This window comes from Affinirhizobium straminoryzae (assembly GCF_007004135.1).
Classification (GTDB): Bacteria; Pseudomonadota; Alphaproteobacteria; order Rhizobiales; family Rhizobiaceae; genus Neorhizobium; species Neorhizobium straminoryzae.
Genome location: NZ_VJMG01000017.1, coordinates 1 through 54,735 on the forward strand (window position 1 = coordinate 1; position 54,735 = coordinate 54,735).

At 63.3% G+C, this 54,735-nt stretch carries 58 protein-coding genes and 1 tRNA gene (1 of these 59 only partly in view); 16 read left to right on the forward strand and 43 right to left on the reverse strand.

The annotated features are described in order from the left end of the window. The 3 genes from treS to FNA46_RS07705 all read right to left on the reverse strand — a co-directional run. On the reverse strand, positions 1-1,569 hold a 1,569-nt coding region (gene treS, locus FNA46_RS07695; protein WP_143124585.1), incomplete at its 3' end, for a maltose alpha-D-glucosyltransferase. Positions 1,570-1,584: 15 nt separating this feature from the next. Continuing rightward, positions 1,585-4,857, reverse strand: coding sequence for an alpha-1,4-glucan--maltose-1-phosphate maltosyltransferase (locus tag FNA46_RS07700; RefSeq protein WP_143124587.1), 3,273 nt, complete (start codon positions 4,855-4,857; stop codon positions 1,585-1,587). Between the two features lie 467 nt (positions 4,858-5,324). Next, on the reverse strand, positions 5,325-7,217 hold the full coding sequence (locus FNA46_RS07705; protein ID WP_185969759.1) for a diguanylate cyclase domain-containing protein: 1,893 nt from the start codon (positions 7,215-7,217) through the stop codon (positions 5,325-5,327). Between the two features lie 247 nt (positions 7,218-7,464). Here FNA46_RS07705 and FNA46_RS07710 point away from each other — a divergent pair, with 247 nt between their 5' ends. The 3 genes from FNA46_RS07710 to FNA46_RS07720 all read left to right on the forward strand — a co-directional run bounded on the left by FNA46_RS07710 (position 7,465) and on the right by FNA46_RS07720 (position 9,582). Continuing rightward, complete coding sequence (locus FNA46_RS07710; protein ID WP_143124591.1) at positions 7,465-8,160, forward strand: thermonuclease family protein; 696 nt, start codon at positions 7,465-7,467, stop codon at positions 8,158-8,160. Positions 8,161-8,299: 139 nt separating this feature from the next. Further along, complete coding sequence (locus FNA46_RS07715) at positions 8,300-8,560, forward strand: DUF6074 family protein (RefSeq protein WP_143124592.1); 261 nt, start codon at positions 8,300-8,302, stop codon at positions 8,558-8,560. Positions 8,561-8,994: 434 nt separating this feature from the next. After that, on the forward strand, positions 8,995-9,582 hold the full coding sequence (locus FNA46_RS07720) for a cytochrome b (RefSeq protein WP_246102934.1): 588 nt from the start codon (positions 8,995-8,997) through the stop codon (positions 9,580-9,582). Between the two features lie 596 nt (positions 9,583-10,178). Here the strand turns inward: FNA46_RS07720 and FNA46_RS07725 are convergent. The 37 genes from FNA46_RS07725 to FNA46_RS07915 form a co-directional block, all read right to left on the reverse strand. Next, a complete protein-coding gene (locus FNA46_RS07725; RefSeq protein WP_143124594.1) occupies positions 10,179-10,532 on the reverse strand; it encodes a hypothetical protein in 354 nt (117 codons plus the stop codon). Positions 10,533-10,572: 40 nt separating this feature from the next. Then, positions 10,573-12,534 carry a hypothetical protein gene (locus FNA46_RS07730; RefSeq protein ID WP_143124596.1) on the reverse strand — a complete coding sequence of 654 codons (1,962 nt, stop codon included), beginning with the start codon at positions 12,532-12,534 and terminating at the stop codon, positions 10,573-10,575. Beyond that, a complete protein-coding gene (locus tag FNA46_RS07735; protein ID WP_143124598.1) occupies positions 12,534-12,716 on the reverse strand; it encodes a hypothetical protein in 183 nt (60 codons plus the stop codon). Before FNA46_RS07735 ends, FNA46_RS07730 begins: the two co-directional genes overlap by 1 nt. Beyond that, positions 12,713-13,027: a hypothetical protein gene (locus FNA46_RS07740; protein ID WP_143124600.1), complete on the reverse strand. Its 315-nt coding sequence runs from the start codon at positions 13,025-13,027 to the stop codon at positions 12,713-12,715. The genes FNA46_RS07735 and FNA46_RS07740 overlap by 4 nt, the downstream gene beginning before the upstream one ends. Before the next feature lie 140 nt (positions 13,028-13,167). After that, positions 13,168-13,401 carry a hypothetical protein gene (locus FNA46_RS07745; protein WP_143124602.1) on the reverse strand — a complete coding sequence of 78 codons (234 nt, stop codon included), beginning with the start codon at positions 13,399-13,401 and terminating at the stop codon, positions 13,168-13,170. Beyond that, positions 13,398-13,601, reverse strand: coding sequence for a hypothetical protein (locus FNA46_RS07750; RefSeq protein ID WP_143124604.1), 204 nt, complete (start codon positions 13,599-13,601; stop codon positions 13,398-13,400). Before FNA46_RS07750 ends, FNA46_RS07745 begins: the two co-directional genes overlap by 4 nt. After that, the gene (locus tag FNA46_RS07755; RefSeq protein ID WP_185969760.1) at positions 13,598-14,386 is read right to left on the reverse strand and encodes a glycoside hydrolase family 19 protein; all 789 of its coding nucleotides are present in this window, start codon (positions 14,384-14,386) and stop codon (positions 13,598-13,600) included. The genes FNA46_RS07750 and FNA46_RS07755 overlap by 4 nt, the downstream gene beginning before the upstream one ends. 72 nt (positions 14,387-14,458) lie before the next feature. Next, positions 14,459-14,659, reverse strand: a complete 201-nt coding sequence (locus tag FNA46_RS07760; RefSeq protein WP_143124606.1) for a hypothetical protein — start codon at positions 14,657-14,659, stop codon at positions 14,459-14,461. Further along, a complete protein-coding gene (locus FNA46_RS07765; protein ID WP_143124608.1) occupies positions 14,659-15,915 on the reverse strand; it encodes a hypothetical protein in 1,257 nt (418 codons plus the stop codon). The genes FNA46_RS07760 and FNA46_RS07765 overlap by 1 nt, the downstream gene beginning before the upstream one ends. Positions 15,916-15,973: 58 nt before the next feature. Further along, entirely contained in the window at positions 15,974-16,243 is a 270-nt protein-coding gene (locus FNA46_RS07770) for a hypothetical protein (RefSeq protein WP_143124610.1), read from the reverse strand. A gap of 67 nt (positions 16,244-16,310) precedes the next feature. After that, the gene (locus FNA46_RS07775) at positions 16,311-18,698 is read right to left on the reverse strand and encodes a hypothetical protein (protein WP_185969761.1); all 2,388 of its coding nucleotides are present in this window, start codon (positions 18,696-18,698) and stop codon (positions 16,311-16,313) included. 119 nt (positions 18,699-18,817) lie between these two features. Beyond that, a complete protein-coding gene (locus FNA46_RS07785; protein WP_143124616.1) occupies positions 18,818-20,650 on the reverse strand; it encodes a serine/threonine-protein kinase in 1,833 nt (610 codons plus the stop codon). Continuing rightward, positions 20,647-23,496 (reverse strand): transglycosylase SLT domain-containing protein, encoded by a 2,850-nt coding sequence (locus FNA46_RS07790; RefSeq protein ID WP_246102936.1) that lies wholly within the window; start codon positions 23,494-23,496, stop codon positions 20,647-20,649. Before FNA46_RS07790 ends, FNA46_RS07785 begins: the two co-directional genes overlap by 4 nt. Then, complete coding sequence (locus tag FNA46_RS07795; RefSeq protein WP_143124618.1) at positions 23,496-24,074, reverse strand: hypothetical protein; 579 nt, start codon at positions 24,072-24,074, stop codon at positions 23,496-23,498. The genes FNA46_RS07790 and FNA46_RS07795 overlap by 1 nt, the downstream gene beginning before the upstream one ends. A gap of 10 nt (positions 24,075-24,084) precedes the next feature. Continuing rightward, the gene (locus FNA46_RS07800; protein WP_143124620.1) at positions 24,085-26,115 is read right to left on the reverse strand and encodes a phage tail protein; all 2,031 of its coding nucleotides are present in this window, start codon (positions 26,113-26,115) and stop codon (positions 24,085-24,087) included. Beyond that, the gene (locus FNA46_RS07805) at positions 26,115-26,744 is read right to left on the reverse strand and encodes a hypothetical protein (RefSeq protein WP_143124621.1); all 630 of its coding nucleotides are present in this window, start codon (positions 26,742-26,744) and stop codon (positions 26,115-26,117) included. The genes FNA46_RS07800 and FNA46_RS07805 overlap by 1 nt, the downstream gene beginning before the upstream one ends. Positions 26,745-26,812: 68 nt before the next feature. Beyond that, entirely contained in the window at positions 26,813-27,088 is a 276-nt protein-coding gene (locus FNA46_RS07810; protein WP_143124623.1) for a hypothetical protein, read from the reverse strand. A gap of 60 nt (positions 27,089-27,148) precedes the next feature. After that, the gene (locus FNA46_RS07815) at positions 27,149-28,018 is read right to left on the reverse strand and encodes a phage capsid protein (RefSeq protein WP_143124625.1); all 870 of its coding nucleotides are present in this window, start codon (positions 28,016-28,018) and stop codon (positions 27,149-27,151) included. Between the two features lie 206 nt (positions 28,019-28,224). Beyond that, positions 28,225-29,115, reverse strand: coding sequence for a hypothetical protein (locus tag FNA46_RS07820; protein ID WP_143124627.1), 891 nt, complete (start codon positions 29,113-29,115; stop codon positions 28,225-28,227). Between the two features lie 15 nt (positions 29,116-29,130). After that, on the reverse strand, positions 29,131-29,496 hold the full coding sequence (locus FNA46_RS07825) for a hypothetical protein (RefSeq protein ID WP_143124629.1): 366 nt from the start codon (positions 29,494-29,496) through the stop codon (positions 29,131-29,133). After that, on the reverse strand, positions 29,496-31,034 hold the full coding sequence (locus FNA46_RS07830) for a portal protein (protein ID WP_143124631.1): 1,539 nt from the start codon (positions 31,032-31,034) through the stop codon (positions 29,496-29,498). Before FNA46_RS07830 ends, FNA46_RS07825 begins: the two co-directional genes overlap by 1 nt. 120 nt (positions 31,035-31,154) lie before the next feature. Beyond that, positions 31,155-31,559 carry a hypothetical protein gene (locus FNA46_RS07840; protein WP_185969762.1) on the reverse strand — a complete coding sequence of 135 codons (405 nt, stop codon included), beginning with the start codon at positions 31,557-31,559 and terminating at the stop codon, positions 31,155-31,157. Between the two features lie 59 nt (positions 31,560-31,618). Beyond that, the gene (locus FNA46_RS07845) at positions 31,619-33,307 is read right to left on the reverse strand and encodes a hypothetical protein (protein WP_143124636.1); all 1,689 of its coding nucleotides are present in this window, start codon (positions 33,305-33,307) and stop codon (positions 31,619-31,621) included. A gap of 592 nt (positions 33,308-33,899) precedes the next feature. After that, a complete protein-coding gene (locus FNA46_RS07850) occupies positions 33,900-34,508 on the reverse strand; it encodes a hypothetical protein (protein WP_143124638.1) in 609 nt (202 codons plus the stop codon). A 424-nt stretch (positions 34,509-34,932) separates the two neighbouring features. Next, on the reverse strand, positions 34,933-36,756 hold the full coding sequence (locus FNA46_RS07855) for a hypothetical protein (protein WP_143124640.1): 1,824 nt from the start codon (positions 36,754-36,756) through the stop codon (positions 34,933-34,935). 106 nt (positions 36,757-36,862) lie between these two features. Continuing rightward, a complete protein-coding gene (locus FNA46_RS07860; protein WP_143124642.1) occupies positions 36,863-37,765 on the reverse strand; it encodes a hypothetical protein in 903 nt (300 codons plus the stop codon). Next, complete coding sequence (locus FNA46_RS07865; RefSeq protein WP_143124644.1) at positions 37,762-38,070, reverse strand: Gp49 family protein; 309 nt, start codon at positions 38,068-38,070, stop codon at positions 37,762-37,764. Before FNA46_RS07865 ends, FNA46_RS07860 begins: the two co-directional genes overlap by 4 nt. After that, positions 38,070-39,149 carry a DUF7146 domain-containing protein gene (locus FNA46_RS07870; RefSeq protein ID WP_143124646.1) on the reverse strand — a complete coding sequence of 360 codons (1,080 nt, stop codon included), beginning with the start codon at positions 39,147-39,149 and terminating at the stop codon, positions 38,070-38,072. The genes FNA46_RS07865 and FNA46_RS07870 overlap by 1 nt, the downstream gene beginning before the upstream one ends. Then, entirely contained in the window at positions 39,146-39,451 is a 306-nt protein-coding gene (locus tag FNA46_RS07875; protein WP_143124648.1) for a hypothetical protein, read from the reverse strand. The genes FNA46_RS07870 and FNA46_RS07875 overlap by 4 nt, the downstream gene beginning before the upstream one ends. 1 nt (position 39,452) lies before the next feature. After that, complete coding sequence (locus FNA46_RS07880; protein ID WP_143124650.1) at positions 39,453-39,728, reverse strand: hypothetical protein; 276 nt, start codon at positions 39,726-39,728, stop codon at positions 39,453-39,455. Further along, on the reverse strand, positions 39,725-39,973 hold the full coding sequence (locus FNA46_RS07885; protein WP_143124652.1) for a hypothetical protein: 249 nt from the start codon (positions 39,971-39,973) through the stop codon (positions 39,725-39,727). Before FNA46_RS07885 ends, FNA46_RS07880 begins: the two co-directional genes overlap by 4 nt. Before the next feature lie 98 nt (positions 39,974-40,071). Further along, the gene (locus FNA46_RS07890) at positions 40,072-40,374 is read right to left on the reverse strand and encodes a hypothetical protein (RefSeq protein ID WP_143124653.1); all 303 of its coding nucleotides are present in this window, start codon (positions 40,372-40,374) and stop codon (positions 40,072-40,074) included. Further along, positions 40,371-40,751 (reverse strand): hypothetical protein, encoded by a 381-nt coding sequence (locus tag FNA46_RS07895; protein ID WP_143124654.1) that lies wholly within the window; start codon positions 40,749-40,751, stop codon positions 40,371-40,373. The genes FNA46_RS07890 and FNA46_RS07895 overlap by 4 nt, the downstream gene beginning before the upstream one ends. Further along, the gene (locus FNA46_RS07900; RefSeq protein WP_143124655.1) at positions 40,748-41,269 is read right to left on the reverse strand and encodes a hypothetical protein; all 522 of its coding nucleotides are present in this window, start codon (positions 41,267-41,269) and stop codon (positions 40,748-40,750) included. The genes FNA46_RS07895 and FNA46_RS07900 overlap by 4 nt, the downstream gene beginning before the upstream one ends. Beyond that, the gene (locus tag FNA46_RS07905) at positions 41,266-42,072 is read right to left on the reverse strand and encodes a DUF6551 family protein (protein WP_143124656.1); all 807 of its coding nucleotides are present in this window, start codon (positions 42,070-42,072) and stop codon (positions 41,266-41,268) included. The genes FNA46_RS07900 and FNA46_RS07905 overlap by 4 nt, the downstream gene beginning before the upstream one ends. 8 nt (positions 42,073-42,080) lie before the next feature. Next, positions 42,081-42,548 (reverse strand): hypothetical protein, encoded by a 468-nt coding sequence (locus tag FNA46_RS07910; protein WP_143124657.1) that lies wholly within the window; start codon positions 42,546-42,548, stop codon positions 42,081-42,083. Further along, positions 42,545-42,760 carry a helix-turn-helix domain-containing protein gene (locus FNA46_RS07915; RefSeq protein ID WP_143124658.1) on the reverse strand — a complete coding sequence of 72 codons (216 nt, stop codon included), beginning with the start codon at positions 42,758-42,760 and terminating at the stop codon, positions 42,545-42,547. Before FNA46_RS07915 ends, FNA46_RS07910 begins: the two co-directional genes overlap by 4 nt. A gap of 111 nt (positions 42,761-42,871) precedes the next feature. Here FNA46_RS07915 and FNA46_RS07920 point away from each other — a divergent pair, with 111 nt between their 5' ends. From FNA46_RS07920 to FNA46_RS07950, 9 genes are all read left to right on the forward strand, one after another. After that, positions 42,872-43,480: a LexA family transcriptional regulator gene (locus tag FNA46_RS07920; RefSeq protein WP_143124659.1), complete on the forward strand. Its 609-nt coding sequence runs from the start codon at positions 42,872-42,874 to the stop codon at positions 43,478-43,480. Positions 43,481-43,690: 210 nt separating this feature from the next. Then, complete coding sequence (locus FNA46_RS07925; RefSeq protein ID WP_143124660.1) at positions 43,691-43,978, forward strand: hypothetical protein; 288 nt, start codon at positions 43,691-43,693, stop codon at positions 43,976-43,978. Then, positions 43,975-44,190, forward strand: a complete 216-nt coding sequence (locus tag FNA46_RS07930) for a hypothetical protein (RefSeq protein WP_143124661.1) — start codon at positions 43,975-43,977, stop codon at positions 44,188-44,190. Before FNA46_RS07925 ends, FNA46_RS07930 begins: the two co-directional genes overlap by 4 nt. A gap of 13 nt (positions 44,191-44,203) precedes the next feature. Beyond that, positions 44,204-44,464 carry a hypothetical protein gene (locus FNA46_RS07935; RefSeq protein WP_143124662.1) on the forward strand — a complete coding sequence of 87 codons (261 nt, stop codon included), beginning with the start codon at positions 44,204-44,206 and terminating at the stop codon, positions 44,462-44,464. Then, positions 44,461-44,745, forward strand: a complete 285-nt coding sequence (locus tag FNA46_RS07940) for a hypothetical protein (protein WP_143124663.1) — start codon at positions 44,461-44,463, stop codon at positions 44,743-44,745. Before FNA46_RS07935 ends, FNA46_RS07940 begins: the two co-directional genes overlap by 4 nt. Before the next feature lie 5 nt (positions 44,746-44,750). Next, on the forward strand, positions 44,751-44,894 hold the full coding sequence (locus tag FNA46_RS25955) for a hypothetical protein (protein ID WP_185969763.1): 144 nt from the start codon (positions 44,751-44,753) through the stop codon (positions 44,892-44,894). Between the two features lie 157 nt (positions 44,895-45,051). Next, positions 45,052-45,483, forward strand: coding sequence for a helix-turn-helix domain-containing protein (locus FNA46_RS07945; RefSeq protein ID WP_143124664.1), 432 nt, complete (start codon positions 45,052-45,054; stop codon positions 45,481-45,483). Continuing rightward, positions 45,480-45,650: a hypothetical protein gene (locus tag FNA46_RS25960; protein ID WP_185969765.1), complete on the forward strand. Its 171-nt coding sequence runs from the start codon at positions 45,480-45,482 to the stop codon at positions 45,648-45,650. Before FNA46_RS07945 ends, FNA46_RS25960 begins: the two co-directional genes overlap by 4 nt. A 2-nt stretch (positions 45,651-45,652) precedes the next feature. Next, a complete protein-coding gene (locus FNA46_RS07950; protein ID WP_143124665.1) occupies positions 45,653-46,861 on the forward strand; it encodes a tyrosine-type recombinase/integrase in 1,209 nt (402 codons plus the stop codon). 113 nt (positions 46,862-46,974) lie between these two features. On the opposite strand, the gene FNA46_RS07955 is transcribed toward FNA46_RS07950, so the two are convergent. Continuing rightward, positions 46,975-47,050, reverse strand: a tRNA-Lys gene (locus FNA46_RS07955). Positions 47,051-47,303: 253 nt separating this feature from the next. Between FNA46_RS07955 and FNA46_RS07960 the strand changes: the two genes are divergently transcribed. Next, positions 47,304-47,795, forward strand: a complete 492-nt coding sequence (locus FNA46_RS07960; protein WP_143124666.1) for a heme-degrading domain-containing protein — start codon at positions 47,304-47,306, stop codon at positions 47,793-47,795. Positions 47,796-47,852: 57 nt separating this feature from the next. Here the strand turns inward: FNA46_RS07960 and FNA46_RS07965 are convergent, their stop codons facing one another. After that, a complete protein-coding gene (locus FNA46_RS07965) occupies positions 47,853-48,104 on the reverse strand; it encodes a GlsB/YeaQ/YmgE family stress response membrane protein (protein ID WP_143124667.1) in 252 nt (83 codons plus the stop codon). Positions 48,105-48,312: 208 nt separating this feature from the next. Here FNA46_RS07965 and FNA46_RS07970 point away from each other — a divergent pair, with 208 nt between their 5' ends. The 3 genes from FNA46_RS07970 (at position 48,313) to FNA46_RS07980 (ending at position 54,576) form a co-directional block, all read left to right on the forward strand. Beyond that, on the forward strand, positions 48,313-50,883 hold the full coding sequence (locus tag FNA46_RS07970) for a mechanosensitive ion channel family protein (protein WP_246102944.1): 2,571 nt from the start codon (positions 48,313-48,315) through the stop codon (positions 50,881-50,883). 175 nt (positions 50,884-51,058) lie between these two features. Further along, the gene (locus FNA46_RS07975; protein ID WP_143124668.1) at positions 51,059-53,572 is read left to right on the forward strand and encodes a GcvT family protein; all 2,514 of its coding nucleotides are present in this window, start codon (positions 51,059-51,061) and stop codon (positions 53,570-53,572) included. A 167-nt stretch (positions 53,573-53,739) separates the two neighbouring features. After that, complete coding sequence (locus FNA46_RS07980; RefSeq protein ID WP_143124669.1) at positions 53,740-54,576, forward strand: response regulator; 837 nt, start codon at positions 53,740-53,742, stop codon at positions 54,574-54,576. Between the two features lie 103 nt (positions 54,577-54,679). Here FNA46_RS07980 and FNA46_RS07985 read toward each other — a convergent pair whose 3' ends face one another. Then, positions 54,680-54,735, reverse strand: the 3' portion of a protein-coding gene (locus FNA46_RS07985; RefSeq protein WP_143124670.1) for a GlxA family transcriptional regulator. It continues 964 nt past the right edge of the window; 56 of the gene's 1,020 nt are visible here — the last part of the coding sequence; its start codon lies beyond the right edge, outside the window; its stop codon occupies positions 54,680-54,682.

A 54,735-nucleotide genomic window follows, 5' to 3' on the forward strand; every position in this document is an offset into this window, starting at 1 on the left:
GACCGGCACGCGACCTTGAAACTCGGCGAGATCCAGTTCCACCGCTTGCGGCAGGCGCGAGAGATTGGCGACGCAAAGAATGGTCTCACCATCATGTTCGCGCAGATAGGCGAGGATCTTGCGGTTGCCCGGTGTGAGGAAACGCAGCGAGCCGCGGCCAAACGCCGGGTGCCGGCCACGCAGCGCGAGCATCCGGCGCGTCCAGTTGAGGAGCGAATGGGTGTCGACGCTCTGCGCCTCGACATTCAGTGCCTCATAGCCATAGAGCGGATCCATCACCGGTGGCAGCACCAGCCGGGCTGGGTCGGCGCGCGAAAAGCCGCCATTGCGGTCCGGTGACCATTGCATTGGCGTCCGTACGCCGTCGCGGTCGCCGAGATAGATGTTGTCGCCCATGCCGATCTCGTCGCCATAATAGATGACCGGCGTGCCGGGCATGGACAGCAGCAGCCCGTTCATCAGTTCCACGCGGCGGCGATCGCGCTCCATCAGGGGCGCCAGACGTCGGCGGATGCCGAGATTGATGCGGGCGCGGCGATCGGCGGCATAGATCGTCCAGAGGTAGTCGCGCTCCTCGTCGGTCACCATTTCCAGCGTCAGTTCGTCGTGATTGCGCAGGAAGATCGCCCACTGGCAGTTTTCCGGGATTTCTGGCGTCTGGCGCATGATGTCGGTGATCGGGAAGCGGTCTTCCTTGGCAATCGCCATGTACATGCGCGGCATCAGCGGGAAGTGGAAGGCCATGTGGCATTCGTCGCCGGCACCGAAATATTCGGAGGTGTCCTCCGGCCACTGGTTTGCTTCGGCGAGAAGCATCTTGCCGGGATGGGTGGCGTCGAGTGCGGCGCGGATCTTTTTCAGGATGTCGTGCGTCTCGGGCAGGTTCTCGTTGATCGTGCCTTCGCGCTCCACCAGATAGGGGATGGCGTCCAGACGGAAGCCGTCGATGCCTGTTTCCAGCCAGAAGCGCATGACGTTCAGAAGCTCGTCCAGCACCTGCGGATTGTCGAAATTCAGGTCTGGCTGGTGGGAGTAGAAGCGGTGCCAGTAATAGGCGCCTGCCACCGGGTCCCAGGTCCAGTTGGACTTTTCCGTGTCGAGGAAGATGATCCGGGTTTCCGGAAATTTCTGGTCGGTATCCGACCAGACATAAAAATCCCGCTCCGGCGAGCCGGGGGGCGCATTGCGGGCGCGTTGGAACCAGGGGTGCTGGTCGGAGGTGTGGTTGATGACGAGTTCGATGATCACGCGGATATTGCGCTGGTGTGCAGCCTCCACGAAGGCGCGGAACTCGTCCAGCGTACCGTAATCCGGGCTGACATTGCCGTAATCGGCGATGTCATAGCCGTCGTCGCGGCGCGGCGAGGGGAAGAAGGGCAAAAGCCAGATCGCAGTTGCGCCGAGTGAGGCGATATGGTCGATCTTTTCCGTCAATCCTGCAAAATCGCCGATGCCATCGCCATTGGCATCGTAGAACGACTTCACATGCAGCTGGTAGATGATCGAATCCTTGTACCATTGCAGGTTCGGATCGCTCTGCTGCGCCTTCGGGCTTTGTGTGACGTCCATGGTTTTCTCCTCCCGTTACCGCACGCGCCAGATCGAAAAGGGCCGGTCCGGCTCCAGCCTCAGCCGTCGCCACTTGCCGGTCGTCACAAAGGTCTGGCCCGTGACGAGGTCTTCCAGGGTAAGTGCGCCATGGTCCGGGAGGTTCCATGCGAAGAGCGGGATCTCGACATCGGCTTCCTGGGCATTGTGTGGATCAAGACTGACGCCGATCAGCAGAACGTTCTCGCGGCCGGGACTGGCCTTCTCGTAGAACATGATGTTGTCGTTCCAGGCGATCAGTTGCCGGAGGCCCAGATGCGAATGCAAAGCCGGGTTTTCGCGGCGGATGCGATTCAAGAGGGCGATCTCGGCCTTGATGTTGCCGGGGCGGTCGTAATCCCAGGCGCGGATCTCGTACTTTTCCGAGTCTGCATATTCCTTGCGCTTGGCGTCCGGCCGGCCCTCGCAAAGCTCGAAGCCGTTATAGACGCCCCAGAGGCCGGAGAGTGTCGCGGCAAGAGCCGCGCGAATGAGATAGGCCGAGCGCGGCGCGTTTTGCAGGAAGTCCGGGTTGATATCGTGGGTGTTGACGAAGAAGTGCGGCCGGAAGAAATCCTTGGGCGCCTCCGTCGTGATCTCGCGCATATAGCTTTCCAGTTCTCCCTTGGTGTTGCGCCATGTGAAGTAGGTGTAGGACTGTGAGAAGCCGATCTTGGCGAGCCTGTACATCACCTTGGGCCGCGTGAAGGCCTCCGACAGGAAGACGACGTCGGGATGCCGGTTGCGGATATCGGCGATCAGCCATTCCCAGAAGGGAAAGGGTTTCGTGTGCGGGTTGTCGACGCGAAACAGTTTGACACCGTTGTCGATCCACAGCTGCACGATGTCGCGCAGTTCGAGCCAGAGAGCTGGTACCGCATCGCTCGCGTAGAAATCGACATTGACGATGTCTTCGTATTTCTTCGGCGGATTTTCCGCATAGCGCACGGTTCCATCCGGCCGCCAGTCGAACCAGCCGGGGTGATCCTTCAGCCAGGGGTGATCGGGTGACGCCTGGATCGCGAGATCGAGTGCGAGCTCAAGACCGTGCTGACCGGCTGCCGCAACCAGACGGCGGAAATCCTCGAAGGTGCCGAGTTCGGGGTGGATGGCGTCATGGCCGCCCGCGTCCGAGCCGATGCCATAGGGGCTGCCGGGATCGTTGGGGCCGGCGGTCAGCGCATTGTTGCGCCCCTTGCGGTTCGTCTTGCCGATCGGGTGGATCGGTGGAAAGTAGAGGACATCGAACCCCATCTCGCGAATGGCGGGCAGGCGGGCGATCACGTCGTCGAACGTGCCGTGACGGTTCGGATCGCCGCTCTGGGAGCGCGGAAAGATCTGGTACCAGCTGGCAAAGCCTGCCTCGCGCCGCTCCGCATCGAGTGGCATCGGCCGGGAGCGGACACGGTGAGGCCGCCGGTCGGCGGTCGCCATCAGGGCAAAGGTCTCGGGAGCGGAGAGAAGAGCGATGCGGTCGGCCTGCTGGGCTTCGTCCAGCTGTTGCAGAAGCGACTGCAGCCGCTGCGCCGTCTCGCCATCTGCCGTCTCTGTCGCAACGCGGACCAGGCGGGTACCCTCCTGAATTTCGAGCGTGAGATCGAGGCGCGCCTCATGCTTCTTGTCGAATTCGTAGCGGAAGATGCGGAAGGGGTTGCGCCAGGTCTCGACCGCAAACTCATGTCGACCCATGCGGCGGGGGGTAAACGAGCCGCGCCAGTGGTCGTTTTCGATGAGACGCATCGGCACCTCGGTCCACTCCTCCTCGTCGGCAGCACGCCAGAACAGCGCGGCCGAGATCGGATCATGACCATCGCCGAACAGGTCGGCTTCGACCACGACCGTTTCGCCGATGATGCGCTTGACGGGAAAGCGGCCGCCATCCACAGCTGGTGTGATCGCTTCGATCGCGAGACGCGGCGCGTTGACCGCCTCGTTGATGTCCGGAGCCGGTACGGCATTTTCGATAGCCGGCGAGGCCACTCCTTCCAGCAGGCGCAACTCGCCCGGTTGAAGTCGGGGCACAAGCGCGCCTTCCTCCGAAGGCGGGTCGCCCGAGGGATTGCGGCGTCTCAGCGGCAGAAAGCCGGATGCGGCTTCGCGCAACGCATTCACGGGCGCCGGTGCCGTCCGGCGCAAATCCCGGTTGATGACGACGAGCCTCACATGTCCGGCGCGGCGGGTATTCTCGCTGTCGCTCTGCATCAGGGCCAGCGCCCGGCTTTGCGGGCTGGAAATGAGCTGCAGCGGCTGGCGCAGAAACATGTCGTCGGCGCGCTTTGCCTGGTGATGGCCGGCGCGGATCTCTGCCGAGAGATCATAGGTCCCGCGCTCTGCCAGCGCGCGCAAGCCCCCGCCATCCCCGTAGGTCGGATCGAGCGGCGCCGTTGCCCCGTATTCGAAGCCCATCGGTATCATCAGCCCCTGGCCCAGCGATTGCGACAGATGCAGGGCCTGGCGCGCGCGGCGCGTACGGATCTCGGTGCTGTCTGTCCCGTGGGCGAGACGTCGGGCAAAGGGCGCCTCCGGAAAGGTGATCTGCCAGCGGAAGCGGCGCTGGATGTCGTATTCCTCCACGAACCAGCGGCTCTCCAGGTCCCACCAGGCGAGCGAGGAGAAGCAGCCGTCAAAGCCGAGATCGGGAAGGCGGCGGCGCAGCGCAAAGGGTGTGCCGGGCGTCCAGGCGAGGAAGGAAGCGTCGGGTGATGCGGCGCGACCGGCGGCGATCAGGCCTTGCCAGATCTCGGCCGGCATGCGGTCGAGACCGAGGCATCGGAACCCGCCAATGCCTGCGTCGAGCATTCGCCTGATCCGCGCGCGCCATGCGCTGTCGTGCTGGCGCAAGGCAGCTGTGTCGTCCAGCGGAATGGGACGGCTTCCGGCGCGGTCTGGCGAGAGACGGGGATCAGCGGGAGGGGAGATCTGTGTGTCACCGTCTGCGATCGCCTGACGATCGATGACCAGATCCATCATCAGGGTAATGCCGTGTCGGCGGGCAAGCGTGCAAAGCCGTGACAGTCCCTCCTCCAGCGCCTCGCCAAGACCCAGTTCCGGGGCGAGGCGGTCCGGATCCACCGTGACGAAGACGCTGGCGCCAGGAGCGCGGACGGCAAGCGGTGCCGTGAGAACCGTATCAAAGCCGAGGTTTGCGGCATGCTTGAACACCGCCTCCCAGGCATCTTCCCCGCGGAGGGCCAGCGGGTGGACGAAATAGATCCGCGGGCCGGCAAGGGCATGCTCCGCGGTGGTCGCATCGGTCGATACACGTGTCATGGGCCGCCTGTTCCTGCGCTATATCCCGGACTGTCTCCGGGCCTAACGCGATCAGGCGGGGCTTGTTCCTGTTCTTCCCGTGCCGGTATTCACCTCAGTGCGCCGGGCTTCCGCCACGGCTGCGGCAAAACAGGCCGGTGCCTCCTCGCTGCCCTTGCCGCTATCCAGGGCCGCTACCCGGGGCCGCAAGACAGGGCCGCAAGACAGGCAAGCTGCACCTCGGCACAAGCGCGATCTCTCGACCCGCGGCCGGCGGACATCACGAAAGGGCAGGCCTTGAGGGCAGTCGCCGATGCTGTCGCGCATGATCCGGACGGACACCTGCCCATGGATTGCTTTTGCATATGCTGTCTGTTCACGAGTGATCGGCCTCATCAGGGAGGGACACGACCGTGCAGGTGGCCCATCGCCTTTGGGTGGGTCGCCTTGTCCGCGCGAGGTTCCATCGAGGCACCGGGTTGCGGAGTTCAGGCGCGGCGTGCGGCGCCGTGGTCGGTGGCCTTGCCGTTGCCGGACAGGATCATCACCCGGTTGCGCTGTTCCTTGGCAGCGTACAGTGCCTGATCCGCAGCCTCGATGATGCCCGGCGAACCGGTGTCTTTCCCCATCTCTGTCTCCCACTCGGCCACGCCGATGCTGATGGTTGCATAGCCCCAGGGATGATTGCGGTCATGCGGGATGCGAAGGCCCGCAACCCGCTTGCGGATCTTTTCGGCGACAAGCCGGGCGCTCGTCTGGTCGATCCCCTCAATCATCACGGCAAATTCCTCGCCGCCATAGCGCGCGGCGAAATCGGTTTTGCGGAGCGATTGGGAAATTGCCGAGGCGATGCGCTTCAGACATGCGTCGCCCGCGGCATGCCCGTAGCTGTCGTTATAGAGCTTGAACCGGTCGACATCGATCATCAGCAGGGCAAACGTCTTGCCCGTCGCCACAGCCGCGCTTGCCAGCATTTCAAGCCGCAGATCGAAGGACCGGCGATTGGCAAGCCCTGTCAGTCCGTCCATGTGCGCAAGCGCATCCAGTTGGTCGGCATGCTGCTTGTGCGCTGTCACGTCGCGGGTAATGGCGACCATGCCTGTCCCGTCGCCATGGCTGTCATGCAGACGGCTGATGGAGGTTTCGAGCCAGCTTTCCCTCCCGTCCGGCCGCAGATAGCGGACCACTACCCGCTCGGTGGCGGCGCGACGCCGCAGGTTTTCGAGGACCTGCCGCGCCTGCGCCCGCTCCTCCGGCTGCAGATGGTCCAGGATGCTGGTGCCAACCAGTTCGTCAGGCGCAAGGCCCAGGATGTGTTGGGAGGCGGGCGATACATATTCGCGCACGCCCTGCAGGCTGAGCTTTTCGATCATGTCTGCGGAAGCATCGGCCAGCAGCCGGAATTCCTCCTTGGTCTGCTTCAGCAGGCGCAGGCTTTCATGATGCAGGGTCACCCGGTGCCACCAGCGTAGCGTCAGAATCAGGCCCATGCCGATCAGAAGGCCGCCTATGATCAGCCGTGAGCAGGCATCCGCCAGCCAGGTCCACAGCAATTCCTCATCGTCCACGGCGGCGATGACGGTGATGGCCGGGTGATCGAAATGGGCCGCTGCCATATGCCGCCGGCGCTCATCGTTCGGCCATACCGTGTCGGTAACGGTGCCCGGCGCGGAAAGCGCCAGGGGCGCAATGATCTCCGACCAGGGCATGCGGTAATCCGCGGGGAGAGGCGTGGAAGACGCAAGGGCGATCGGCGTTCCGTCATTGCGCAGAACGGCGCCCATGCCACCCGGTTTTGAGGCAAGCCGGCTGAACAGCTGGCTGAACACCTCCGGCGGCATTTCCACCGCAAGCACACCCGCGAAGTTCTGCTGGGCATCCTCCACGCGGATGCTGACGGGAATCACCGGCTCACCAGTGACAAAGCTTGCCGTTGGTGCCCCGAGATAAGGGTCGGTTGACCCGTTTTCGCGGTGATGCCGGAAATAGGCAAGATCTGCGCCGAGACGTGTCTGTTCGCTGCCGGGAGCAAGGCTCGCTGTGCCGTTGCCCAGCCGGTCAAGAAACACGATGCGCTCGATGTGGCGGGCATGGCCTGCCATGTCACCCATCTGGTCATCAAGCAGCGCCTGCATGCCGCTCATGTCGGGCTGCCGGGCGAGCGTGGCGCGGGCCATGGCGAGCGTCAACTCGGCGACCTCGATCATGTCGGCTGCGTGCTGGCCGAGCGAAAGGGAGGATTGGTGCAGCGCCTCGCGAACCTGAGCCACCTGCGCGCGGCGTGCCGTTTCCTCCAGCCAGAGGCCGAACAGCACGAGACCCAGCAGGCCGGCCAGCATGGCGGCAAAGGTTCCAACGGGCCGGCGGTCAACACGGAGCATCACGTTTCGTCTCGGACGGGGCAGGGGGGCGGACATCTGACGGGATGCTAAAGTGCAGAGGTTAGAAACTGTTGAATCGGGCCAATAGAGATTCGTCTCGGCCACCGTGGTCTCTGCCGATGCCTTGCTTTTTCGGTGCTGTCATCAGCAGGCAACGATGAAAGGGTAAAAACGCTGTAAATTTTCCGATGAAAACTCTTTGGAAACCTCCCCTGATCATGATGCGGCGCATCAGGATGGGACAGATATGGCAAAAGCAGCATCATCCCGCCGTCGAAGGGGCGGCAAGAAGAAGTCGGTCATCGGCACGCGGCTCTGGATTGCGGCGCTGGTGGTCGTTGCCGGCGGCATCGTACTGCATGACAACGGGCCCGTGCGGAACTGGTTGAATGCGCATCTTCCGGACCCGATGAAGACCGCATCCGCGCGCCATGCCGGTTCGCCGTCTGTGGGCGCCACCGGTTCCGGCGCGCGCGCGGCATCACCGGAGATGGCGCGCGCAGCACCGGCGCCGCAGCCACGTCCTCCCATGCCGGTCGCCACCGTGCAGACGGCGGCGCTCTCCGGCCAGGAAAGCCTGCTCGGAAAAGCCTATTCCGGCACCTTCTATTTCTGTGGCCAGTCGGGCCTCGACAACTGCGTCGCAGGCGGTGACCTGTTCTGGTTCAAGAAACAGGCAATACGCCTGGCGGATATCCGTGCGCCCCAGACCGACGGGGCACGCTGCGATGCCGAGCGGCAGAGGGGCTTTGCCGCCAAGGTGCGCCTGCGGACTCTCCTCAACCAGGGGCAGTTCGAACTGGTGGACTGGCCAAACGCGGATGGAGACGGGGGTGGTCGCAAGTGGCGTGTCGTCTTGCGCAACGGCCAGTCGATCGGCCAGCAGCTGATCCGCGAAGGTCTGGCGCATGGCGTGTCCGAGGCGTCAAAGTCCTGGTGCTGAAGGATTATTGCCCTTCGGCGGGGTGTCCCGGCGTGGGAACGGAAACGACTTCTTTCGATTCCGTTTAGGATTTGGGAACCACTTCAGGCGATTGTTCGAGACGTTGAGTCGATTCGATGCGTGCGTATGAGGAGATATTATGGCGCTTGCACATTTTCCCGCCGACCGGCGCAGGGCAGACATCCAGCGCTGCGCGCAAGCCCTTCTCACCCTCAATGGCGAGGACGCCAACCGCTTCTGGCGCGACGAGATGAAAAGCCTCGCCGCAACGCTCGGCCGGCAGGGTGCCTCCGCCCTCGACATTTCCCATCAGGCCGCGCTGTTCATGAATGCCGTGCAGCTGGAGCTGCAGCATCTTTTCGCGCAAGATGAAGAGCAGGCGCTCGACATTCGCGCCTGATCCCTGATCCATCGCCAGTCACGTTCGTTTCACGGGCGGCCGCAGCCATGCGCCGCCCAAACTGTTTTCTGAAACCTGGCGACGATCTTGGCCCGGTGGCCGGATGCAGGCCCTCCAACGCTCCACCTTCCGCAGAAACCAGACCTCAGGCCACCGACCGTGCAAGAGGAGATATGCCGTCGCGCTCCATCGCAGAGGCGGCTCCGTGACCGAGGGATTGCGTGAGACGGGCGTTAAAGATGCCGGCCAAGCCGTGACTTTGCGTCGCCTCCACACGACCTCCACACTTCCTCGATCAAAACGCAACGCTGACCGATCACTGAGGGGCAGGCAAAGCGCAGCAACCGCGAAAAAGAAGGGTGCGAGATGTTCTGAGTTCCCTGCAGTCTCTGTGATCGTTCACAAAATCAATCTGACCTGCGTAAACCCTCACGATGGAGCGTATGGGGATGCCACCTCTCACCGCGCAAAGACCCGCAATCAAGTACCCGCTACCGATCCGCTGTCTGCACTGGCTGCGCGCCGTTCTGGTGATCGGACTTCTCGCTTCCGGCTGGTACATGACGCGGCTGCCTGAAAGCGACATGTCGACCGCTTCATTGCTCTATCCAAACCACAAGCAGTTTGGCGTTCTCGTCTGGCTGCTGGCCCTCGTCCACATCACGCTTCGCTGGCGCTACAGCAAGATCATGCCCTCGACGCCACCGCAACTCAGTCCTTGGGAGAGACATCTGTCGCACGCAGTGCACCGCGCTCTGCTTCTCCTGACGTTTCTCGTGCCGCTCCTCGGATACTCTCTCTCCAGCAGTTTCTCCGAGAGCGACGGGATTCCATTCTTCGTCATCTCTCATCTCCCGGAAGTGCTTCCCAAAAATGACAGCGCCTTTGTCGTTTTCCAGACGCTCCATCGATATGGCGCCTATTGTCTGCTGGGATTGATCCTCCTGCATGGGCTGGGTTCGCTGAAGCACCGGGTGATGGATAAGGGCGGTCCGACAGACGTCATTCCCCGGATGTTCTGAGGTCGGTCAGCCTTCGGCTCTATCCGGGCCCCCATCTCATCATGGCAGCGGCGGTAAGGAGCCTCGCCCCGACGGCAAGGGCGCCGCCCGCGTTGGCACACGGCGAGAAAGGCATCGGGGGAAGGCCGGGCGGCGCGGCTTCCACGTGAATGCGGCCATAGAAAAGCGGTCGGTAGCCGGCAAATATTTTTGCGACAAGCGCCGTGAATCCGCGCAAATGCTTGATGTCACGCGTCATGCATCGGCAAACTTGGTGGCTCAGCAGGCTTTGTTCCGGCCCGTCTGCGACGGCTCTGCCAATTTCTCGTCAGGTCGCGGGGCGGCGAAAGCTATTGTCCGCACAGGGCGACATAGCACCCGAAGCTCATTATAGCCCGTCTGGCATTCACGTGAGGCTTTTTTCCACACTCAAGTCTCACAACCGATGTGTCAGCGGACTGTTGTAAATCTTGGATTTGTCTACAGATTTTTGGTGGGTGATGTAGGGCTCGAACCTACGACCCGCTGATTAAGAGTTATGCATGTATAATTAAATATCAGAGCCTTGCATCAATGTAGATGTGAGGCTTTTGCTATTTTCAACGGGCGCGATCAGCTTAGGGGACCTTGCCGATCGCCCACTTGATCGCGCCTGCTATTGTTGACCAGCTGCCATAAATCCAGCCGGCGGCACCCAGCACGAATGATCCCAGCAAAAGAAGTTTCTGGCCCAGCCATCCGGCACCTTCCGCTTTTTTGCGCAGGTCCTGATACTGCGACAATGTCAGCGCCTGGCCGGACACGCTCTCCTCGAGCGAAGCAAAACGATGGGCCAGGAGAGCGATCTGCGTATCCTGGGCATTGAGCTTTTCCCAGATGCGGCGGCCGCGCTCCGATCCCGCCTCGTCGATCGTGTCGAGGCGGCGGTTCATCATCTCCAGCTGGCGCAGAATGATCTGGGTTCCGTCCAATGGCTCATTCTCCTGGGCACGTACACATGATGTTGGGGCGTCACGACACCCGCAGATTGCCTGCCAGCACGTAGTCGCGGATCACCTTGCCGATTTCGATATGCGCCCATGTGCTGTCATGAGCGGCATCAATTGCAGCAACAAATGTAATTTCGTAGGCGTCGCCCACGGCTGGCGTTGCAGACCAGCCAGCATCGACGTTTATGGTGCCATCCGCTCGCGTATAAAAGATAACACCAGCCGCTGTGTTCGCAGCGGCTCCGGTCGTAAACCGGATGGAATAGCCTTTGTACAGGTCAGCCACCCAGCCAGCCTTGCTGCTGTCAATGAATTCATACTTGGCAGTGACACCCGTCAGAGTACCGGTAATGCTTGGCCGGGCGGCCGGCACGATGACATAGCCACCATCCAATGTCTTGACATTGGAGGCATTGACCTCGACAGCACTGCATGTTTCGATAACGCCGGTCAGATCAAAATATCCGCTCTCCTGACGAAATCCGCTCGGTCCCGTATCGCGCAGCCATGCATTGATTTGCAGACGGGTGGCCTCGGTCGAGACTTTTGTCTGACCGGCTACAGTGGTCCATGCGTCGGTGGTGTTTGTCGACGGCGGCAGCGTCATCTGATGCCACTTGATGCCGCGCGGCGCATACCAGCTAACGGCCTTTAGCAGATTGGCCCGAAACGTCGAGAAGCCCAAACCTTTGTCGTTGTTGCCGTAGTTGGAAATGATGTTGTTTGCCAGTTCGGCAAGCCGGTTCCGGGTGCGATCGCGCACAGAGCTGGCGAGCGAATTGACGAAATCATCCAGCTTTTCACCGCCGAGACCCATGGGTATATAGCCGCACAGCGGTGTCGTCTGGTCCTGCATTTTGAGGTCCAGCCTATTCGTGATGCCACGAACGATAAAGCCGCCCTCACCGTAGCCGACACCTCCATCTCCGGTGCCAGCCCCCTTGCTGTCCGCAACGATAGCAACCGACGCACACGGACGCTTGGGGCGGCCAAGAATTGTAAGCGGGGTATAGATGTTATTGGGCGATGCCGACACATCTAGCGTGGCGCCGGGGATAGTGCGGTCACCGAGACTGGCGACCTCCCCGACATCGCGGATACCTCCGCCCGATGCACGCCCTGCCGCGCCGCCGATCAGCCGCGTGCGAGCGCCAGCGGTCTGCTCTCGAATGATCGTTTTCGGTTGCCCGATTGCGGCAAGCCCCTCTTGGCACGCCTTGGCATAAGCTGCCTGTACGCCAGTTGTCGCATTGCGCGATCCGATGCAAACGCGGTACGCAATGGCACCGGGATAAGCCGCTGGCGACGTGACGGTGATGGAGCCGGTGCTGGCTCCAGCCGGGATAGTCGCCACCGATCCTGCCGACAGAAGGCTCTCGCTTCCGTCTGCAAAAATGTAGCAGACTGAAATCAGATAGCTGGCACCAGCCGCCAGCGCCCCACCCGTACCAGAGGCCGATACAGCAGGCGCATCCGGCGCTGGGACGGCAAACGTGTCGCTGGCCGTTTTGGTATAGAAACGCTCTCCTTTGGAGAGAGGCAGGAAAACCGGGTCAGAAAAAAGCACGCAACCGGGATCGACACGTGCACGCCGCGACCCGTTGAACGCGACCGGCACCGTGTGGCCGTCATTGGCAGTCTCAGTGCTGCCAAGCTTGTCCATCGCAGCGGTCACATTGATGGGGCTATATCCAGCCTCCATGATGCCGGGAGACGCCGTGCCGTAATTGGCATACACGAGGATGAAGTTGCTGCAGTCAACCGCAAGCGTGTGCTTCTTGCGATATGATACCTGATTGATCTGAGTGCTTTGCGGAGAGTTGTTGCTGCTGAGGGCAGTCCCTCCCGACGCGACAGGCTGATATCCAGCCTGTCGAAGTGCATCTATTGAAGCCAGCCCACTGGCGGCCAGCGCCTCGACAACATCCGCAACCTCGACCGCGTCATATTGAGCGTCTTCCGGATTTATTTCGATCTTTGCCATTACGATGCTGCCTTTGTGAAAACGATGTATTTGCCGGCAAAAGCCAGCGCGGATCCGGCAAAAGCCAGAGCGCCATTGGGGGCACCACCACCCTTCCAAAGGGTGGAAACACTCGTCTGCCCGAACCGCAGGCTGGTCTGCCCGCGCGCGAGGCTGGTTTGCGGCAGGGTCTGTGTGCTCATTCCACGGCCACCCATGCATCGGGAGAGGTGGCGCCCGTCAGCTTCACGACGATCGTGCCGCTGGTCTGGAACACCACCTGCTTCACAGCATCGCCATTGTCGTCAACAGTGGCCGCTGTCAGCTTTGCATCCGCGAGCGGCGTCTCGATCGGGTCCTGTCCGATCGCCGGCACCTCGGCCGTCAGCGAGTGGATCGAAAGGGTACCGCCCCCCAGGGAGCCGGAATATTTCATCGTGCGGTAGCCGGCCTCGCACTGGCCGGCAAGGCCGGTGTTCCAGACCGCGTTGGCAGTAAACTGTCTCAAAGCCATTTCATTTCCCCTTCCGGCAGCCGTCGTCTTTCCCGCATTGCAGATTGTGCGCGACCACCTGGCGGGCGAAGGCCTGGTCGTGCTTGAGGATGAAGGCGCGCGTGGCGGAGGCGGGCATCAGCAGCGCATAGCCCGCACCGTCACTGGCACGTCCCGTCGCGCCACACCCCGCCAAGACCAGCGCAAAGATCGGAAACAGACATGCGGTTGACCTGGTCATCGATAAGGCTCCTGTCCTTGATCTGCTCGGTCAGCGCGCGCGCATTGGCGGCCGCCGTGGCCGCCTGCTCCTGTCGCTGTCCCTGGTGATAGGTGGCGGCCAGCACGAGGCCTATGGCGAGGATGATGCCGGCGGCGATGACAATCCGGGTCATCGCGACCACCCGAAGCGCCGCGCCAGCGCGTAATAGATTTCCGTGGCAGCACCCATGCCGGCGCCGATCGCGATCTGCGCCACGGCCGCCAGGTCCTGGTCTGTGGAGATCCCGGCGGCGGTGTCGATGTCGAGCAGGCCGCGCGCCACCAGCGCGCCGGCGGCATAGCGCAGAAGAATGCGGGCGAATACGGCGCTCATGCCTTCTTGCCTCCGAAGATGCCGGCAAGCGCCATCAGCAGCTGCGGCAGCCAGCCGCCGGAAACCGGCCTGCGCTCGATCGAGACTGCCGGCGACACAATCGCGCCAGCGGAGGGTGCCGGCGCGGCGGGGGCAGGAGAGGGCGCCGGGGCATAGCCGGCCGCGCGCAAGGCCTGCTCGAAGGCGCGGGCATAATCCGCAACCGTGCCCGCCATGTCCTGGCCGTTGATGATGCGCCGCGCGCCGAGATAGTCGGGCGCTGCGCCGTCGAGATAGGTGGAAAGCGCCTTGCCGGTGAAGCGGCCATGGCTCATCCCGTCGAGCAGAATGTGCACGGCGGTTTCGGGCTCGAGCGCCTTGTCGGGCTCGCCCTCGATGCCATAGGTGCGATAGTTGGCGCGGCCGGTGATCTGCGCCAGCCCGCGGCCGCGAAACCGCCAGCCGTCGCCGCTGGCCTCGTTGCCATTGTCCATGCGGTTCGCATAGGCGCGGTTCGCAATCTTCTGCGGGTTGCGCTGATAGGCGCTGGCCTGTTCTCGTGAAAAATACTTCGGGAAAACCTTCAGCAGGCCCGCAGCGCTGTAGTTCAGGTTTTCTTCCACGGGGCGCATGGCCGTGCCCGTTTCGTGCCAGGCCGTGGCCAGCACATAGGCCAGATGCGTCAGCGCCATTCCGCTGCTGGCGGCGGTGTCAATGATCAGCAGCGTGCCATTGCGCTGCGCCGTGCTGAACAGGCCGGACTTCAAGGCGGCCTGCGCCCGGTCGAAAAAAATGCCGCGATCCATGAAAAGGCTCCAGCCGGTGAAAACTGGAGCCGAGTTTAAGCGTCAGGGGATGCCGTCAAATGCGGGCGCCCGTCACGGCGCGGGTTCGGCCGGGCGCGGAACGCCGATCCACTCGGATCCGCTCCAGGTCCAGTCGATATATTCCGTGGTGGGCATCGGCTTCAGCGGCACCTGCACGGTGCCCGGCGGATAGGCCGCCCGCGTCTCGTCGTCCGGCCACGAAATGCTCTGCCAGTAGCCAATCCCAGGGCAGAACCATCCAAATTCTTCCATCACTTCATCTCCGACCACAGTGAAATCGACGCCGGACCATCCAGCCCGTAATAGCCGCCGGGCGGCACGGCAAACGTGACAGTCGTGGAATAGTTGCCGGCCGCCCCGGTGATGCCGACAGGGGCAGCAGACCCGATGGAAGCGCCACATTTGACGCGGGTCGTTCCTCCGGAAGAGGCGGAGGATATGCACACATCGATCGATCTGGACCCGCTGTTCTGATACCAGGTGGCCGCCGCGCGCGATGCCGTCACGTCCTGCCATGTCTGGCCAACGCCGAACAGCTGCGATGTCGCCGCCTTGTTGCCAAGAATGGTCGACAGCCAGTCCCCCAGCACCGTCGCATTGATGTTTCCATCCTGCCCAATCCGGAGAACCTGGGTGTTGTTGTAGTAGAAGGAGAGCGTGGTGCTGTCGTAGCGAATGTCCCAGGGCAGTGTGCCGTTGGCCAGCGCCAGCCGGATCTGCGCGGTCGCCTTGTGGATGGCGAGGTTGCCCGTCATCACCCCCCCAGCCAGCGCCAGCTTTGCCGCAAGCGCATCGGCCAGGCCGCTGACCTGCGCAATTGCCAGCACATCCAGTATCCAGGCCGATCCGCTGGATTGCAGCACCTTTCCGGCATTGCCGGCCCCTGCGGGAGAGGGCAGGGCGATGGATGCCGCAGAGGCAGCGGCCGCCGCGGCGGCAGCCAGCGCCTGGTTTGCCGCCGCCAATGCATCGGCGGCCGCCGCAATCGCATCCTCCGCATAGCCCTGCGCAGCACTGATCTGGTCGCTGCTCGGGCCTGCCTCCAGGCGCAGGCCGTTCTTGATCAGCACGGACCCATCGGGCACGCTGAGATCGATCGTCGGCGCCGTCTCGCCATAGGAGGCCTTCACGGCGCGGTCGATTTCCCGCTTCAGCTCCTGCTGGATCAGCCGGTTGCGATCGAGCTCGTCATCGGTGGCGCGGCTTGAAAACCGTCCGTTCAGCACGATGCTGGTCAACCGTTCCAGCACCGCCAGCCCCAGGATCAGGATCCGCTCTCCGCCCGTGCGCCCGGCCGTGAAGGTCAGCGTGCCACCGGAAGGGTTGCCGGCACCCGTCACCGTATAGCCGGCATCGTCGATCTCCACCCATTCGCCGGCGTCTTCCTCGAACGCCTTCACATCGCCGGCGGATTGGAACGGAAAAGCCACGGCAAATGCCGTCTGGCCGGCAGATGCCGTGATGATGCGATATCGCGGATCATCTTCGATCGGAAAGACAGCGCTCATGCAGAACCCCATGTGTTCGATGGGGGCCAGTTTTTCACGCGCGCGGTCGGGTCAACCGTTATTTCCGCAGATAGCCGCGCTCTGCCAGGCAGGCGTCGAAAATGGTGTTGAGGTTGAAAGTATGAGCGTAGAGGTTTTTCTCGGTCGATTGCAGGGCGGCCTTTGAGGCTTCCCCGTCGCAGATGACACGGTCCTTTTGAAACGCGGCGGCGATCTGCGGATTGGCATCGACACGCAATCCATCGGAAATACGATGGAACGATCCTTGTGGCTGATGAACGCAACCGACCAGGCCAAAGGTGAGAAACAGTAATCGATATTTCTTCATGCATGCCCCCACTGCAGAAATAGCTTTACAACCAAAGCATGCTTTTGGCAGCGGGGAAAGATGCGGGTCACCGTGGCGAAGGAACTGCTCCGAGTGCAGCGCCAATATTGGGGGCGCGCTGGGGTGCGGTGCGACCTGGCGCCCACCAGAACTGCTGGCCAAACTCCTTGGCAAAGAAGCGCTGGCGTTGCTTGAATGCCTTGTCTGCTTCCGGATCGACGAGGAACTGTAACTGATCCATCAGGATACGCTCCCAGGCCAGGCGTGTGTACCAGATGGTTCCGCCCGGCGTACTGCCTTTCATGAACTTGACGAGCTCGCGTCCGAAATGAGTTTTCTCGCCGCTGGCCAGCTGGACGACGTTTCCGGCGGTGAGGTTCCAGAGATCGTTAGCGCGCTGGATGACGGGGCCGCCAAGGGTGGTTGCAAATCCGTCGCCTTGACGATTGATGTTCGAGAACAGAAAGTCGCCATAGATGCCCAGGCCGCCGCCTTGCAGGATGGCGGCTCCCCAGAACGCCTTGTTACGCATATCCTGCGGATCTCGGCCCTGAGCAAGGCCTTTCAGCTGCAGGGAAAGGGCGCCGAACAGTGTGGTCGAGATGAGCAGCGATCCCGCATAGGCAGCGCCCTTTGCCGTCTGTCCGGCCTGCAGGAGCTGGTGCATGCGTCGGCCGTGCAGAATGAGGAAGACGGCACCAAAACTCTTGAACTGGGCAAAACTGCGAACAACCTCGCCAAGGAATGTGCCCGGCCGGTTCTGGTCCACCAGAGCAACCTTTGAGCGCTGCGAGCCATTGGGCACGGCATATTCGGTTTCGGACTGGATCATCTCGAGGAACCGCTCGGCAAGCTTGTCGTCGATCCGCTCGGCGATTTCCTGCGGGCGCAGGATCTTTACGCCACTGCCCATGTCATGCAGCGGCATGCGCCGCATGCGGTCCCAGTCTGCGGGGCGGATACCGTAACGGGCAAACGTGGCGCGAAAGGCATCAGGCAGCTGATCGAAGCTCTTGACGGCATTCTCTGCCGCCGTGCGCATGAAGGCGAGGCCGAAAGCGTGCCGCGCGCTTTGCGTCCAGGGCGTAAGTCCGGACAGGGTGAGCACTCGATCGGCCAGGAAGCTGGACCAGCCCGGCCCGTCGATTGTGCCAATGTATCGGGCCTGAGCATGGAAGACGTGCATGGCGTTATCGAGGATAAGCCCGGCCGCCACGGCCTCGCGGCGGGTGGAACTGCTCATGGCTTGAACGATGTCTCGCATGGCACCCTGGGCGCCAATGCCGGCAAAGGAGCGGGCAACCATCGTTGTGCCGATGTCCGATGGCGAAGAAAGCATTGCGGAGCCAAGAACAGAGGCCGTGATCAGCGAACGTACCGACGCAAAACCGGCCGCCCATGTGCTGTTCACAGGCGTCTCGAGCGTCCCTCGAATACTGCCCCAGAGGCTGTCAAGCTTTCGCTCGGCGCTGGCCGCGAGATCATTCGCCTTTGCGGCATCGCCCGCCAGCACGCTTTTCTGGCCGGCCGCTTTCTGCATGGCCTGTTTACGGATCGCCTGCTTCATCCATTCTATGGTGCCGGAGGGATTGGGACCGAGCACTTCCATGGCAGCGATGTCTTTTGCCATCGCGTTGATGTGACCCATCATCGAGGCGAATATGTCGCCTCCGCTGCCAAAGTCGCGCTGATAGGCAAGCCAGCTATCGGCATTCCGGAAAATCAGGAAACGGTGGTCGGCGCGCTGGTTGGCAAGGGCGCCGCGGCCGAACGCTTGGCGCGACGGCTCCTTCTTTGCCCAGCCTTCTGTTGCGACGTTGGTCCAGATCTCGGTCAGAATATCGTCGAGCTCGCCGGGATCGACCGCCCTGCCGGTCAGGGGATGCTTCATCCTGCTGACATCCAGCAGCGGCCGGATCGCATCTTTCCAGGTTTGCAGTCCTGCTTTGCGGAGCGCGCGCGCGTCGTGGTGCTGTGGAAGGCCCCAGCGTTCAAGCTTGCCGATCGCGCCGCCGGCGCCGTTGAACCGCTGGCGAAGCCATTCGTGGGTGTCTTCCCACACTTTGGCGAAATGCTTTGCCGACGCGTCGCCGGTGTTCTGTCCGAAGGCTTCCCTGAGAACATTGTCGAGATCTGCCTTGTTGTGGCGAACAAGGTCGCCGGCAATTGCTGAACGGCGAAAATGGTAAAGGGCATCTTCCATGCGAGCATGCGCCATGCCGACGATTGCCTTGCGGCGACCTTCGACCGAAGGGAAGGGGGCCGTTCCAAAATGCTCCAGCGTATCGATCGCAGCGGCTGCGATATCATGCTCGCCCTTTGCGTTCTTGTAGGAGGAGAGGGCAGCAGAGATCCTCTGGATAGACTGAAGGGAAAGTTTGGCTTTGCGCTTCTGATGCGCGCTCTCCGCCTTCAGCAGTTCCGTCAGTGCCTTTTTTGCCTCCGCGTCGGCCATCGCCTCGCTGTTGTTGGCAAAGCGGTCGCGAAACCGTCTGAAGTCGCGCTCGAGGCGCTTGGCGTCTTCCGCGTTCAATTCGCCGCCTTCGACGGCGTTGCGCAGGCAATCGGCAAAACTCATAGGCGGCAAGCCTCCACAACAGCAGTCAGGTGATCGAGGCGCTCGATCTCGTCGAGGATGACGGCACCCGTCACAGGGCGGTCGTCATCGAAAAATGGGATTTCGAAATCGTCATCAAGGCCGATAATGTCACGGCGGCTGAAGGACATTTCGTCGGGAAAGCCGAGCGGGTCGTCAAGTCCGCCCGTTCTGTCCGCCGGGTTCCATCCGGCCGCCGCCTCGTCTTCGGCCGCAAAGCGCTGAGCGTCGTCGGCGATAAGCACGCGGTCGAGCGCTTCGGCCGGCGGCAGGTTTTCCGCGTTGGCGAGCTCTGCCGCTTTGAGGATGAGATGATCATCGACGGCAGGGCCGGCCCTCGCGGCGATGTCATAGACCAGGCTTTCCGCATAGGCGCGGCCGCCGTCATCGGCACGAATGGCGGTGCTGTCGCGTGAGGCTGTATCGAGCGCATCAAGCAGATCGGCAATGGTGGATTTCTCCATGGCATTTTCCGCTGTGCCATAGAGGTCGTTGAAATAGCCGGCTTCTGCCGCCCGAAGCCGCGCCTGGTCCAGCGGCATACCGCCTTCGCGCACAAGTTTGCCGACGAACCGCTCGGATCGGTTTTCCAGGCCAAGCGCTTTCAGTTCTCCCTTGTAGTCCTGTACGCCTCCGGCGCGCATCAGGAAACGGTCAATGGTATCAGCTGCGCCGGTCTTGCTCGTAGTCGATGGCGGTATCAGCTGGTCGACAATGCGGGCGATTTGCTCCGGGGCAGGGTCGTGGAAAAATGCGGTGCTGGTTTGCGCGGCTGCGATGGCGCGTGTGCTGGCGCTGTCGTGCAGGGCAGCAGAAGCGGAAGCCGGCTTTGCATCTGCCGTCATGCGGTCAATGTCAATGGCCGCAAGCGCACCCCGCGCTTCGGCAGGAAGGTCTGCGCGAATGGGCGTCAGAAGATCTGCCGCAGCCTTGGTGTCGCCAGACACTGCAGCGCGCAATTCCGGCGATGCCGTGGGCGCTTCCGCAAGCGCGCGAACGGCGGCTTCCGGATCGATCGATCGCAATGCCCGGGATATCCCTTCGCCCGCTGCCTGAAAGCTTCCTCCCAGCGCGCCGCCAAGAAGGCCGGCGATCGCAACGTTTTGCATTGCCTCTGCGGGTCCGTTGGGCAAGCCGGCCTGCTTTCGCCAGGCCTGGATCTGCGGCTGTTGGATCGCTTCGGTCAAGCCGTTGACGGCGGCTTCGGAGATGACCGTCTGCAGGATCCGGCCGGCCGCCGTGCGTGCGCCACCTGGTCCGCCACCAATGATCCAGGTGCCAACCTGCATCGGATCATAGCCGGAGCCAACCATCCCGCCCGCAATCAGTGCACCCCATTTCCTCAAGCCGTCGCGGCTGGCCAGTGCCTTTCCAAGGCGCTGGTCGGCCTGTCTTGCCAACGCTTCGGCGTCGCGCTCGACGGGGCGATCGGCGCCGATGATCGCTGCCTTTTCCGGGTATCGATTTGCGATCTCCGTAAGGCGTGCGCTGAATTCATCGGCTTTCTGCTGCGCCAGTTCCGGAGCGGCGTCGCGCATGAAAACGGTGCTGCCGGCCGTCAGTTCGGTGTATTGCCGATCGGCGCTCGACGTTGCCTGCCGCATCGGGTTTGGCAAGCTTTCGCCGGTCGCGTCCTGGATCGCCTTGATGCGTTCGTCGTAAGCACGCGTCAGCGCCTCGACTGCCGAAGTCTGGTTGTCCACCAGCCGCATCTGGTCCGTGGCGGCGGAGTATATCTCTCCCAGGCTCGCTTCGCCACGCGCGATGGACGTGGGGCGTTCAGTGCTTGTGTCGGAATACCAGAAGCTCATCGGCCGGGCTGCCATCCGAAGGGGTTGAAGTTGGTGTCGCTGAAGCCGAGGCTAGGCTTGTTTTCTGCGGCAATGGCTTCCAGCGCCCGGATATCAAGGCGCCAATAGGTGCCGTCCGGGCGCACCAGATATTTCGGGTCCTCCGAGAGCGGATCGCCAAGGGAGACGCGATAAAGTCCGTCTCCATCGGATACGAGGTTTGCTCCGCGAATTGCGGAGATGGGCAGTGGGTAGTCTCCGCTGTCGATTGGCGGCAACTTGGCAAGCTGGTCTTTGGTCAGGTTGCGCAAAAGCTGTTGCGGGCGATCCTTGGGCATGTCGGCCGGAACAACGATTGGAGCGCCGTTGACGTCGCTGATACCGCCATAGGCCACACCGCCGATCGTGCGACCGCCGGCGGCGCGATCCAGTGCGCGCGAAAATGCCGCTTGGGCTATGCTGCCAGACGTCTTGATTTCGGCTGGATCGAAATTCTGTGCGTTCGCGGCCTGTTCGAACAGAATAGTGGCCGTCTGCAACACGGCGCTTTGTGTGCGGGGATCGGCGACAAAGGCGCCACCGATCTGCGTGGAGGCAAACTTGGTGATCTCTCCCGGCGTCGGCATCTTTGCGGTAAATAGTTTTTCACGCTTCATGCCGAGCGCGTTGGCTACGTCCGCGGCAACGCTGTTGTCGCCGGTCGCCAGTGATAGGCCAGCCGCGTGTGCAATGACCGGGGCGTCTTCAGCGATTTCGCCGATGACGCGTGGCGCGTCGTTGCCATACACCTTTCGCACGGTGAAGGCAAAAACCGGTAGCGCCTCCGGATTGGTCTGCAGGGCTGCGGTCAGCATCTCCTTTTCGCCGGGGCGGAACACGGGCACGCTCTGCCCGTAAAGGCCAGCGACGGCCGTTTGCGCCTGGCGCCGTTCGGTCAGCGTGGCTGCGAGGGTGTCAGCGCTGCTGGGGTCGATGGCGGTGACGGATACCACACCGGCGCGTGCGGCCTGGCCAAGCGGATCAGTTTGTCGTTCCTTCAGAACATCCTGCGCGCGCTTCTGCGCAAGTTGATAGACGTCGAGGGCCTCTGCATACCCTGGCGTGCCGGCCTTGGGCTGGATAAGCTCGAGGCGGTCGCGAATATCGGCGGCCGACTGCGCCTCCATGCCATTCGTGGCGTCGTAAATGCGACCAGCTCTTTCACGGGCGGCTTGCCATTGCTGCAGGCCCTGTTCTCCGGAAAGCTGCAACACGCGCTCGGGCGTCAACCCGGTGGATGGATCAAGACCTTTTCCAGTTGTCTGGATTGACGCGACGTCATCATCAGCAAGGGTTGCCAGGCGCGACGCTTCTGCCTTGTTTGCCGCTTGCCGCTGGTTGATTTCGGCTCGGGCATCGCGGCGGAAAAGCTCTGATCGCGCCTTCACTGTGTCATAGGGCAGCCGCGCCAACGGCCCCTTGCCGGCGCGCCATTCGTCCAGCATCTGCAGCGCAAACTGCTCTTTCTGTTCCGGCGTCGGCAGCGCTTCATAAACACCTTGCACCCGGCCAAAGGCTGCCGTTTCGGCAAGGTCGGCCTTGTATTTCGCGGCCTGCAGCGGCGTGATCGTGCCAAGTGCGGCCGCCCGGTCGATCTGCATGGTCACACGCCCGACCTGCTGACCGATAATCGTATCGCCCTCCGGGTTGGCGCCCAGCAGCTGCGCCTGCCGCTCGATGTCCACGCGCTGCGCGTCGAAACCATCGGCAAAGGCGGAAAGCTGCTCCTGCCGCATCCGCTTGTCGGCCTGCGCCTGCACATTGCGCACATAGGCTTCCGACTGCTGGGAGAAGCTGCGGTTGAATGCTTCCTTCAGAAGGGGGTCGGAAAGGTTCGGGTCCGCCTCATATTTGGCGCGCACGTCGGCAAGCGCTGCCGCGAACTTTTCCGGGTCGTCGGAATATTGCTGCTGAATGGCAAACAGGTCCGTCGAAACGCCCTGCTGCATCCGCCAGGTATAGGCCGACATCACGGCATTGTCGTAGGCCTCGCCATAGATCGTGCCGTCGCGCCGAAGCGCAAGCGGCGCGGTCGGCAGCACCTGCGGCGGCCTGTCCGCGGCGGGCAAGGCGCCGGCCGCAGATCCGCCTGCCTTGCGGATCCAGAGGTTGGCAAATTCGCCAGCCGTCATGCCGGGCGTTCCGCCATTCAGCCGCACCGCGTCGGCGCCCACAAGGCTTTCCGCCGGCACGTCCGGGTTGGTCAGCAGCTTGGCCGCGCCGCCGGCGCCCTGCTGGTGTGCAAGATAAAGCTCACCGGCAGTCGGCTCGCGCCCCAGCGATTTGCGCAGTGCGGCCGTATTGTCCTTGTAAAGTCGGGCGGCAGCATCCGATGCCTGGGTCGCATCGAAGCGATCGGCAAGGCCGTATTGCTGGGCCGTGCCATCGACGAACTGGAACAGACCTCCGGCGCTGGAATTCGGGTTTTTGGCCTGCGGGTTATAGCCGCTTTCCAGCCCCGCCACCTGGAGAAGCCCGGCCGGGTCCACGCCATGGCGCGCCGCCGCGTCCGAGATCGTCTTGCGGATCTCTTCTGGCGCTGGCGGCACCTGTCCGGCGGCAGAGGCTGCGGCGGCCCGGCTGTTGGCCGCGTCGATCGTCGCCTGTCCGGCCGCCTGCCCAACGGGCAATCCCGCGGTCAATGCCTCGCGCTGCAGCGCCTTGTCGGCCATGTCGCCCAGCTGGCGGGAAAGGTGGCCGGCCACATTCGCCAGCGCCTCCCAACCCTGCCCGGTGTTGACGGCGGCAGATGGCACGTCGCGCGAAATCTGTCCTTCGCCGGTCAGCTGCTGGATCTGTCCCGGTTTTCTGGATTGCAGGTTAACCATCAGGCGCTTCCTCTGCCCGCAAGCTGAATTCCAAAATCAGCGGCCGTGCCAAGGGCACCCAGAAGAGCGCCGCCACTTTGGGTGCTGGCGCGCTGGCGGTACCCGATGGCGCGCTGGCGATACATCGCGCGCCGGAATTCCGTGTCGCGCTGGTCGATGCTGATTTCCGTCTGCGCCTGTTGCCGTGCGGTCTGCGCCTGGCTCTGGGCAATGCCGCCGGAAAGATCGATGCCGGCAGCCGCATAGGTCACGTCGTTCTGCCCCAGCACGCGGCCCAGCTCCTGGCGAATGCGGTTCTGCCGCTGTTGGCCCGCCAGCTGCTCCTGTCCGGCCTGCAGGTCGGCTTCCACTGCCAGCTGCCGGCTTTCGCTGGCGGCGGCCGCGCCCGCGCCGATCGTGCCGAGAACTTTGAGCACGCTACCCAACCCCTGCAGCGCGGTCAGCGCGCCGGACGATGCGGCGGCTGCGCCTGTGGCTGCAGCGGCACCTGTCGCCGCTGTACCAGCGGCCGCGCCTGCGGCCGAGCCAAGGCCAAGCCCGCCCAGAACCTTGCCGATTGCCGTCACGGCCAATTCCATCTCAACCCTCCTAAAGCGCAGTCTCGACGGTAATCGAGCGGATGTTCAGTCTACCGGGGCGAAGCTGGGAGATCCGCACGAAGGGTTCGTCGGCATAGCCGCGCAGGCCGCCGATCTTGATCACGCCGGAAAAGCCCTGGTTGAGCTCGGGCACGTCCGCCAGCACCCCGAAGCGGAACAGGTCCACTTCCTTCAGCGCGCCGCCATTGGTGGAAATCGCAAGGCTGGTCGTGTCGTCCAGCGCCAGGTGCACGGTGTGAATGCGCGCCTTGCGCTTCAGCACCGTGTTGGGGCCCACATCGCGCGGCGGCGGCAGCGTGTCGATGATCGGCGGCTTCCAGGTGCCGGCCGTCACGGCTGAAACGGCCTTTGGCAGCACCACCTGGCCGCTTGCCACGGTATAGGGGCCAAACACATCGCCATCGCCAATCACCCAGATTTCCCGTCCATTGTAACGGGAAAGGCCGGTCACGGTTTTCGAGGCGGGAGAAACCGTCAGGTCGATCGCCTCGTCGAGCAGCAGCCCGGTTTCCATCCGCTCCAGCGTGCGCGTGCCGGCGCGGTCCATGATGAAGGAGAGCTGGTTGCGGCCGTTGCGGGAAACCCGCTTGAAAAGCCCCTGGCTGGTGCGGCGGGCATAGGCGGTCACCTCCTGTTCGCGCAGCAGCGAAACCAGCCGGGCCTCGCCGCTGTCGAGAACGATGGCCTGAAGATTGCAGCTGATCGTTTCCGTCGTGCGGCGCACCGCCATGTCACGCACATTGCGCAGCAGGTGCGGCGCCAGCAGGGAAATATCGGTGGCAATGAAATTTCCCTCGGCATCGGTATAGCGCAGTTCGCCGATCGTCGAGCGGTTCTTGTGGCACCAGATGGCCGCACCTTCGTTCTCGGTCACGGGCAGGCCGCGATTGCTGCCGTGCCGGCTGGCCTGCACATGGTTCGGCGCTTCCGTGCGCGAAAGCGCCCGCTCGGCAATCCAGTATTCTGCCTGCGAAGTAAAGATCAGCAGGTTCAACGACGGCACGATGGCCTCGATCGTTTCCCCGCCGGCAATGTCCATCGGCACCAGTGCCGGTCCGTTGGCATCGGTGAACCGCTCGTTGAACTCGAAATAGTCGCCGGTGCGCGACATGAGCCAGGCATTGGGCAGGCCTTTCATGCCGCCCACCAGCAATCGCTGCTGCCAGAAGGCGCCGCACTGGGGCCAACCGCGCGTGCTGGAAATCACAGCCTCGCCCGGTTTTACGCCAACAGTGGTTTTCGAGGCCACGATGGCCGCATCCGCCTTGTTGACGATCTCGCCGGAAACGGCCCAGCCGTCGCCCTCGTTGCCGGCGCCCGAAAACGTGATGGTGACGATGTTCGCGCTGGGGCTGGCCACCACGAAACCGGCCGCCACGTTGGGCAGGTCGGCAATCGCGGCCTGGATCGCGCTCACCAGCGTCGCCATGGTGCTGTTGTAGGTGATCGAGAAGGTTTCCTGCTGCGAAATGGTCAGCGTGAAAATCGATGTGCCGCTGTCCAGTCCCACGAATTCCAGTCGCCAGACGGCCGGCACGCCGTTGGAATAGGTGGCGCCGTAATCATAGCGCGGAATATTGGCATAGGGCAGGTCATCCACCACCCAGCCGCTCGTCGTCAGGCGAATGCGCTTGGATTGCAGGTCGCGGTGAAACAGCAACATGGTGTCGAAGCGCTGCGCAAATGTCATTTCCGGCAGCAGTCCGGAAATGCCGGAAACGGTAAAGCTGGCGGAAAGGCTGGTCGCGCCCCAGGCCTGGCAGGTGGTGCCCGCAAACACCAGGTCGTAGCTTGTGCCGTTGGATGCATCGAAGGGAAAGATCCTGTCGGCGCCGGAAGGCAGGTTGCCCACCAGCCGCAGGCCATCGGAAACGCGCATGCCGCCCTGCGGGGTGATGACCACGTTTTCGGCATGCTTCAGCCCGGTGGAAAAATACTTCAGCTGGGTTCGGTCATGCAGCAGCGGGTCCAGTTCGCCGGCAGTGAAGGCCGCTTGCGTGCGTCCGGGGCGGGCAACCATCAGGATCTCCAGGCAATGGTGAGCGGATTGTTGTCAGCCTTGATCTCCCGGGCCGGATTGGCAAAAGCGTCCTCGTTCAATGCCGTGCGCATCATCCCGCCGCGAAAATTCTCCTGCGGGGTGCCATAGGCCAGCGTCAGCAGGTCGGATCGCTGGCCGCGATCGGACGCAATGGCGAAGGCAAGATGCCCGGCAAGCGCGGTAATGGTGGCGCTACGGAAGGTCGGCGTCCATCGGTGCGGATCGGGGCGGAATTTCACCATGGCGTAAAGCGGATTGTCGGCCGCGTGCACCTGGTTTGCCGTCAGGATGAAGCTGGTATAGCGCCGGTTCGGGTCGCTGGGGTCGTCGGTCAGGTAAACGGGCGGGCCGATTGCCGGCTGCGGCACCTCGAAAACATGGCTGAACCCGGTAAAGGGTGCTGCGACCGAGAGCTTGGAAAGCTGGCGAACCTCGCGGGCGAAGAAAAAGCCGGAAGGCTGCAGGCCGAGATTGAAATCGACGGTTTCCTCGTAGATCAGCAGCGCGCTCTGCCCGCCGCCCAGGTCGTCGTCAAAGTCCTGCACCGGCTCCTCGCCGATCCGCGCACAGGCGGCGTTGATGATGTCGGCATAGGTGGTCAGCGCCATGGCGGTATCCCTTCAAAAGCATGCCGCCGCCGGGGCGTGATCCGGCGGCGGCGCGCGTGGGCAGATCGTCAGGCGACGTTCTGCGCCGCGACCGTGACGCCGGAAGAGGTGGATGCGGTCACGATGTAGTTTCGCCGCATCACCGTGGCGTCGAGATCGAGCGTCATGTCGATGTGGTCGCCCTTCTTCAGGCGGCGCCAGATCGAGTTGAAGTAGCCGGACGTCTGGACGGCGGACGTGTCGTCATTGGTCACATACTTGTGCACGTTCAGGTTTGCGCCGGCCTCGCCGGACGGGTTGGGCATCCAGTCAACGGTGCGAAAGCCCTTGATGTCGAAAGCCATGATGTCAGTCTCCGATGGAAGGTTGAGAAAGGCGGGCGTTGCCGTCCGCCTGGCTGCGCGTCAGACGATGGCGATCGCCGAGTTGGTGGAGGTGGTGAAGCGACGGATGCCCTTGCCTTCCTGCAGGTCCTTGGCGGCGCCCTTGGCCTTCATGTTGACGGTCCAGACGTCTTCGCGGTTGTCCCAGTCGACCTTGACCTGCAGATCGGTATGCGCCCCCCAGCCCATGGCGGACTGATGCCAGATGAACAGGTCCTGCTTGTTGGAGGCGGGGACGGGATAGAGATCCTGGGCATCTTCCTCGACGAAGAGGAACCAGTTGACGCCGTTCCAGAAGCGGGTGTCAGTCGCCTTCACGAAGGGGACATCCGGACCGACATGATCGGAAGAGTTGACCACCTTGTTGGCCAGGAACTGGTTCCACTGCAAGGGCGGCAGGCCGCAATAGACCTTGCCATCCCACGGCACCTGGTCGGTCTGCAGCCGTGCGCAGAGATCGAGCGCATTCGCGGCCGAGAAGGCGCCGCCGGAATAGTCCACGTCGGCCGAGGTCTTCACCGCCGCCATCTTCTGGTAGATCTCGATGTCGGTGGCGCGGCCAAGCGCCATGGCGCCGGACTGGTAGACGACCTCCTTTTCGTCGACCGTCATGCGGTCCAGGTCCCATTCCTCGATTTCGTCAAAGGCGGTCCAGGTTTCGAGGGCAACCTCGAACTTCTTGCGGGCAGCGTTCGAGGGCGTGTTGCGCTGGCGGCGGTCCTTCTTTACCGCCTTGGACTTGCCGGCCAGCCAGAACACGGCCTTTTCGGAACCGACGAAGCGCGTGGCGGGGGTGACGGTCGGACGCAGGCGGTTGCCTTCGTTCTGGTAGATGTGCATGGCCCGGGCAGCGTACTGCGTGGTGAACCAGTTGTTTGCTTCAAGCGTCATTGGGGAAAATCTCCGATGAATTTTGGGAAAGACACCGGGGAGGAGAGGCCGCTTGAGCCGCCCGGGTCCGGTCAGGCCGGAGAGGCCGGGGCTTTTGCAGGTCCACCCGTTGCTAGCCTCGACGATACGGCGTGGCCGATCGGGTCAACCGGGCATGCAAAAGGCCGGGCTTGCGGCCCGGCCTTTCAAAAATGGCGGCGGATCGATCACTTGCGGGGGTTGAGCTTGCGGTAGGCCTCGTCATAGCGCTGGCGAAGCTGCTCATCATAGCGCTGGTTCGGGTCCTTGTGGTCGCGATTGCGCGGATCGATGCGCGGGTCGCTGTCCAGCCGCTTCAGGTCTGCGGCCGTCATCTCGCCGGCCTGGCCGCCATCGCCGGAGATCCGGATGCCGATATCGTTGAAGCGTGCGGAGAACGCTGCCAGCAGCGCATTGCCCACCGCCGTATCGGTCAGCGCCATCAGCTGGGCCTGCGCATCGGATTTCAGGCTGTCCGGCAGTTGCAGCTGCTCGGAAATACCCCTCGCAAACACCATGTTCGCCTCGAGCGCTGTGGATGCCGCCTTGGCATCCAGCCCCGTCGCCTTCATGTAGCCCTGCACTTCGGCCTTCGGGTCGTAGGGCTTGATCAGCAGGCCTTCCTTGGCCAGCGGGCCGAAGGTCTCGGAAATGAAACCGGCAAACTGGTCCTGGCTCATGCCGTACTTGTGCGCCGCCTGCCGTGCGGATGCAAAGACAGGATCCTTGGAGAGGTCGCCGAAATAGTCCTTCAGGTCCTCGCCGGGCTCGAAGGCATACTGGTCCGGCTTTTGGGGCGCGGCCGGCAGCTTGGAGATCTTCTCGCGCAAGCCGGCGGCGCGCTTGTCCAGTTCGCCATAGGCGCTCAGCAGCTTGCCCAGCGTCTCGTCGGCCGTGCCGCCGATCAGCTCGGGCGGAATGCCGTCCGGAGCCTTCCAGGAGGTGCCGTCATTCTGGCCGCCGGCTCCGCCGCTCTGCTGGTCGCCGCCGTCACCGTTGCCCGGGCCGTCGCCGCCGGCGCCACCCATTCCGCCATCGTTCAAAAGCCGCTCGAAACGGCGCATCAGGAATTCATGCATGGTTCACGCCTTTCTTCAGGTTTCGCGGGGCGTCACCGCCTCCGCATTGCCCAGGCCGATCTGGCGGGCAATCTCGTAGGCAACCGCATTCTGGCCCTCACGGAAGGCGCCGAAGGTTGCCATGGATTGGGCATCGAGCCCCAGTTGCACGAAGAACACGGTGCGCCGCAGCGTCGTGTCGAACAGGCGTTCCAGCGCCTTGCGGCCGGCAGGCGTCGCGGCAAAGTCCGCCCAGGCGCCGGAAATCGCCCGGGCATCCTCGGCGTCCTTCTCTTGCTGCACGTCGATCGCCGAACGCAGCTTCGCATCGACCTGGTCGAACCATTCGTGACCGCCACTGGCGGCGCGGGAAATCATCTCTTCAAAGCTTTGGGGTTGCATTACATGGCTCCTTGTGGCGCACCGCCGGCCGCCAGCGCGGCCTGCGCGGCAAGCGCGGCCGCTTCCTGCTTGTCCATCTCTTGGCGCTCGCCGGGCGTGACGATGTAGTTGCGCGGAACGCCCAGCTGGCCGCCGATATCGGCAAGCGCCACCTCCACATGCGCGACGCGGTTGGACCGCTCGGCCATGATCATGATGACCATTTGCAGCCACTGGACGATCTTCTCCACGCGCTGCGCTTCGCGGGCGATTGCCAGCGGGCTCTTCACGCGGATTTTCACCAGCAGCTGGTCGATCGCCACATCCTGGCTGATCAGGCCCTTGGCATAGGCCAGTTCGATCACCCGCTTGACGGCCGGAATGGTGACTTCCTTGACGAGGCGGCCGTAGGCGCCAAGATGGTCCGATGCCAGGCGCTTGACGCGCTCGAGGATTTCGGTTGCCGATCGCACGGCGGCGCCGTCCGGCGGCAGGGACTGGTCCATCATGGTGGCCTTCACGCCCATGCGCAGCTCGTTCAGCACCATGTTGGAAAGATCGAGGCGCGGATCGGGAAAGCGGGTGATCGAAGGCCCCATGGCGCCGCCATTGCGGGCCACTTTCCAGAACTTGCCGGGGCGGACTTCCGCCAGATCCGGATTGAACACCCCGTCATCCACAGCGGTATAGATGCCCAGCATGGCAATGGCGGCTGCCTGCAGCTGCAGGCGGGCGGCGGTGTTCAGCGTTTTCGTCGTGGGCATGGCCAGCATGGCGGGCCCGCGGCCGTAGGTTTCGCCGGGCACACGGAAATAGCGCGGCGTCAGCCACGGGCAGGTGCGGCTCTGGGTCTTGTAGATGATCTTGTCATGCTTGTCGCACCACACGATCATGTTCCAGCGCCGGTCCTTGCCGACCCAGATCGTATCGACATGCACCTCCACTTCCGTGTCGGGCTTCTGCTTCTGCATATCCTTGAGGATTTGCGGATATTTGCCTTCAGGCCAGGTATCCATCATCACCTGGATCGTCATCTTGCGATCCCAGAAGATGCCGGCGATCTTGTTGTTGGGGCCGCTTTCCAGCAACAGCTCCTCGGTCGGAACGGAGATCGGCTCCCAAAGCACCTCTGGCTCCTGCGAAGGGTTCATCAGGATGGCGCCGGTACCGGCGCAGAGATCAAGCGCCATTTCGTGGAAGGCAAGGTCCCAGTCGCCATCCTCGAAAAAGGCGCTGCAAACCTTGGAAATCGGCTCGAGCTCGCGCTTGAGCGCATCGACCTGGTTCTCGGGAACGATGGGGCCTGGCTCGATCGAGAAATTGTCCTGTCCGGCCGGCCAGAAATCCTGCTGCATCTTGCCGGCAAACCGGAAGGCGCTGTCGATTGCGGTATGATCGAACACCTGGTCGACGCGCTTTTCTGCCGGACCCGTGTCCCGCGTCGATTTGCGGAAGGGGATCGCATAGCGGTAGACGTCGTCGAGCAGGGGCTTGAAGCTGTCGCGCTCGCGGCGGGCCACATTGCGCCTGGCGTTGAGGGCGGTGATGCTGGTCATCATGCACCGCCCAGGGTGTCGATCCCGTCGCCCGAAAGGAAGGTCAGCATCTGGCCGCCAACATTGCGGCGGCCGGTTTTTGCGGATGCCGCCTGGTCGGTTTCGGCCTGCTGGCGGGCAAGGTCAGCCAGCTGTCGCCGCTGCTGCGCCTGCGCCTGCTGCTGCTGGAGTGCCAGGGCCTTCTTCTGCGACCCCCCGCCGATCAGATTTCCCATATCGCCAGATTTCCCTTTGCTCGAAATGGGCGGCGAACTGGAAACCGCAGAGCGCGGCAATGCGCCGGCCGGCTTCCGTCTCGCAGAACACCACGATTTCAGGGTAATCAAGGGAGGCTAGGGTCAACCGGATCTGGCGGCACAGGAACAGCATGTGGCGGGAAGCGGCCGGCCGCACGGCAAACCATGCTTCCGCGCCTTTTTCGTCACCATAGGTGCCGAAGACGCCGATGAGATCGCCATCGATGCGCAGCGACCAGGTGCGGCCGTTGCGCCGCATTTCGCGGCAGATATCCCAGACCAGCGGCGACATGCACCCGTGAATGTCGGCGATGTCGAGCAGCGTTGCGGGGCTGTCGATCTCGATTGTCATCACCAGGTGGCCTTGTGCACGTCGAAACCACCCTGACCCCAGGGCGAGGTGCTGCGATCGCGGCGCCGGCGGCGTTCCTCGCCGTCACCGTCATTGCCAGATTTTGCGTCGCCGGCCGCACGAAGAATGGCGGTGCGGCCGCGAATGCCGCCGATCAGATACTGCAGGGCGTCGTGCAGGTCAGACCAGGGATGTTTCTTTTCCGGCGTTTCCTCGTATTCGTTCGAGGCATGCTCCGGCCGTTTCTTGTAGCGGTATTTGCCATCGAAACCCTCGATCAGCTGGGGGCATCCCTCCGGATCGATCAGCAGATGCGTGTCGGCCTCCAGATAGCCGCGCAATTCCATCTTCACCCCGTCAAGGCGCATGCCGATTTCGTTGGAGCCGTTGAAGGGAATGAGAACCGGCAGGCCGAGGATCACCGACAGCGTCTCGATGGCGCTCAGCTGGCCACCCTCCTTGTCGGCGCCATATTCCGCCGCCGGGTCGATCCAGATCCGCACGCTTCCCGCATTCGAGAAATGTTCGGACAGCGTCATTTTCAGCCCTTCACCGAAGCGCGCCGTGCCGACCCCGTGCCCTTTGTAGAGCTCGCGCAACACCGCGATCCGCCCGGGATTGTGCACCTGTCCGAAGACGGCCGCCGGAGACAGGGCATGCATGGAGGTATCGACGCCGATGCCCAGCTGCAGGCGCGGGTTCAGGATGATGCGGGAGCGCGCGACGTGGCGATCGCGGCGGAAGCTTTCATAGACCGGCTTGCCGTGGCGGGAATAGCCAAACTCGTTATCGACCATCCGCTTGATGAAATGCTCCTCCTGGTTCCGGATGATCTTGTCGTAATAGTCCGGCTCCAGGTTGAAGCGGTTCTCGGCCTCGGGCGATCGGCCCGACGGCTGGCGGAACAGGTGACGATCCGGCGTCTGCTTCTTGACGAACTTTTCGTAGACGTGGTTGTCCAGCGTCGGCGCATTGAGGTCGCCGATGACCTGCGCCCTGCGGCGGCCGTTGACCAGCTTGCGCCCCATGGTGCGCTCGAGCGCCAGGAGCTCATCCTCGGAAAGCAGGATCTTGGCGGATGGATAGCGGCCGACACGCTGTTCGGCGTCATCGAGGGCGCCGGCGGCGTGGGTGTCCGCTTCGTTCAGCCAGGCGCCGGAATACTCGCGCCCCTTCATCAGGGTTTCGATCGAGTTTTCGCCCAGGCCGGCGAACTCGGTCACCACCTCGATCGTGATGCCGTCCTGCCCCATGAAGCGCAGCGTGTGGATCGCCGGCCGATCATTGCCGCCCGACCAGGAGGAGCCCGGATAGGTTTTCGGAAACCATTGTTTCCAGCTTTCGAGAACGGTTTTTTCCGCCGATCGGAAGGTGTCGCGCAACACGATCCAGCGACACATGCGGGTTGGCTTGCCTGTTTCCGGGTGCCAGGCGATCGGCGCCAGCGTGGCCGCGTAAATGCGCTTGAAGGCGCAGGCCGTCGTCTTGCCGCCGCCCAGCGGCCCCATCAGGAACGCCGTCGTCAGTTCCGACAGGATGAACGCCTGGGCGACCGGCCCCGGCGGCGTGTAGTTGAACGGGTTGAAATCCTCGTAGCGCTCGAGCTTCGCCACGAGGTCGCGCATTTCCGCGTCGTTGTACGTCTTGATGTCGTCGCGATTGACGATATCGACCAGATGCTGGCTCATCGCGCGGCCCTCTTGCCGCGCGGAAGTGCCGGCGCGCGCATCAGCGCAGGCGCGCCGGCTCCGCTGAAGTCACCTGCAGCCCGCAGGGCGGAAGGTGTCCGCTCGAACAACTCCTCCGGCAGGAGCAGGATAGACGGAGGATCGCCGAAAGAGCCGGCGGCAATTGCCACTGGCGCGGCGAGCCCACCACCACAGACCAGAACCCCGACCCCGGCAGAAGCGGGAAGGACCGCGCGGCCCGTCGCAACCGCTTGGACCAGCTTCGCATGCCGTTCCTCCCGAACCCCGACCCGGGGCAGGTTGAGCAAGTCCGGCGCATCCAGCCCCGGGTCGGGCTCCCCGGCCGGGGTATAGGCCCCTTGCCGGAAATTGGATCGGTGCGCGTGCGCCCCTCCCTCAACTAGGGGGGGTACCCCCTTCGGGGGAAGGCCGGCCGCCCCCCGGGGGGGTGTCGAGCCATGCAGGGGGGGCATGGGTGCCGCCGCCGGCTGGACCGGGGCAGGCCGATCGCCCGAAACAGGCCGGTCCCCCTCGCGGGCCGCCTGTCCAAGTGACTGACATGTGATCAGCGAGATTGCGTCGTAAGCCATTGTTATTCCTCGCTCTTGCTATCCGTGAGGCTGACGCCCGCAAAAGCCTCACGGCTCGCACCAGCTAAGCCATTGATTTTGCTTGCGTCGATGGTCAGCGGTTGGCCGACCGACAAGCCCCGCGCCTGGGCGACCTGCTGGGCCTGATCCAGCTGGTTTGTGCCCAGGTTGAGGATCAGCACCGGCAGGCGCTGGTCCGGATCGTCCTCGCGCACCTTGGCCTTGCCGTGCAGGTATGGCGCCAGGTCGCGGGCGCAGGCCATCTGCTCCTTCACGATGTCGATCAGGGCAGGGACCGCCAGCCCGACCTGTTTGCCGATCGCCTTCAGCGTCCGCTCATGCTCGGCAAACCACGCCTGGAGCGCCACCGGATCGGCCGTCAGGAACTGCGCCTGCGCCTCGAGCGGATCCTTGAAGCCCTGCTCGGCGTACCAGTCCGCAAATGCCGCCGTCTTGCGGTTGCCTGCCCCCTTCGGCCGTCCGCGCCGCCGCTCGGCCTTCGCCGGATCATGCCGCCCCAGGCTCGCCTCGGCATCCGAGCGCCAGTCGAGCGCCTCGCCCGATCCCCCGCCGGCGCGCTCCTGGAAATCCTTTTCCGCATCGTGGGCCAATATTTAATTCCTCGCTCCGGCTGGAAACTGTCTAGGGCCTGTCTAGGCGCTGTCTTTTCTGTTTTTCTATATATATCAACAACTTACATATATATTTAGACGATAAGACAATTAGACAATTACACTCCTCGTATACGTGCGCGCGCCTGTGCATATGTGAGCGTTTCGCCTGTCTTATTGTCTAATTGTCTTGCGCTGGAAATTTGTTGAGGCTTTTCAGTGCCTTGCCTGAATTCACCCGCTAGACGATCCGCTAGACAAAAAGACAGACGCCCCGCCACCATTGCGACCGTGGATAGACCCTACACCCGCCCGCAAAACGTCAACCACGCGGTTCCGCGCAGCGCGAAGGGTCGGGGTGTGGGTTCTCGGCCGCAAAAGCGCGCAAAATGGCGGGCCTGTGCTCTTGAGAGTTGCGGTCATGTCACGCGGTCCAGTCGAAATAGGCCTTGAGGTTCACGAATTGGCACCGCGTCTGGCGGCCGGCCACGGTCACGCGGTTCTCTGTCATGCCGGCCTTCACCTGCTCCGGCTGCAGGATGATCTCGGGCGGCCCCCGTCGCAGGGCGAACTTCCACGGGCCATTGCCGTTCCTGGCGCCGAAGGGCGTGTCGAGCAGCGCCTTGCCGATCGTGCGGCTGCTGTTGGGTATGCAGAGGATCGGCTCTTCCGTCGTGCCCATCACCGCGAGATCTGCGGCCGCCAGCTTGGCGCGGGCTTCCTTGATCTCCTCGTCCGGCATGGTCGGCTTGATGCGGGCCAGTTCCTGCGCCACCGTGCGCCGCTGGCCGCCGCTGAAGGCCTCGATATGGCTGGTCATGATGGCGTCCAGCGCCTGCTTCCAGGCCGGCTCCGTTCCCTCGAGCTCGGGCAGGGAGGAAGGCTTCAGCATTGCGCCCCACTGGTGGCGCTCGTCGCAGGGCAGGCCGAGCTCCCGCAGCCCGCGATCGCCGATCATCACATCGGCCAGCGCCAGGAAGGCGCCGAACGTCTTCTGGCCGCGGCTGTTGTGGCCAGCCTCCCGCAGAATGGCGTAGTAATCGTCGAGCCGGTAATCGAGCTCTTCCCAGTTATCAGCCAGAATGCGCAGCAGCCGCGGGCCCACTGTCTCGGCCGCCTTCAGCGTCGGCGCCTTGTTGCTGGTCACCTGCAGCGGCCGCAGCTGGATGATGGCCATGCGGGTGAGTGATGCCGGGGGCAGGGGTGGCGGGTTGATGCCGGAGAAGAGGAAGCTGCTCTGCGCCTCGAATTCCACGCCCTTGTGGTTCTGGCCGCCGCGGATCCTTACGGAACCGCTGGCCGCGTCGCGCGCCATCTTGATGATCTTCTGTGTCTGCTCCGGGGCCTCGTCGCCTTCCATCTCGTCGATGGCGATCGGCAGGCTGTCATGGCCCACCAGCTGATAAAGGCCCGCCTCGCTGGCATTGGTGGTCGAGATCATCATGCGCCCCAGAATGGCGCGAAACAGCCCATGTCGGCCGATGAGCTCGGATTTACCCGTGCCGGCGTCGCCAGTGATGAAGATCGAGGGTCGCCATTCCAGCGCGCCGCCCAGCATGGCAATGCCGATCCACCCCAGCAGGATCATGGCGTCCAGGTCGCCGCGCTCGAAATTCCAGGTCCGCAGCATGCGGAAAATCTCGGGCGCCGGGTTGTCCTGGTCCTCCACCTTGTGCGCCCAGGGTGCCAGGCTCGGCGGCCGCCGGGCGTAGAAAAATCCGTCGCGCTCGCCCGTGTCGTCGATGTCGCCATCGACCCACAGATGATCGCCGCAATGCAGGATCAGCTTGCCCCGGGTATCGCGCCAGGCGCCGCGCCCGCGCACCATGTCGGTCATCGTCCAGGCGCCGCGCTCCCGGCAGGCGGAAAACAGGTCGCGCCGCACCCGCTCGGCCTTGAAGCCGGGGTCCACGCGCATCTTTTTCGGCTCCTTGGCCGGCCATGCCCAGTAAAGAAAGTCCTCGTGCCCGGCAAAAAGCTTCTGGATCCGCTCCACGCCGAGCGCCCCATCGCCGGTATTGAACACCTGGCCCATCGTGTCCTCGAAGAAGAAATTCTCGCCGTCATAGCCCAGCGGCCGCACCGGGCAGTTTTCCGGCAGATATCCGGTGGCATCCACGCGCCCCGCCTCGCGCCACTCGCCGGGCATGATGCCGTCCAGCGCGCTGCCGGGGGCAGGATAGGGGGCGGCGCGACGCCGCTCCGCCAGGCGCACGCGGTTATGCGCCCCCGCAATCAAACCGCTCACCTTCCGCGTTCCGCCCTGTGGTTCCTGGCTCGTCATAATTTTTTTTCATCCCCTGCCGGAAAGCGGGCCAAAACCCGCCTTCCGGTTGACTTTTCGGATACCGATTTTAGTTCGCTGATTTGGCCCTGGCCGGCTTTTTGCCGCCCGTGGCCGTCGTCGTGGCGTCCTCGGCCGGGGCGATCACCGCCCCAGCGCCATCATCGCCCTGCAGCGTTTCCGGCGACCCTGCTTCGCCAGCCGCAGAAACACCTGCGACGTGTGCTTGAGCATCAGCCTCGGTCGATCCTGCATCACCGCCAGCGCAAACAGCCGGCGGTGTCGCCGCAGCTGCCGTGCCCGGATTGCCCGCTGCCTGTCCCGCATCTGCAGCTTCTTCTTCATGCTCGCTCTCCTTCTGCTGGGTCATCGCCTGGCCGATCGCGATCGCGGCCGCCATGGCCACCACGTCGCCGGGGTTGGGTGCCGGCCGGATCTCCTGCCATTCGCCCAAGGGCGCCGGCCTGTTCTGCACCTCGATCTCCCGCGCCGCCCGCTCGGCCGCCTCGAGCAGATACTGCCGCTGGTAGGGCTCCTGGTCCCCCAGCGAGCCGTGCGGCTCGAAAATGCTGTCTTCCAGCTTCAGGGGCTTGGCGCTTTCCTGCTGCGCGGCAATTGCCGCCGCATCCGCCAGCCGCTTGCGCTCGTCGCGGATCAGCCCGAAGGCATGCTTCGCTGTCACCGTGAACAGATCATAGGCCCAGCCCCGGGCGCGCTCGGCGTCCAGGCTGGCATCCACGGTGCTGATGCCCTGCAGTTCCGCGAAGGTCATCAGCTGGCCGGGCACCAGGTCGCGGCCGCAGGCATAATCCCCCAGCGTCAGCGCCGCATGCTGAATGGCCTCGATGTCCTTCTGGTCGATCTCCGGGGAAATCCAGCAATCGCCATCCTGCAGAATGGCGAAGAACTGCCCGGCGGCCATATGGCCGACGGCGGCGGCAATCTCGATCGCGTCGATGTCGTGGATGTTCATGCGGCACCTGCCGCCAGCTGGCACTTGAGGCGGTAGCCTTCGAACGCCCAGATCTTGTTCCGGGCGTTCTCTCTGGCGATCTTGCGGCCGATCTCCTCGTCGAAGTTTTCCGGGCTGGCGGCGGCACTTTCGCCAGTCACGTTGAAGCCGTTCTGCAGCGTCAGGCAGCAGACCGTCAGCGTGGTTTCGGCGAACACATGATACTGCTCGGAGCGAATGGCAGCATCGATGTCTGCCGGCGTCAGCCTGGGCGCCGTCAGACCCTTCCGCTGGATTTCGCGCTCAATTTCGGTTTCCGAATTCATCACCATTCTCCTGAATTGATCGCGTCGTTGAGGTCTTTTCCCCAGGCGGCCGGCACCGCGATCACTTCCACCGGCTTCCCGAAGCTCTTGAGACGGGCGATCGCGCGGTTAAACAGCGCGGTCGCCTGGGGCTTGCCCCAGTCGTTGTCCTTGAAAACGATCCATGAACTGATGGCCGCGTGGTCAGGCACGGTCAGCAGGCCGGAAAGGCTGCCGGCCGCCCAGAAGCGCAGCGCCGGCTCGGCAATGGCGCCGGTCAATCCGTCCTCGATGCCTTCCGTCACGCCGGCAGGCCCGCGAATGCCGGCGCTCACCGCCTGTTCCGGCGAAAGCCCGCTCGGCCCGTTGGTGAGGCGGATGACGAGGCCGGACGTTTCCGGAAACATCATCTTTGCCTTTTCCACGGGTGCCTTGCCGCGCCCGTCCGCCGCCAGGAACGTGTAATGGTTGGCGCCGGGCTTGCCCTGATGATCCACCATGGCGGAGATCATCGCGGGGAATGTCGGTCTGGCCTCCTCCCGCCAGTATTCGCAGGCCGGATGAAACCGGATCGAGCGCCCCAGCGCCGGCACCAGGTCCAGCGACACGCCCCGGCTGGCGAGATAGGCTTCCACCGGGGTTCCCTGCAGCTGCTCCTGGCACGAATAGAAAAACTTCCGCGACCGATCGCGCGCCTTCTCCCGCCGCCTGTCATCGCGTGCCTGGGCGGCCGCCCGGCGGCTTTTCGCCTCCGCAGCGGCCTTCTCCCGCATCTTCGGGTCCATCTGCTTCAGGCCGTAGCGATCCTCGATCCAGGCCAGCGCCGTCATGCGGCTGTCGTCGGACACGATGCCCGTCAGCGCAAAGGCCACGAGATCGATGGCATCGCCCTTTTCGCCGGAAACAAAATCCTTCCAGCCGCCGCGCCGGTCGCCGCGCACCCACACCACCATCTGGCTCTCGCGCGATTTGGCGCGGTATGGGTTGCGCACACCCCAGGTGCCCCCCTTCAGGTGTCGGCGTGAAGCATGCAGCAGCTCCTCGACGATGCTTTCGAGATCGGAAACGACACGGTCCTTGGCGACGGAAAACCGGCTCATTCAGGCACCGGCAGGGCGTAAAGTTGCCCCCCCCCGTCAAGTTCTGAAAACAGGTCGTCGCGGCGCGATACCACCAGCCCGGCAGCAATCAGCATGCGGCCGGCGCTCGGCGCCACCGCGCGGCCGTCGGGATGCGTGGTGTAAAGATAGCCCCCGCCATTCACCGCCTCCGGCGCCTGGGAGGACTGGCGCATCAGCAGCACGCCCTTGCGGCGCATGCGCTCCAGCACCGCCGCCGCGCGCTTTCCGATCCTCGGGCCAGCCTTGGGACCATTTTGGAAATCTGTCTTGCGCCTGCCCATCTCACTCTCCCAGAATGGCGCGCTCGATCCTGCTCAGCGCGGCGTCGAAATCGGGGTTGTCGCGGCGCTCCTCGGCGGCCGCCAGCAGCTTGGAAACATTCTGCTTCGTGCAGGCCGCCACCTCCGCCGCCAGCACCTGGGGCACATTGCACCCGGTCACCAGCAGATAGAGCTCGGCCGCGCGCCGGTCGGCGTGCCGGATAGCCGAGGCTTCCACCGCCGCCCGGATGCCCTTCAGCGCAATGCGCGCGGCCTCTCGCATTTTCGCGCCCGTCATGCCTCGCTCCCGTCGAACAGGCGCTCGGCATTGCGCAGCCGCTGCTCGGCCGTGCGCAGGCCATAGCGCAGCGCTTGGAGCTTCGATTGAAAGGCGAGGCCGGAGGCGCGCATGCCGTAATAGGTCGAGCGCGCAATGCCGGCGGCGATGTACAGATCCTCATGGGAAATCTTCAGCTCGAGGCGCTTTGCCTCGATGCGCGAAAGCTCGGCCGATACCTCGATGCGATAGGTCCGTTTCGACATGCTGTTCCTGCTGGTCTGATAGGGGCGGCCGGTACAACGGACAGATCCGGCCGCGATCGAAGGCGCCGCCGGCACGATGCCGGCAGCCATGGCAAGCGTCAGGCGTCGATCTCGTCGGTGCCCGGCAGATGGGCCGCAATGGCCCGCAGCGTCGCCAGCACATTCAGCGCCTCTGTTGTGCGCACCGGGTAGCCGTTCTGCTGCGGCGCCCGCATCGTGAAAAGCACATGGTCCAGATGCTCGATGCCCAGCAGGAAGCCCCGCGTGCGCAAGCGCGAACGGATGGCAAACTCATAGGTCAGCAGCTTGGAAAGCGGGCAGGTCAGCAGCCATTCCGCACACTCCTGGTGCGTGCGGCAATTGTGCAACTGCTCGATCTCCTCGACGAGGGCGTTGCTCATGCCGCACCGCCTTTTGCAGCCGGAACGCAGTCCGCCGCGATGATGTTCTGATACATGGAGAGAAAGCCGAACCTGTAGCCCGAGAGCGTCACGCGGCACGTGGCGCCAATTTTGATGCCGCTGTAGACGGTCATCGCAATGAAATGCCCGTTCCAGAGGCTGTCCTCGACGACATAAACCTCGTCGTCCGAGTAAACGAAATTCTTGAACGTGGTCGATGTCTTGCGATCGCTGTCGGATGTGACCTTTGTCAGCCGCTCTTTGCCCTGCACGCGGATGGTCTTCTGTTCGATATGCGTCTGGATCGCGTAGCTGGCGCCAAGCAAAGCGACCACCAGCATCGGGACAACGGCAACGCCTATGATTTTCGCGATCATGCCGCACCGCCTTCCTTGGCACTGCGCGCCTCGGCACGATCGATGCATTCGATTGCGGCGATCAGCAGTGCTGCAGCCCGCACAAGGTTTTCCCGGTGGGACTTGCTTTTGAACCATTTCATGGGCCAGGCCCAAACTGCGGAGAACCACCACAGAGGCCCTTGGGGCTGGCACTTGTAGAGCGCATAGGAGGCAGCAGCCCGCTCAAGCTCGCCGTGCTGATAACGATCGTCGTGATCCGGAGAGAATTTCTCGTCCTGCACCTGCCGCCGCCGTTCGAGCAGAACGTCAAGCGCGGCCTTGCTCTGCCCTTCCGTCGCATTCAGGCGGCGGGCAATCTCGTCTGCAACTTTGTCTGGCTGCGCTACCCAATCAGTCAGCTGCAGCACCGGAAACGTCATGCTGACGGCTTTCCTGCCATCCGGAAGCGTTTTCCCCTTGGGCGCCGGGTCGTAGCGCAAAATCTGCGGCGGATAGTAATTCTGGTTGCTTTCTGCAGTCCAAAGGGCGTCGCTCATGCCTTCACCCCGATCGTGATCTGGTTGGTCTGCAGGCCCTTGTTGTAGATTTCGGTCAGGGCCTTCGCGAGCGCCAGCGGGGCATCGCCGCCGCCCATCTTGCGCAGGGCTTCCGCATCTGCCGTCAGGATCTTGCGATCCTTGCCGATCAGCTTCGTCACCATCCGTTCTTCGGAAATGATCTCGCGATTGTTGCGATAGAGCCGGGCGAGCGCCTGGATCATCGTTCCGTTCAGCGCGCCGTTGTCCTTCTGCCAGGCGCTGCGCAGCGTGCGGCAGGCGGCCGTCACTGCCGCATCGCCATAGCTTTCCAGCGCGCGCCCAATGGCGCCGATCGACGAGGTCCGATTTGGCGCGGGCGATTTCGTGCCCGGCGGCACCACCTCGCAACCGGCCTCCTCCAGCACGGCGCAAATGCGCATCATCGCCTCGTCGCCTGCTTCGATCCCCGCCCAGTATTTCTCCACGGTGGAAATGGCGCTGCGGTTGATGTTCACACCCAGAAAATGCTGCGCCTCTTCATAGGCGGCCTCGAGCTCGACGATGACGGCCGGCACCCCGGCAATGTGTGGGTGCTTCTTCGCCGCTTCGAGCCGATGCTGGCCGTCATAGACGGTGTAACCTCCCTCCGGCTGGCGAACCAGCATCAGAGCGCCGAACTGCGCCCAGGTGAAATCGCGCAGGATCTGCGCCACCCGCTTCGGCTTCAGCGGCCGCTGATAGCTCGCATCGACGCGGATCTCGGACAGGGGAACGATCGCCATCTCGGGCGGCTCGCCAACGTCCAGGTTGATCAAGGGCATTGCATTCATCACGCCACCTGCCTTTCCTCTTCGCGGCGCTGCCGCTGCTCGTCGTGAAATGCGCGTAACCCCTCCAGCGAAAGCGTGCCGTCATCGGCCGGCTCGATCTCGATCAGCACATGGCCGCCGGCGCGCCGGTACCCGGCAAAGCGCGCGCCCGGCCAGCCGCGCCGGCCGATCTCGGCCGTAAGGTCGTCGAGGAGGGTCTGGTGAAACGCCGTGTTGGCGGCAGGCTCCAAAGGCCCGCGTCCGCCATAGGCAATCAGAATGTCATCCGCCGCGCCGGCCATCACAGAGCCACCGCCAGCGAACCAAACACGACGACAAGCACGGCAAAGATGGCCGCGCCCGTCCAGTTGCTCACCTGCATCAGCACATCGCTGCAGGGCTCCATCAGCACCAGTACGGTGCGGCAGAAAAAAAACGAGCATGGCCCAGCACAGCAGGCCCAGCAAAAGATTGATGGCCATCTTCATTGCATCCCCCTTGAAGCTTCATCCAGCGCGGCGCGGCGTTCTGCGATGAGTTCGTCGAGGGCGGTGCGCAGCTTTGCGAGCGTGCGCTCGCTCACGGTGCGGCGGCCGTTGCGGCGTGCCGCATAGGTCGTCTGGTGCACGCCGGCGCGTCGGCAAAGCTCGCTCGCGCTGACGCCGGCGAGCACGCGCTGCTTCTCAATCTCAGCAAACATCCGCAAATCACCTTGTCCAATTCACTGCACAATGGCATAAGCGAAATTGCTGATTATGCAAGGTGTATTTTAGTGACTGCGTTAGCACTTGCACAGATTAGTTTTGCGCGCATGGCTTATGATCAGCGCGAAACGAAGGAATGGCTCCGGGCGGTGGCGCGACACTTCAATGTGTCGCCCTCGCAATTGGCGTTGAATTCCGGCATCGCGGCATCCACGCTGACGCGCTATCTCAACGACACCACCAACACGGTCGGCATCAGCCAGTCATCGCTGGAGAAGGTGTCGCATTATTCCGGCTTCCGCCCGGGCCAGGTGCCGGGCCGCTCGCGCGGCCTGTCGGAACCGGATGTCCTGCCCTATGCGCAGGATGATGACCACAAGCCCAAATGGGTCGAAGCCGCCGTCGAGGCGGCCCGGGCGGGCAAGAATGGCGTGGAAGCCTGGGTCATGAAGGGCGCCGCGCTCGATGGATTGGGCGTCATGCCCGGCGATATCGCCATCGTCGACCAGAACCGCAGGGCAAAGGCGGGCGATATCGTCCTCGCCCAGATCGTCGATCACACGCTCGGCGCGGCCGAAACCGTGTTGCGGCTCTATCAGACGCCGTTCCTTGTCACCCACAGCATGCGCCTTGGCCCGCAGCGGCCCGAGCAGGTGGATGATGACCGGGTGTCGATCGCCGGCGTCGTCATAGCGACCATCCGCCTGCAGCACTGAATTTCCTCCCCATCGCCGTCATGAATGCACCCGTCCGCCGTGCGCTGTCGGGTGCATTTTCGCGCATGGATATCATGATGGCGACTTAGGACATTTTTAACATGAACGCACGCTAATGTGCGTGATCAGCATAATGTGCAAATTGTGCTTGCTGAAATAAGCAAAGATGCTTATCAATATGCAGCAGGATGATTTGCAGAGGATGCTGTCATGCAACTGGAACAGAAGCTGGTCGGCTTGCCCGAGATCTGCGCCGCCTTCGGCGTATCGGAAGCCTGGGTGCGTCGCCACCATCGCCGCCTGTCGCGCGAGAAGGGCATGCCCGAAAAATGCTCCATGGGCTGGGTCTGGCCGCGCAAGCGGTTCGAGGATTGGATCGACGGCGCCTATGGCCGCGCCGCGATCGAGGAGGCGGAAGAGCCCGCCGCCCGCGTGCCCACCATGATCGCCAACCAGAACCAGCGCCTGCGTGCTCGCTATGCGAGGGCAGGGGCATGACGGAAGATAAGTTCTGGTACGTCTACCATCCGCACGGCAACGCTCCCAAGTTCCGGCATTTGACCTACACCAGCGCCCGTGAAGAAGCGCATCGCCTGGCGAGGGAAAATCCGGGCTGTGAGTTTTTGGTCTTGGAGGCCGTGTATGCGGCCATCCGATGCGACGTGCAAGGTCGCGTTCTTCGGCCAGTCGATGATGGCATTCCGTTCTAGAAGGGGCAGCAAGATGACTGACAATCAGCAGGATCTTTCCGTCATCGTCCGTGCGCTCAGCCAGCACCAGCGCGGATGCTTGGAGGCGGTTGATCATTTCAAATTCCAGAAGATGACCGCTCGCGGCGGCTGGGCCGTGGGCGCGCAGCGTTACACGCTCGAAACCATCCGGGTGCTGCGGCGCCACGGCCTGCTGATCGTGCATGGCGGCCGCCTGCAGCTGACCCAGTCGGGCAAGCTGGCGCTGGATCGCATCCGGGAGAAGCAGCCATGAAGCCGCGCGACCTGATCCACCGGCTGGAGCAGCTGGGCGAGGATATGACCGATCTGCAGCGCCGTCTGCTGGATGACCTGAAATCCTATGCCACGGCCTCGGAAGAGTATTTGTCGGCCGTCGAACGGCAGATTGAACGCGCAGCGCTTGCCAATGCCTCTGTCGTGGCGGAGGCGGCCTGGGTGCTGCACGAGGCGGAGGCGGATGCCGCCGCCACCCTGCGGGCCCGCCTGTCGCGCTCGGCCGCCGTGGCCTCCGGCTATCGGGGGTGCCTGCAATGAGCCCGATGAGCGCCCTGCAGATCGCCATGATTGTCGTGCCGCTGATCGCCGGCCAGGCGCTGGTGCTGGTCGCGATCGCCGCCATCAACCGTTTCTGGCAGCGGAAAACCCCGCCCGTCTGCCGGAAAGGCGGGCCGGACGACGCCTGAAGGCGTCGGGCGGATCTCCGGCCCGCCATCCCTTTTCCCCGTTCCCCCGGGCTGACGCCTCCTCCCTGGTCAGCCCCATCTTCCCCGGCGGCGCATGTTCTGCGTATCGCGCCGCCGGGGGCTTTTGTCTTCTGCCAACCCAAGCAAGGAGCATGTCATGACCAAGACCCCGCATCCCGATGATGTCATCGTCGGCGCCAACCTGCGCCAGCTGCGCATGCGCAAGGGCGCCAGCCAGGAGAAGCTGGCCGAAAATCTCGGCATCACCTTCCAGCAGGTCCAGAAATACGAGAAGGGCACCAACCGCGTGTCGAGCTCGCGCCTGGTCGCCATCGCCCGCTTCCTGGGCTGCACGCTGGAAGATCTGTTTGCCGGCACGGGCACCGATGCCGCATTGGGCAGCGCGCCCGCTTCGCCGCACCACAGCGCCCAGGCGCTGCGCCTCGTCACCGCTTTTGACCGCATCGAGGACGCCGCCACCCGCCGTCACGTCGTCGGCCTGGTCGAAGCGCTGGCGCCGTCCTTCTCCCTGCCGCTCGACACCCAGATCGGCGGCGGCATCAATCACCAGATCTGGGGCGCGGCATGATCCTGCATGTCTACCTCGACGATGAAACGGTACTGCGCCTGCGCATGCTGGCGCGGGAAATGGATCGCACCATCGCGAGCCTGGTGGAAAGTGCCGCCGCGGAGGCAGCGCTTGCGGCCTTCCGTCATCGGCAGGATGATCCGGCGCGCAGGCAGGAAGGTCACTGATCATGGCAAAGACCACCACCCCCAAAATCCGTCACGTCGCATGGCGCGAGGGCCGGCCGCGCTTTGTGCCGGCCAAAACCCTGCGCGAGCAGGGCTTCAAGGGCAAGGATCTTCGTCATGATGATGGCCGCTGGTTTTCAGAAGGGGAAGCGCTCGATTGGTCGCGCGCCTTCTCCCGCTCGCTCGAGGAAGATCAGAAGCGGGGCGAGCAGGGGAAGACGGCCGCGCCGCGCAAGCCTGCGCATCCGCAGCCGGCGACGCCGGTGGTGCGGCGCACCGTCTATCCGTTGTCGCGCCTGTTTGAGGATTGGTTGCAAAGCCCGCGCGTTCGGGCCAAGGCGCCGGCCACGATCAAGGATTACCGCCAGAAGAGCCGGGTGATCGAAACGCATGATCCGGATCTCTGGGCCTGCGAAGTGGCGGCGCTCGATCGTCCCATCTGCTATGGGCTCTATGAGGATCTGTGGCGCGAGCGCGGCCTCGCCACCGCCCGGGGCGTGCTGACGGTGCTCGGCATCGCCATCAAGTGGGGCCTCAATTCCGGCCGCATCCGGGGGCTGGCCTTCAATCCGGCGCGCGATCTGGATATGAAGCAGCCGCCGCCCCGCGCGCGCTTCCTCACCAAGACGGAGTTTCTGGCCCTTGTCGAGGCGGCCGAGCGCCTTGGCCGGCCGGATATGGCCGATGTGTTTTACACCGGCGTATGGACCGCCCAGCGCCAGGCCGATCGGCTGGCGCTGAAACTGTCGGCCGTGCGCAACGGCCGCTTCATCGTCAGGCAACAAAAAACCGGCGCGATCGTCAACGCGCCGGTTGCTCCGGAATTGAAAAAGCGCTGGGACCAGGCGGCCGAACGGCGGCGCGGCCGCGATATCCGCTCTGTCTTCGTGCACCTTAACGAGGCCACCTGGGCGCCGTGGAACACCTACACCTATCGCAACCTCTTCGCCGAGATCCGCGAGGAGGCGGCCCGTCAGGTGCCGTCCGTCGCCACGGTCCAGGAAAAGGATTTCCGCTCCACCGGCGTCACCTGGATGGCGCTTGCCAAGCTCACCCTGCCGGAAATCTGCGCCGTCTCCGGCCACTCCCTGCAGGGCGCCACGCTCATCCTTCGCCACTATCTGGCACTGCACCCCGAAATGGCCACCACCGCCATCGGCCAGCTGGTCGAATGGTACGAGGCGGGCGGCAACGCGGAGCTAGCGGTGTGAGGCTGGAACGGCACCAGAACGGAAAAGCCTCACGTGAGGCTTTTTCCAGCCTCAAGCCTCACAACCGATGTGTCAGCGGATTGTTGCAAGTCTTGGATTTCTCTAGATATTTTTGGTGGGTGATGTAGGGCTCGAACCTACGACCCGCTGATTAAGAGTCAGCTGCTCTACCAACTGAGCTAATCACCCATCCCCGTTTCAGCGCCTCGTTTCCGGCGGCGCCGTCGGTGTGAGGGGGCGTATAAAGGGGAAGTTTGGGGTTGTCCAGCGCCCTTTTCAAAAAATCTTCGTCTTGGATTGCGAAAATTATGCACCGCACACCAAAACGCCCGGAAAACAAGGCGTTTTGGCAATCGAAAAAAAACGCATGCGTTTTGAGGAACTCCGAGGCTAGGCTGGCGACTTGATGAGATGTCCATCATGACAGGGAGGATGAGGGGTGATGACCATTCAGGACGACATTGCGCGGGTGCAGGAGCAAGAAAAGATTCTGCGTTTTGACCGCTTCGATCTCGACAGCGCCTGGTCGGTCTGCGCGGATCTGCGCCGGATGGCGATGGAGCGCGGTTACGTGCTCTCGGCGGATCTTCGCATCAACGGCATGCAGGCGGTCTATTTCGCGCTGCCGGGAGCCAAGCCTGATTTCGAATACTGGATCTACCGCAAGCGCAACCTCGTACACCGCTTCCAGCGCTCTAGTTACGGCATCGGCCTCGAGCTGAAGGCCGAGGAAACGACGCTGGAGGCGAAGTGGGGGCTTGCGACGACGGAATATGCCTCGCATGGCGGCGGCTTTCCGATCCATGTCAATGGTGTTGGCTGCATCGGTACCGTCGTCGTGTCCGGGCTGCCGCAGCGCGAGGACCATAATCTGGTTGTCGAGGCGCTGGCCCGCCATCTGGGGCTTGACGACAGCGGACTGCGGCTGCCGTGAGGGCATTCGGATGGCAGGCCGGTTGGACGGAGCAACCGGTCTGCCGTCCTGTGGTGTCTATCGGCGGATGAGGCGACCGAGTGCAATAAGGATGCAGGCGCCGATGAAGCCTGCAATCAGATAGCCGAGCCAGCCGCCCAGCATGATGCCGAAGGCGCCGAGAATGGCATTGGCGACGATGGCGCCGACGATGCCGAGCAGGATGTTCATCAGCACACCCATGTTGCTTTTCATGAACTGCTCTGCGAGCCAGCCGGCAATGCCGCCGATGATGATGGCTGCGAGCCAGCCGATCCCTGCCTGTTCCATGACCTTACCCTCCGGTTGGACGTTGCGTGTTCCTTGGCGTTCGGTGAACGTGCGGGAAACGCCAATGTTCCGGAACGGGCATCGGTCATAGTTCTGCCCATCCGGGCGATTGAAAGGAAAGGCTCGCCGAATCATGGCCGGCGGCGCTTTTCTTTCGGCCCCGTTGAATTTATGGACTGGTCCTCACCAGCACGAGGTTTGCCCGTTGATGCGATCTGCCTTCCCGTCCCTGTCCGGTGCCCTTCGCCTTTTCCTCGTTCTTCTGCCGTTCATGGCAGCGGGGGCAGGCGCGCAGGAACAGCAGCCCGTGGTCTCGACGCCGCCTGCCGCGGCCATGACGCCTGCGGGAGTTGCGAACGGCGCGGCCGCCGCGCCGTCGGCGAAGCCTGAGGAGGGGTCGCTCGGCAATCCGGATTCCCGATCGGTGGCCATGCAAGCGGCCATCGAGAAGGCGCGCGCGCAGCTTGCGGCGCTCAGCGAGGAAAAGTCGCGCGATGCGGAGGAGGATTTCCAGCTCGCGGAGCTGAAGCTGAAGGCGGATGATCTGGCCGCCCAGCTTGCCCAGCACATGGCCGATATCCGCGACAGGCTGGGGCAGATCCAGGCCCGCATCACCGAGATCGGCGAGGCGCCGCGTGCCGGCCAGCCTGCGGAAGCGCCGGCGGTCACCGTCGAGCGCAACCGGTTGATTGCAGAACGCAACGAACTCAACGCCGTCTCCAGCGGCGCAAGCGAGATTGCGGCTGCCACTGGAAAGCTCTCCGCCAGCATCACGGAAATGCGTCGTCGGCTTTTTGCCGAGCATTTGCTCAAGCACACGGACCTGTCGCTGGATGTGTTCGTAGACGCGGGCACCGCCTTCCTCGATGAGGTGCATACCTTCCGGGATGCGCTCTCCGGTTGGCTGAGCTTTGCCTGGAAGTTCAAGAAGCTGCAGTTCCTGTCGGCCGTGGTGCTGTCTCTCGGCGCCGCCCTCGTCTTCCTGGTCGGCGGCTATCGCCTGTTTGGTCGCATGGTCAACCGCAACCTTCAGATGGAGGATCCGCCCTATATCACGCGGCTCTCCTTCGCCTTCTGGTCGCTGATGGTGCAGACGGCCTCCCTGACGGCCTTTTTCATCTCCAGCTTCTTTTTCATGATGAGCTTCAATGTTCTGCGTCTGGATGTGGCGCCGATCATCGGGGCCTTCTTCGGCTTTCTCTGGCTCGTCTTCTTCGTTGCGCGTCTCAGCGCGCTGGTCTTTGCGCCTGATTATCCGAACTGGCGGCTGGCGCGGGTCACCAATCATGGCGCACGCCAGCTCTACTGGCTGATCGTCAGCATGGCTGTGATCAACGGACTGGATTATCTGCTCGGCCAGATCAGCGAGTCGCTCAACTCGCCGGTGGTGCTCGCTATCGTCAAGAGCCTGACGGCCTCCGTTCTGATCGGCCTGATCCTGATCGTGATGTCTTTCCTCAAGCCGCTTCTGCCGGAGGACCGGCAGATGGACGGTCAGGGGCGTCCCTTTCCGCGCGGCATCCCTGCGCTGCTGCGCCTCGCCGGCCTTGGCCTCATTCTGTGCGTGCTCAGCGGTTATCTCGGCGTGGCGCGCTTTGCCGCAACCCAGATGGTGCTGTCCGGCGCCATGCTGGTGACCATGTATATCGGCATTCTCTCGGGGCGCGCCGTCGGCAAGCAGGGCGGTTTCGCCAAGACGGCCTTCGGGCGCTATCTCGCCGAGCGCTTCAGGCTGGGCGAGGTGGCTCTTGACCAGATCGGCCTTGGTGCCGGGCTCAGCATCAATGGCCTTGCGCTTTTGTTCGGCGTGCCGTTGATCCTGCTCACCTGGGGCTTCCAGATCCAGGATATCCAGAGCGCTGCCTTCCGGCTGTTCACGAAGATTTCGATTGGCAGCATCTCCATCTCGCTGGTCGGTATTCTCGGCGGCATCCTGCTGTTTTTTGCGGGCTATGCCACCACCCGCTGGGCACAGAGCTGGATCGATCGCAACGTGATGGCGCGCAGCCATGTGGATGCGGGCGTGCGCAACTCGGTGAAGACCGGCATCGGCTATCTCGGTGTGGGCCTTGCGGTGGTGATCGGCGTCTCGGCGGCCGGCATCGATCTCTCCAGCCTTGCGCTGGTCGCCTCCGCCCTCTCTGTCGGTATCGGTTTCGGCCTGCAGAACATCGTGTCGAATTTCGTCTCTGGCCTGATCCTGCTGGTCGAGCGGCCGTTCAAGGTGGGCGACCACATCGTCACGGGTACGACGGAGGGAATCGTCAAGCGCATTTCCGTCCGCGCCACCGAGATCGAGACCTTCCGCAAGCAGTCGATCATCGTGCCGAATTCTGAGTTGATCAACGCATCCGTCGGCAACTGGACGCATCGCAACCGCGTCCAGCGCGCTGAAATCCCGGTGGGCGTCGCCTATGAGGCCGATCCGCAACGGGTGATCGACATTCTCATGGAAACGGCGCTTGCCATGCCCGGCGTACTGCGCAATCCGGAGCCGCACGTGGATTTCCTGGGCTTTGGGCCGTCCTCGCTGAATTTCGAACTGCGCTTCTTCCTGTCCGACATGAGCGAGGGCATCGGCGTGCGCAACAAGGTGCGCATGGACATCCTGAAGCGCTTCCGCGAGGAGGGGATCGACATTCCCTATCCGCACCAGGATGTGAAGATCCTGGGCACAGTCACCACACGGCCGGAAGGACGCGGCGGCCAGCCATTGCAGCCCGCGTCGCAGGTGGACAAGGAGACGCCCGGGGAAGGGGCAATCGAAGGCAAGGCCTGACGTGTCCAAGCCCTTGCAGTTTTGTCGCTTGTCAAATTTGGTCTCGTCGCGGCAAGCCGTGCGCATGTCGTAAACAGGCGTTTGGCCAAACCCGCGGAACTGCATAGTCCGCTCGAAAAGCTATGCATGGGCGCCGGCCAGCCGCGCCCGTTTCGTCCAGAGGGGATTTTGCTTCATGAAGACACAGGCACGGGCGGTGGTGATCGGTGGCGGGGTGGTCGGTGTTTCGACCCTCTATCACCTGGCGAAGAAGGGCTGGAGCGACGTCGTCCTCATCGAGCGCAAGGAACTGACTTCCGGTTCCACCTGGCATGCAGCCGGCCTTTTGCCGCTGTTCAACCTGTCCTACTCGGTTGGTCAGCTGCATAAATATTCTGTCCGCTTCTACGAGGAGCTGCAGGAAGAAACCGGCATGAATGTCGGCTTCTCCAAGGTCTCCAACATCCGTCTCGCCCGCACCAAAGACCGCTGGGACGAATACATGTACTATGCCGGCATCGCAGAGACGATCGGCGTGAAGGTGAATGTCCTGACGCCGGATCAGGTCAAGGAAATCTGGCCGCTCTGCGAAACGGACGGCCTGCTCGGCGCCATCCAGCATCCGGACGACGGCTATATCCAGCCGGCCGACCTCACTCAGGCGCTGGCCAAGGGCGCGCGCGACCGTGGCGCTACCATTTACCGCAACACCACGGTGACCGGCATCGAGCAGCTGGCCGATGGCCAGTGGAAGGTGACGACCGACAAGGGCGAGATTGTCGCCGAGCACATCATTTCCTGCACCGGTTCCTTTGCCCGCAAGACCGGCGAGATGGTCGGCCTCAACATCCCGGTCATTCCGGTCGAGCACCAGTATATCGTCACCGAGCCGCATCCGGCGATCCAGGAACGCCGCAGACAGGGTCTGCCTGAAATGGGCGTGCTGCGCGAATCGGATTCGGCCTGGTACATGCGCGAGGAAGCCGGCGGCCTCATTCTGGGTCCCTATGAAGTCGGTGCGCCGGTCTGTTATGTCGATGGTCCGTCCGACGAGAGCGAGTACGAACTGTTCCAGGAGGATCTCGACCGTCTGATGCCGCATATCGAGACGGCAATTGCCCGCGTGCCGGCCTTCGGCGAAGTCGGCATCAAGAAGGTCTATAACGGCGCGATCGCCTATACGCCGGATGGCAATCCGATCGTCGGTCCGGCGCCGGGCCTGAAAAACTTCTGGCTGAACGAAGGTCATTCCTTCGGCATCACCGCCGCCGGCGGTGCCGGATGGCAGCTGGCAGAATGGATCGTCGACGGCGAGCCGACCGTCGATCTGATGGGCGTCGATCCGCGCCGCTTCGGTCCTTATGCGACGGAAGGCTATCTCATCGCCAAGAACGAGGAGGCCTATGCCAATGTCTTCACCATGCATTATCCCGACGAGGAGCGTGCTGCCGCCCGTCCGCTGAAGACCACGCCGATCTATGACCGCCTCAAGAAACTCGGTGGCGTCTTCGGCTCGCTCTATGGCTGGGAGCGTGCCAACTGGTATGCGCCGGAAGGCTATGAACTGCCGGAAACGGAAAAGGGTGTTGGCGCCGACGTCATCACCAATCACAATTACGCCGCCCCTCTCGAAGACGGCCGTTACGTCGAGAAGTGGTCGTTCCGCCGTTCCAACTATTTCGAGCATGTCGGCAACGAGGTGAAGAACGTTCACGAGAATGTCGGCGTTCTCGACATGTCGCCCTTTGCCAAGATGGAAGTGACCGGCCCCGGTGCGCGCGACTGGCTGGACAGCATTTTTGCCAATGTGATCCCGAAGAAGCGCGGCCGCATCGCGCTCTGCCATGTGCCGACGCCGGCCGGCGGCGTGAAGGCGGAATTCACCGTCTACGAATGGGCGCCGGGCCGCTTCTATCTCGTCTCGGCCGGCGGTCTGGAAGCCCATGACCATGACCTGCTCTGGCGCCTTGCCCCGAAGGACGGGTCGGTCACCCTGCAGCCGATCACCCAGAAATACGGCGTGCTGGTTCTTGCCGGCCCGAAGTCGCGCGCGGTGCTGAAGAAGCTCACCCGCACCAGCCTCGAGAACAAGGATTTCCCGTGGCTGACGGGCAAGCCGATCTCCGTCGGTGTCGCGAGCGCCCATGCGCTGCGCGTCAACTTCATCGGCGAACTCGGCTGGGAACTGCATCACCCGATTGAAATGCAGGCCTACATCTTCGATCGGCTGATGGAAGCCGGCGCCGAATTCGGCATCAAGCCCTTCGGTATCCGCGCCATGGTGTCGATGGCCGTGGAGAAGTCCTATCGCAACATGGGCCGCGAGCTTTCCATCGAATACAACGCTTTCGAATCCGGTCTCGACCGCTTCATCCGCCCGGAAAAGAACTTCATTGGCCGTGACGCGATGCTGGCCGCCCGTGACAAGGGCCTGCGCTGGAACTTCGTGACGCTGACGCTGGAGGGCAATACGGATGTGGATGCGCGCGGCTCCGAGGCGATCTATGACGAGACGGGCGCACTTGCCGGCCGCGTCACGAGCGGTGGCTACGGCTGGCGCATCGGCAAGTCGGTGGCGCTGGCCATGGTCAAGCCTGCCTATGCGGTGGATGGAACGCGGCTGAAGGTGCGCATCCTCGGTTCGCTCTACGACGCGACGGTGGTTCCGGAAAGCCCATTCGACCCGGACAATGCCGCCATTCGCGCCTGAGGCGAAATTTCGCAACAGCTTAAAAGAGTTGATTGACCATGATTGCAAGGCGGCCTTCCGGGGCCGCCTTTTTCGCTTGATTTCACCCGTTCCGCTTGTCGCGCTTAAGGGTTCGGCAAGCGCCGATGCCTATTGTCAAGTCATCGCGAATATAAAGAAGGCGGGCCATGACATACTTGGGTTTATCGGGAATGCATTACTCGGGCGAACAGTTTCCGGATGCCCGCATCATCGTGGCAGAGGATTCCAACGTCTTCACCTCGATGATCCGTCAGCGGCTCAAGGAAATCTTCGGCATCGAGGTCGAGATCTGCCGGACCTATGAAGACCTGATGATGGCCAATGAACTGTCGGAAGAGCCGGTGACCCTGGCGATTTCCAACATCAACCTTCCCGGTGCCGAAAATGGCGAGGCCCTCGAATACCTGCTTGATCTGAACATCCCGACGATCGTTTTCACCGGCACCTTCCAGGAGCAGACCCGCGAAAAGCTGCTGGCCAAGGACATCGTCGACTACATTCTGAAGGACAGCATCTTCGCGGTGGAAATGCTGGTCGAATCGGTCTGCCGCTTCCTCACCAACCATCGCCACCATGTGCTGATCGTCGATGACAGCCCGACGGCGCGTGCGCTGCTCTCCACCCGCCTGAAGCGCTACAATTTCCGCGTCAGTGTCGCCGAAAGCGGTGCCAAGGCCATCGATCTTCTCAAGAAGAATGCCGATATCGGCCTTGTCGTGACCGATTACAACATGCCCGATATCGACGGATTCGAGCTGACGCGGCGAATCCGCTCGGTGCGCGGCTCGCATGAGCTGCGCGTGATCGGGGTATCCTCCTCCACAGACCGGCTTCTGTCGGCACGCTTCCTGAAGGCCGGCGGCAATGATTTCATGCTGCGCCCCTTCATCGACGAGGAATTCTACTGCCGCGTCAACCAGAACCTCGACACCCTGGTGCAGATCAAGTCCATGCAGGCCCAGCGTAACGCACGCGTCGCGTGAGGCGAGGGGCAGGCCAAGCCAAGCTGCGAGACAAAACGTTTCTCCCCGCGATCCGCCGCGTGCTGCAAGGCTGCGGCGGATTTGCGTTGACGGGGGCTTGCCGTCAGACCACGACGCCGGTGCGTGACGTGTTCAGCGTCAGCTTGCGCTCGGCGCGTT

What these genes read in the sequence shown, in the direction of transcription:
- FNA46_RS07700 (WP_143124587.1), bottom strand. Translation starts at nt 4,857, where the DNA reads ATGACACGTGTATCGACCGATGCGACCACCGCGGAGCATGCCCTTGCC.
- FNA46_RS07705 (WP_185969759.1), bottom strand. Translation starts at nt 7,217, where the DNA reads ATGCTCCGTGTTGACCGCCGGCCCGTTGGAACCTTTGCCGCCATGCTG.
- FNA46_RS07710 (WP_143124591.1), top strand. Translation starts at nt 7,465, where the DNA reads ATGGCAAAAGCAGCATCATCCCGCCGTCGAAGGGGCGGCAAGAAGAAG.
- FNA46_RS07715 (WP_143124592.1), top strand. Translation starts at nt 8,300, where the DNA reads ATGGCGCTTGCACATTTTCCCGCCGACCGGCGCAGGGCAGACATCCAG.
- FNA46_RS07720 (WP_246102934.1), top strand. Translation starts at nt 8,995, where the DNA reads ATGGAGCGTATGGGGATGCCACCTCTCACCGCGCAAAGACCCGCAATC.
- FNA46_RS07730 (WP_143124596.1), bottom strand. Translation starts at nt 12,534, where the DNA reads ATGGCAAAGATCGAAATAAATCCGGAAGACGCTCAATATGACGCGGTC.
- FNA46_RS07735 (WP_143124598.1), bottom strand. Translation starts at nt 12,716, where the DNA reads ATGAGCACACAGACCCTGCCGCAAACCAGCCTCGCGCGCGGGCAGACC.
- FNA46_RS07740 (WP_143124600.1), bottom strand. Translation starts at nt 13,027, where the DNA reads ATGGCTTTGAGACAGTTTACTGCCAACGCGGTCTGGAACACCGGCCTT.
- FNA46_RS07745 (WP_143124602.1), bottom strand. Translation starts at nt 13,401, where the DNA reads ATGACCCGGATTGTCATCGCCGCCGGCATCATCCTCGCCATAGGCCTC.
- FNA46_RS07750 (WP_143124604.1), bottom strand. Translation starts at nt 13,601, where the DNA reads ATGAGCGCCGTATTCGCCCGCATTCTTCTGCGCTATGCCGCCGGCGCG.
- FNA46_RS07755 (WP_185969760.1), bottom strand. Translation starts at nt 14,386, where the DNA reads ATGGATCGCGGCATTTTTTTCGACCGGGCGCAGGCCGCCTTGAAGTCC.
- FNA46_RS07760 (WP_143124606.1), bottom strand. Translation starts at nt 14,659, where the DNA reads ATGGAAGAATTTGGATGGTTCTGCCCTGGGATTGGCTACTGGCAGAGC.
- FNA46_RS07765 (WP_143124608.1), bottom strand. Translation starts at nt 15,915, where the DNA reads ATGAGCGCTGTCTTTCCGATCGAAGATGATCCGCGATATCGCATCATC.
- FNA46_RS07770 (WP_143124610.1), bottom strand. Translation starts at nt 16,243, where the DNA reads ATGAAGAAATATCGATTACTGTTTCTCACCTTTGGCCTGGTCGGTTGC.
- FNA46_RS07775 (WP_185969761.1), bottom strand. Translation starts at nt 18,698, where the DNA reads ATGGCCGACGCGGAGGCAAAAAAGGCACTGACGGAACTGCTGAAGGCG.
- FNA46_RS07785 (WP_143124616.1), bottom strand. Translation starts at nt 20,650, where the DNA reads ATGAGCTTCTGGTATTCCGACACAAGCACTGAACGCCCCACGTCCATC.
- FNA46_RS07790 (WP_246102936.1), bottom strand. Translation starts at nt 23,496, where the DNA reads ATGGTTAACCTGCAATCCAGAAAACCGGGACAGATCCAGCAGCTGACC.
- FNA46_RS07795 (WP_143124618.1), bottom strand. Translation starts at nt 24,074, where the DNA reads ATGGAATTGGCCGTGACGGCAATCGGCAAGGTTCTGGGCGGGCTTGGC.
- FNA46_RS07800 (WP_143124620.1), bottom strand. Translation starts at nt 26,115, where the DNA reads ATGGTTGCCCGCCCCGGACGCACGCAAGCGGCCTTCACTGCCGGCGAA.
- FNA46_RS07805 (WP_143124621.1), bottom strand. Translation starts at nt 26,744, where the DNA reads ATGGCGCTGACCACCTATGCCGACATCATCAACGCCGCCTGTGCGCGG.
- FNA46_RS07810 (WP_143124623.1), bottom strand. Translation starts at nt 27,088, where the DNA reads ATGGCTTTCGACATCAAGGGCTTTCGCACCGTTGACTGGATGCCCAAC.
- FNA46_RS07815 (WP_143124625.1), bottom strand. Translation starts at nt 28,018, where the DNA reads ATGACGCTTGAAGCAAACAACTGGTTCACCACGCAGTACGCTGCCCGG.
- FNA46_RS07820 (WP_143124627.1), bottom strand. Translation starts at nt 29,115, where the DNA reads ATGCATGAATTCCTGATGCGCCGTTTCGAGCGGCTTTTGAACGATGGC.
- FNA46_RS07825 (WP_143124629.1), bottom strand. Translation starts at nt 29,496, where the DNA reads ATGCAACCCCAAAGCTTTGAAGAGATGATTTCCCGCGCCGCCAGTGGC.
- FNA46_RS07830 (WP_143124631.1), bottom strand. Translation starts at nt 31,034, where the DNA reads ATGATGACCAGCATCACCGCCCTCAACGCCAGGCGCAATGTGGCCCGC.
- FNA46_RS07840 (WP_185969762.1), bottom strand. Translation starts at nt 31,559, where the DNA reads ATGTCGCCGCTGGTCTGGGATATCTGCCGCGAAATGCGGCGCAACGGC.
- FNA46_RS07845 (WP_143124636.1), bottom strand. Translation starts at nt 33,307, where the DNA reads ATGAGCCAGCATCTGGTCGATATCGTCAATCGCGACGACATCAAGACG.
- FNA46_RS07860 (WP_143124642.1), bottom strand. Translation starts at nt 37,765, where the DNA reads ATGAACATCCACGACATCGACGCGATCGAGATTGCCGCCGCCGTCGGC.
- FNA46_RS07865 (WP_143124644.1), bottom strand. Translation starts at nt 38,070, where the DNA reads ATGAATTCGGAAACCGAAATTGAGCGCGAAATCCAGCGGAAGGGTCTG.
- FNA46_RS07870 (WP_143124646.1), bottom strand. Translation starts at nt 39,149, where the DNA reads ATGAGCCGGTTTTCCGTCGCCAAGGACCGTGTCGTTTCCGATCTCGAA.
- FNA46_RS07875 (WP_143124648.1), bottom strand. Translation starts at nt 39,451, where the DNA reads ATGGGCAGGCGCAAGACAGATTTCCAAAATGGTCCCAAGGCTGGCCCG.
- FNA46_RS07880 (WP_143124650.1), bottom strand. Translation starts at nt 39,728, where the DNA reads ATGACGGGCGCGAAAATGCGAGAGGCCGCGCGCATTGCGCTGAAGGGC.
- FNA46_RS07885 (WP_143124652.1), bottom strand. Translation starts at nt 39,973, where the DNA reads ATGTCGAAACGGACCTATCGCATCGAGGTATCGGCCGAGCTTTCGCGC.
- FNA46_RS07890 (WP_143124653.1), bottom strand. Translation starts at nt 40,374, where the DNA reads ATGAGCAACGCCCTCGTCGAGGAGATCGAGCAGTTGCACAATTGCCGC.
- FNA46_RS07895 (WP_143124654.1), bottom strand. Translation starts at nt 40,751, where the DNA reads ATGATCGCGAAAATCATAGGCGTTGCCGTTGTCCCGATGCTGGTGGTC.
- FNA46_RS07900 (WP_143124655.1), bottom strand. Translation starts at nt 41,269, where the DNA reads ATGAGCGACGCCCTTTGGACTGCAGAAAGCAACCAGAATTACTATCCG.
- FNA46_RS07905 (WP_143124656.1), bottom strand. Translation starts at nt 42,072, where the DNA reads ATGCCCTTGATCAACCTGGACGTTGGCGAGCCGCCCGAGATGGCGATC.
- FNA46_RS07910 (WP_143124657.1), bottom strand. Translation starts at nt 42,548, where the DNA reads ATGAAGATGGCCATCAATCTTTTGCTGGGCCTGCTGTGCTGGGCCATG.
- FNA46_RS07915 (WP_143124658.1), bottom strand. Translation starts at nt 42,760, where the DNA reads ATGTTTGCTGAGATTGAGAAGCAGCGCGTGCTCGCCGGCGTCAGCGCG.
- FNA46_RS07920 (WP_143124659.1), top strand. Translation starts at nt 42,872, where the DNA reads ATGGCTTATGATCAGCGCGAAACGAAGGAATGGCTCCGGGCGGTGGCG.
- FNA46_RS07925 (WP_143124660.1), top strand. Translation starts at nt 43,691, where the DNA reads ATGCAACTGGAACAGAAGCTGGTCGGCTTGCCCGAGATCTGCGCCGCC.
- FNA46_RS07930 (WP_143124661.1), top strand. Translation starts at nt 43,975, where the DNA reads ATGACGGAAGATAAGTTCTGGTACGTCTACCATCCGCACGGCAACGCT.
- FNA46_RS07935 (WP_143124662.1), top strand. Translation starts at nt 44,204, where the DNA reads ATGACTGACAATCAGCAGGATCTTTCCGTCATCGTCCGTGCGCTCAGC.
- FNA46_RS07940 (WP_143124663.1), top strand. Translation starts at nt 44,461, where the DNA reads ATGAAGCCGCGCGACCTGATCCACCGGCTGGAGCAGCTGGGCGAGGAT.
- FNA46_RS25955 (WP_185969763.1), top strand. Translation starts at nt 44,751, where the DNA reads ATGAGCGCCCTGCAGATCGCCATGATTGTCGTGCCGCTGATCGCCGGC.
- FNA46_RS07945 (WP_143124664.1), top strand. Translation starts at nt 45,052, where the DNA reads ATGACCAAGACCCCGCATCCCGATGATGTCATCGTCGGCGCCAACCTG.
- FNA46_RS25960 (WP_185969765.1), top strand. Translation starts at nt 45,480, where the DNA reads ATGATCCTGCATGTCTACCTCGACGATGAAACGGTACTGCGCCTGCGC.
- FNA46_RS07950 (WP_143124665.1), top strand. Translation starts at nt 45,653, where the DNA reads ATGGCAAAGACCACCACCCCCAAAATCCGTCACGTCGCATGGCGCGAG.
- FNA46_RS07960 (WP_143124666.1), top strand. Translation starts at nt 47,304, where the DNA reads ATGACCATTCAGGACGACATTGCGCGGGTGCAGGAGCAAGAAAAGATT.
- FNA46_RS07965 (WP_143124667.1), bottom strand. Translation starts at nt 48,104, where the DNA reads ATGGAACAGGCAGGGATCGGCTGGCTCGCAGCCATCATCATCGGCGGC.
- FNA46_RS07970 (WP_246102944.1), top strand. Translation starts at nt 48,313, where the DNA reads ATGCGATCTGCCTTCCCGTCCCTGTCCGGTGCCCTTCGCCTTTTCCTC.
- FNA46_RS07975 (WP_143124668.1), top strand. Translation starts at nt 51,059, where the DNA reads ATGAAGACACAGGCACGGGCGGTGGTGATCGGTGGCGGGGTGGTCGGT.
- FNA46_RS07980 (WP_143124669.1), top strand. Translation starts at nt 53,740, where the DNA reads ATGACATACTTGGGTTTATCGGGAATGCATTACTCGGGCGAACAGTTT.